Below are 57,671 nucleotides of genomic sequence, written 5' to 3'. Positions count from 1 at the left end.
GCCTACGCCAGCCCATACCTCGCCGTTGACGGCCACATTGCGAATTTCAAAAGAGCCCGCATATTTTCCCGGATTTCTGACCAAAAGGATTTGATCATTACTACCAGCTACGGCTTTTTCAATCTTAGTCGCCTTGTTTTTTGAGTTCCAATCCAGAAAACTGCGATAATTTTTCATGGTATTCGAATCAATAGCTCTCGGAAAGGAATAATCCGGCCAGCCGCGATCGATCACTTTCCGGATCGGAAGCCAGTCACCTACTTCAGTAATGCCGGTAAGCATGTAAGGCCCCTGTTTTGACTTTTTGGAAATACGGGAAACCTCTCCCATGTGATCGTCATGAAAATGGGTGATCAACGCATAATCAATGGATTTATCATCAGCACGGAAATTCATTGCCTTGCTTGCATACCTGGCAATCCACTCGCCAGGACGTCGGGTGGTATCCGGTTTGACGCGGGTATTGCGCGCACTTTTTGTCCGGGGATCGGTAGGATCCAGCTCGCCAGCGTCGATCAGCATGGTGGTGCCGTCGGGCAGAATAAAGAAGGTTGCATTGCCTCCCCCGGTATTAATGTGATGAATTTCCAGGTATCCTTCTTTCCACCGGTCCAGGATTTGCCCGGCTTGTTGTGCTTGACTTTCCATGACAGCCAGGATGATCATTGCACAATGTGAAAATGTTCGCAGAATTCTCTTCATCGCCCTGAAAATTTAGATGTACCAATTTGCTCCAATCTGCCACAAATGTACGGAGTACGGTTGAGTACATCGAAACAGGTCCAGGTTATGCAATTATTAACTCTTTTGACGGCGGGACATTCCTGAATGAGCAGGTGCAATAGCATTGAGGAAGTTTTGCTGTTGCTTTCCGCCACCGTCCCGACAACTCAGAACATTCCTACTCTTGATCCTTGTCTCGACGAAAAAGGCAATGCCTACATGGACCGACAGACGCAGGCGTTTCTCTCGCAGACCACTCCAGCATTAAAGAAATATCCGCCGAAACCTCAACCGCAATAACAATCTGAAATACAACCTCTTTAAATGCCGAAAATCAGGATTTTAGCAACATCGATAGTAGTTTTGTTCACTAAAAATCGAAAGTTATAAGTCCCTTTATTGCTTTTAAGATGACTATTAGAGAAGTAGATCGGGATGCTTTGAGAAGTCCGTTGTTACTATCAGCTCTTTCGGTAGCGCTGTTCATGGGAAATCCTACCTGTAAATCAGGAGACGGGACCAATTATAACAATGGATACATGAAGTGCTACATCTGACACCCTTATGTATTACGAGAAGATCACTTACTATATTGGCGTGCTTTCTACTTAGATAAATTTTCACGTCTGTCGCCACGATCGACTTAGCAGGTGGTGTCTGAGAAATATGGACAATCCAAGTTTGAATTGTCTTTTCCAACGACTTGTTGGCATATCACATTTCATCACTCACATTTTCCAGCACCGTTATGAAAATTTATACGTTCGTAATTTGTTTTCTCCTCTCAGCGGTTTCCTCCTACGGTGGCGCACCATCAGGCGGTTACGCAGCAACGCCAGCCGGCAATACCACCGCCAGTAACCTTTTCAAGGCACCTGCCGCTCCGTTTTTCGTGTGTCTCGAAGCAGAAAAAGCCAACAGCGATGCCCCTATTTCGCAGGATCCGAATGCCTCCAACGGCCTCACGCGCGGCGCCCGGGATGCGGGGGATTACTTTGTCGATTATCAGACCGACGTCCCAACTACCGGAAAGTATCTGATAACCATCCGATATTATGCCGAGCAGGATTCGCCGGTAAGTGTTTCCGTAAACGCGGGGCCTGCAACGCAAGTCGAACTCCCATCTTCGTATTCCTGGAACATTGCCTGGAAGGAGCATACCTTCGAGGTGGATTTAGTTGCGGGCAACAAAAGGGTCCGTGTTAAAGAGCTTCCAGGGTACAATGTCAGGCAGGACAAGGCTTGCTGGACTGAAAACGGGCCAGGCAGTCCGGTCACCAACTGTGATTACGTGGTCGGATCGATCGTAAGCGACCTCTATCCGTCGTGCGGGCAGGGAATAGGCGTCAGTGCCGATTGCGGCGGCGACTGCACGGGGGTCAAATACAAATGGACCGGGCCAGGGCTGGATGCCTCAGGAAACTCGATCACTTTTTATGCGCCTACGGAAAATGGCACGTTCACTTACACGAGGACCAGTTCCAAACCTGGCTGTCCTGATCAAGCCAGCGACTTCAAACTTACCATCACTGATTGCGGCAACGCACCTTTCAGCGTGTGCCTGGAAGCTGAAGACACTGGCGGGACAGGCCCTATCACCGAAGACCCTAACGCATCGGGTGGCAAAACCAGAGGCGCGCAGGACCGGGACGATTACAGTGTATTTTACCTGGTTCACAATGTACAGACCGAAGGCCCGCACGCAGTTACATTCCGGTATTATACCGAAGCAAATACCGCTGTCGAAGTCCGCATCAATGACGAAGTCTATCCGTATAAAATAGAGCTTCCGTCCTCAAATTCATGGAAAATAGCCTGGAAGGAATACTCTGTCGTTTTCACTTTGAAAAAGGGGCTTAATGCCATTTATGTGAAGGGATTGCCGGGTTACAGCCCAGTACGACAAGATCAAATATGCGTCGAACAAATGCCCGGCACCCCTCCTTCCTGCGACTTTGATGTCACGGCGCATGCCTCCACGGCAACTCCCCAGTGCGGTACCCAGCTGTCGCTGACTGCCGACTGCACCGGCCCGGACTGCGGCGGTATCTTCTACAATTGGTCAGGCCATGGTGGTTTTGCACGCTATACGCAAGCAATTGAAGTTACAGCGCCGTCGGTCAACGGATCATACTCATACAATGTGTCTGCGGGCAAAGATGGTTGTGCGTACAAAATTGTCAACGTTGCTTTCACAGTCAACAGCTGTTCGCCTGCCGGAGAACTGTTTAGCGCCTGCGTGGAAGCGGAACATTCCGGCAGCAACGGGCCGGTGTCCGATGATCCCAATGCTTCGAATGGTCAGACCCGGAGTGCACAAAGCAATCCTGATTATTTTGTCGACTACGAGGTTCACGGAATAACCAAAGCAGGCTTTTTTCCTGTGACGCTCCGCTATTACGCAGAAGCAACGGCGCAGGTGAACATATCGGTAAATGGTACTGTGGTAATCCCGAATCTGAACCTGGCCCCTACTTACAGCTGGAACATCGTCACACTGGAAGAAACATGCTACATCACGTTGTTTGAAGGCACTAACACGATCCGCATTCAGGGCCTGCCTGGCGCAGCATGTCGTCAGGACAAGATTTGCATTGGGCCCGACCAAAATGTGTATACCCGAATGGCAGCGCCGGGTGACCGGGAAATGCAAAGCAATATGCCTTTGCTGCAAGCCTACCCCAACCCCGCTCCCGGCGAATTCAAAGCCATATTCCAATTGCCAGTAGGCACATCAGGTACCATGCGCATGACTGATACGCAGGGCCGGGTGTGGCACGAACGCGCGTTAGAAGGCAAAGGCGAACACGAGGAGCGCATTACCCTGCCCAATGCTCCGGCGGGCATTTATCTCCTGCAACTAAGAAAACAGGGATCGGCAGAAACAAAGAAGATCGTCCTCACTCACTAATGTCAAAAGCGGTTGCCTGATCAAACATGCAACCGCTTTTACTGTTAACATTTGCTTCCGCCCAGCGCCTCTCGCGGCCGGTCGGGCTTGTAAATATCAATTTGCCAAAACCCACAGTTAGCGGAAAACTCTGTTCGACACTAGGAAAAGCTACTTCAACTGTGTCGTTGGTATTTGCATTTTAGATGGTGCGTAACGCGCCTGAAAACTTGCGAAACCCAGAGGACAGTATTGTCAAAATATATAGTCTTTTTTGACGATGATCTGCTTGAATCCGCAAAAATTGAAGTGAGCCTTTCGGCATCTGTCAAATAATAGGAAAGAACTATTTGATATCTTCACGATACACCAAAGTATCTCCCGAAATAGGCATACCTACACCCGCATTTATGCGAAATCTTTATGGATCGCGCCGCACCTTCGGAAGATCGAAAGAGAGCTGTCTTATGTAAAATGTATGGAATCTATATAGTCATAGTTCTATTCATCATACTCAATAAAAGCGGAATATTTCGATCCCGACCAGCAATTATTCTATTTCAAGTTAAATAAAATACTTATATTTTTGAATTTAACGAAAAACCGTGATTGGTTAATTCAGTCATGGAAAATAGACCGGCAAACGAACTTGAAATTTGCGAATGAAATGCAATCCTCGCACCACATTTTTCAAGGCGTTTAAATTCAGCGTTAGTTGCCATATTATTAACAGAGAGCAATTTCAAGACTTGTTTTTGGTATGTAAAAACAAATCGCAATTAACGGGCGCATTTACCAAGAGGGTAGTTTGAATTCATCTCACACCACAAATACGACATTCTCACTTATTCATATCACCCTATATGACAACACAACCGGAATTCAAAGTGGATACCCGCTCATTTTTTATTACAAGTGAAATGATTGGTCTATGGGCTTATATGTCGTTATGGCTCAACAGCTGGTTTAAGCTGGATGGCTACAATGGTCTGTTGATTATTTTAACTGGCATTGTGATCGCTTTATTCATTTTTTTTAATGTTGCCATTTCGCGAATTATATTTTGCATCTTATTCTCACTTTTGTGGGGCAACTTTGCCAGATCGCTGGCAGATGTATTTCCGTCTTCATCCGTCAATCCATGGATCGCCTTTGCCCTGGCTTTCGCAATTGCGTTACTCGCGCACAGGCTTATTCTGATGCAAAAGGAAGGGCCATCGGGGTCAAGGCTATAGGCGTCGGTCGGCTAGCATTCATTTCCGTCCCCCGAACCATGAATACCTGACCAATAACATGTCACCTTTTACGGCTATCGCGATTTTTGTGTTGGCAAAGAGATACCGCTATTACTTATACGTGCAATTCCAGCTTACCAAACAAACCTATAATCCCTAACTCCTAGGATACCGATCGGCAGAAGTAAGCCAGTGAGCGGGCGGCATGTAAGACTTTGCACCGGTATTTACAACATACCACCACTTTGGAGGCTTATAACAATTTCCTGGACAGTGCGTTATGCGCGGGGATATCAAGGAAGGGATTACAAAGGTAAGCAGATAAGAGGGGCTTGCAGGATCGCAGGTGTATGCAGACATCTTGCAGCTGACCGATTATTAAATATTACAAATGCTTTCTGATTTGACACCTGTTAAGCTGTATCAAATCAGAAAAATGTGTTTCCAAAGTCCATTAGCAAAAATAGAAATATTTCGATTTCCCTATATGTGATGCAAATGAATCAATAAAGTTAATTTAACAGCAAATCTCGTCAATTAAAGAGGTGATGGAGATGCGTATTTCGTGCACGCTTCGCTACCTATATATTTCTCATTTATTCCGTTTTATCGAAAATATTCTATAAGTGTTTATTTTTCGTCGCAAAATCAGAGCGATGTAAATGATAGAATTTAAACTACATAGATATTTTATTCGCTGAAACAAAAAAGCATTATCTATATATAACTCGTTCTATTTTAATAGCTTATAATATGGTTTGGATTATAAAAGAAGGTAATTAATTTTCTATCATTGCAGATTAAATTAGATATTCCTCTTACACAAATTAATACGCTATATATCCGAATATACCCGAACCAGAGCGAATAGTTTAAAAAATCTATTCAATATTTCGCCAATCAACGAATTATTGAAATACCAATAAATAATAATTACCTTTGAAACCGTGTGGCCAGCAGGATATTCATTTTTATTGGCAGGTTATTTTGCAAACAGAAGCACTTTAATAATACATGAATGTGTTTCCATGTTCGGGATTCACGGAATTAAATACGTCAAAATAAAATCTGTTTCTCTTTTTCAAGCGGCCGATGATCCGATTACAAAAGCGGGAAAGCATTGTGGCAAGCGGAGCCTCTTTCTTTTTAATTTTATGAGCAATTTTCTGGGGCGACTTATACTGGTTATTTTCGCAGCAATACTCGGCGTTTCAGCAGTATGTTCAATTATTCTGATCTCGCCGCTTTTGCTCTTGATGTGGGTACTGAAAAAGGGATGGCACGTCCTAAAACATGGCCAGCTTGCTCTGGCAAAGCGGGAGAAAGTTAAAAAAACTGATTTCGACTAATTGGCCGGCCTGTTTGTTGGCTACATCTTCTTGCAAACCATCCTTCGCCGGCCAGCCGCCTACATGGCTGGCGTAAGGGATTTTAACCCACCATCCTATTTAACGTGAAATGAGCCGTACAGGCAAAACATTTGAGCCGTGTGCGCAACTGTCGACATGGTGCGGGGCTTGATCTTTGCATCATGAAAAACATCGAAAAAATTCAGTTGGGGTCAAACGGCCCGTTTGTGTCCAAACTTGGTTTGGGCTGTATGCGTATGTCGTCCATCTGGGGCGGTGCTGTACCTGACGCAGCAGAGAGCATAGCGACCATCCATGAAGCCTTGGACAGCGGTATTAATTTTTTAAACACCGGAGACTTTTACGGTGCCGGCCACAATGAAATGCTGGTAGGCAAAGCCATTCAGGGAAGGCGCGGCGACGCGTTCATCAGCGTAAAGTTCGGCGCTATCTTCCATAACGGGCATTGGCTGGGACTGGACCTGCGCCCCATCGCGATCAAAAACTTCATCAACTACTCCCTGACCCGTTTGGGCATCGAAACCATTGACCTTTACCAGCCCAGCCGGATGGACGGCAGCGTGCCTGTGGAAGACATCATAGGAACAGTTGCCGACCTGATTAAGGAAGGGAAAGTGCGCTATATCGGCGTATCGGAAATTACCGCCGACCAGCTTCGTAAAGCCAACGCCACTTACCCGATCAGCGCGCTGGAGATCGGCTATTCGCTGGCCGACCGTCAGATAGAAAGCGAATTGCTGCCAGCAGCGAAAGAATTAGGTATTGGCGTGGTGGCATTTGCCAATACAGCCGAGGGCTTGTTGACCGGCGAAATGAAAGCGCCACTCCCAGAAAACGACTACCGCAGCCACTTCTCCCGTTTTCAGGGGAAAAACTTAATCAGCAACCTGGAAAAAATCGAAGTGTTAAAGCAAATTGCCAGCCAAAAAGGTTATACGCCAACACAGCTTGCAATCGCCTGGGTGAAGGAGCAAGGCGAGCAGATCATGCCTCTGGTGAGCATGAGCCGGAGGTCACGTTTGCCCGAAAATATCGCAGCAATGGATATCGAATTTTCGCCGGAAGAAATGACCACCTTAAACACTACTTTTGCAGAAGGTGCTGTACTTGGCGGCACTTACTTACAACGCTAAATGACCAGTCCAGCAGAAATCCTCCCCGGCGTGATCTTTTACTCTTACCTCTCGGCAGAGCGGAGAGAGAAAGTCTGTTTCTGGAACCACCATACCCTGGTATTGCAGGTTTCGGGACAGTTTATCCTGGAAACGTCCTCACAAAACATTTCGATGTCCGGAGGGGAAATGCTGCTGATCGGCAGAAACCAGCTGGGCACGCTCACTAAAACACCGCTGCCCGGAGGCAATTACGAAACCATTGTAATATCCCTGCAGGAAGACCTGCTGCGCAGGATCGTATTGGAAGAAAGGCTTGAAGCAGAGCGGAAATACATCGGCCCGCCCAATATCCTGATCCCGTCCAACGAATTCCTGCAGGGTTATTTTCAGTCTATTATCCCTTACGCGCGAAGCTCGGGGGCAGCTATGACGGATGAGATGGGCATCCTGAAAGTAAAGGAAGGGGTTAAATTGCTGCTGCTTGCCCTGCCCGTACTTCGCGACTTTTTATTCGACTTTTCGCAACCGTATAAGATCGACCTGGAAAGGTTCATGCTTAGCAACTTTCATTTCAACGTGCCTGTCGAAAAATTCGCGCAGCTGACGGGCCGCAGCCTCGCAGCTTTCAAACGCGATTTCATGAAAACATTCGGCATTCCACCCCGGCAGTGGCTGCAGGACAAACGGCTCACCGAAGCAAAGCACCTTATCGAAACCAAGCACGAAAAACCTTCAGCCATTTACCTCGACCTGGGGTTCGAAAGCCTTTCACACTTCTCACATTCGTTCAAGAAAAAATTCGGGATGACACCTACTGCGCTGAATGACGGACTTTCGCAACAGCACCCCGCGCCGCGGTAAAACTCTTGCAGCCGATTTGGTACGTCGGGCTTCCGGTTGCCCATCTGGTTTCCCGCTCTAAGCCAGCTAAGCAGCGCATCTCTCAAGTATCAGCTTACAGGCCACTTTTGAGGTAATCGATACATAATGAGATAAATGCAGCGGTATCGAGAACACATCCCCCGGTTTGAGGTGATTGTCAATTCCGTTAACGACAATGTTGCAGGTCCCTTCTACAATCAAGAAAGTCTCCAGTTCCTTTTTATGGACTTCCGGAGGCGCCCCGTTTTTAATCCAGACGATCGCCGTTGTCCTTCCCCCATGCGAACCAATAATGTGCGCGTCAATCTCATCGAGGGGTTCACCGAGGCCCAGGTCCGGCCGGTCCAGCCACAAGCGGTAATCGTCAATTTTTGAACCTGCATGCAGTTTGGGAGGAAAAGATTCTCTTTCGCCTGCCTGAATACGCTCCATGTATTTGACGGTCGCCATCAGGAACGGCTTGATGGTCGGATCAACCGGCTTTGCCTCGGCCAATGCGTAACTTTCCAGGGCGATCTCAAGGGCCAAAAGCTCTTGCCGGACTTCCTCGTGTTCTGCTGCCATCCGCTCCACCTCCGCCCGCTCCTCCTCACTGACCTCGTCCAGGAGATATAATTCCAATATACCAGACTCCATCCATTTTTTAGAAGCGCTCATATCCATTTTTACGTATCCGCAAATTTACCTTTAAAATTTTTGATTTGGTCAAAAACCTCAGTCCGGCGGCTTGTGGCCCGTTGCCGGAGGGACAGTACGACTGGCCTGCCGTGTGTCTTCTTTCTGGTTTGCCAGGGGACACTGATACTTTGCGTTAAGATCCTGCCGGTTTCGAAACAAAATCTATTCCTTCGCTGTATTCCCCGATTTCTTTACTGCATCCAGTGTTTTCAAGATGCGCCTGACTTTCGTTTCATCCGTTTTGGCAGCGTAGATCCAGTCTATAATCCTTTTTTGCTCTCCGTTGGAATAGCTCAAAAAAGTTTCGAGTGCATGCAGCTCGGTTTGAAGACAAACTTTCAGTTCCTCCGGAATTTCAGTCGGTAAGTTGTCCTCAAACAAGATCACATGGACATAGTCCCCGGCCTGCTTTCTGATGCGCTTCCTGATCTCGGCTTTAACCGGCAGGAATAATTGACCATTGCCCATCGGCATGAGATGGTAGTTCCTGAATTCAAACCCGTCCACAGAGCCACGAACGCGCACCCATCCGAAAGGCGCTTGCGAATCCGGCAGGATCTCGGGGATGCTGGCGAATGTCCAGCCGCCTTTACCCGGAAACTTTTCCAGTAGATACGCTTTGTCGGTCAGCAGTCGCTCCGTTTTTAACCCCATGGATTTGCTGTGTTGTATTTAACCGATATTTTAATAAAATTATAGCTCCAGACCAACACAGACAATGGCATACGACACAAATTTGGCAAATCGCATTCGTCAAAGACTTTCAGGGCTGCCCGACATCGAAGAAAAAGCAATGATGGGCGGGCTGGTTTTCATGTACAATGACAAAATGTGCGTGGGGATCATCAAAGACGAATTAATGTGCCGGATCGATCCGGTCTTTCATGAAACGGCTATTGAAAAACCCGGATGCCGCACAATGGATTTCACCAGCCGCCCAATGATCGGGTATGTGCTGGTTGATCAGGATGTGCTCAAAACCTCGGCAGAATTCGACTATTGGATTGAACTTTCCCTGGCGTTCAATAGCAAGGCCAAGTCTTCAAAGAAGAAGAGGTAGGCACAGCATCACGTATTTACGTTATTTACAAAGCATACCCTGCGGCGGCCTGTACCCAATACCTTTGCCCGGTAACTTACATAACAATACCCTACGCGGGCCGCCCCTAAATTATATCCAATACATTTAATACTCATGATCAGTCAAATGGCATGAATGTCCATCCTACGATTTACAATAATCCAATTGAGGAAATCAGGAAACTGCATGATGAGAAAATGGAGCTCTACGAGCGGATGTTGAGGGAGAAGGATGAGATGATGGGGCGGTTGGAAAGATTGATTGGGAAGTAACTAGACTATCAATATTCTGGCCCAAATATAATTATATAAGAACTGAATAAGTATGGACGCAAGCTGTGCAGAATCTCTCAGATTCGGTAAAATCAATGCATCTATACCTCCAAGATAAACCAAATCGATTTGATTATTTGGGTACCGGTGGACCTACCCGCCCTTATGAAGTGCCTGTACAAACTACGGCCAGACAAAAAGATTCCATTATTATAAATCAAGTGAATGTATACAATAAGTACGTTTGTTAGTGCTAGTGCCGATTTACAATTTCAAAATGATATTCAACTTCACCATATTGCCACTAAATCAATATCTGACGGATTGATGAGTAAGAAGATATCTTCAAAATCGATTGGCATTTGCAATGCCTCTGCCGATTTTTTGCACGCTCATATGTGCTATTGCTATATCAACAATTTCAAATTAGTCAGTCGGCATTTTCAACGCGGGAATATGTGATTTTAATGCCCGATGACTGTCTCAATTCAAAGCTTAATATGCCTATTATTCCCCATTTTTTATTGCTTCTTGATTTTAAAGTAATTTTTGGTCGACAAGTTTGCCCCCATTTTTACTATCGCCCTGACTCGCTGCTAGAGAAAATATGTACCTCACTTCGCATTTGCTGATCCATATCTTCCATTAATTCTGTCATCTTATGATGTACTTCGTCGATAACGGGGTCAGAGTAGTGTCGCGTGAAGGATGCCTCGTCTTTGTAGAACTCAAAGACCCACAAAGTATCTGGTTCATTATCAATTGGTTGACAAATAACCCAATCCACGGGACCGTCTGGGTCGCTTGTGTAATGAAGATTATTGACAAGTTCTACCAAAGTCTTACCCATTCCTGGCTTTGCTTTTAATTTTAGAACCACACCCGGCTGGTTCTTATAAAATATTTTGTTCATTCTTCAATTGTTCTTTGATATGGCGCAAAATTATGCTCCGCTGCTGACTAAAACTTGTATAAATCGGTCGTTTTTATTTCTGTGCAAATCTCTTGGATTTACTCCTGACAGCTTTTTGATTTCTTTACTAAAATGAGATTGGTCAGCAAAGTTTCGTTCTGGATAAAGTTTTCCTTCCTTGATTTGCACAAAAGATGCTCGAAAACGAAGAATATTGCAATACGCTTTTAATGAAATACCAAAATATTGGGTAAAATAGCGATTTATCTGTCGGCTATTCCAAAACACTTTTTCGGATAATTCCTTAACGGACATAGAACCATTTGAGGAGTACATCAGCTCGAAGAGTTTTTGTTTTCTTTTATCAACCTCGTCCGGTATAATTTGTTTTATGACTTTTGTAGCTTTTAAAGTAAATATTTCAAAATCGCACAAGTCAGTTTCATGAATGCCCCAAAAGCTATCAGATAATTGTTGCCCTCCATTGATGAGATTAGCAATAGATTTTTGAAATAAATACTCAACTGCGATCAGTTTAAAGTTTATAAAAAACATTCTGGTATTGGCTGAAATTCTACTTGGGATATACTTAGTATCAAGACCCCTTAATCCTATTTGAAAGGGCTTGTCCATCTCTTTATATAAAATCAAATCAAAATTAGCATCAGGCATTACAATGATTTCTTTTTCAAAACCTGTTACATTTTCTACTTGCCAAAAGCATTCGACAAAGTCGGAGATTGATTTATCCGGAAGTATTTTTTTGTACTGAATTTCGACTTTTTCCATTTAGTGGTATCTGTTTTGTTGATTAAATATTCCGAAACGCCAGTGCCATAATCCCTGTAATCCTGTTCAACAGTACTTACAAATTGATTATCAATTAGACCTAACTCAAATCATTAATAATCAATAATTTAAATAAACCCATTTAAAGTAAAAAATGGGACACCTAAGAAGTCTTTTCGAATAACAGGATGCAAGAGGATCAGGCAGGTGAAAGTCATGATCAAATGATCGATCACAATTGACGCCAGGCGCTTGTTTAAGCTGAGTTCAGCTGCAATTGAGTGGCCCATAAGTGACTGAATTACTTACTTTCTGTATTGATCCAGAACCGTGATTTTACTTATAAAACGGCAATTTTCCCTATAACCAATGCTTATTGCATTGGTTTTGCAGTCCGCATTGGGCAATCTGCTTAAGTGGCTATCTTCTATACGGATGTGGTCATATAGAAATTTCGACGTCCCCGCAGTTCCAGTACCATCTTTTGTTTTTTGTTGAAATAATTCTCGAAAAGTGCCGTTTTGAGCGCTGGCTGTGTATATTTGTCAACTATTCATATTAAGTCTAAATAATATATATATTTCAGGGTGCGAAAAATCTACCAATTTTTGCTGCTTTTTGTGATCAGTACCGCCGCGAATGCCCAGGATGGGCAGATCCGGGGTATCCTGTCGGATCAGGAAAACAACGGGACAGTGAGCTATATACCCGTCCAGCTATTCGAGAAAGGACAGTTCATCAAGGGGGCCATCTCCGGGCCGGGCGGAGATTATATGCTGGATAAGCTTCCGGCAGGCACGTATACGGTGAAGGTTAGCGGGATTGGCTATGAAGCGAAGGTAGTCGATGACATCAGGATCTTATCCAGGAACCAGCACATCGAATTAAACCTGGCCCTGCAGCCGATGGTATCGCAGCTTTCTGAGGTAGTAGTGAAGGGCGATATAGGCGTTACCAAGATCGAGCCCGGCAAAATTGTTTACAAAGCGTCCGATCTGCCCATTGCAAAAGGGTCCTCGGTCGGCGACATGCTCAGGCTCATGCCTTCTGTTGCCATGGGCGGCCCTCCGGGGGTACCCAGGGATATCCGCTACCGGGGCCTTGAGAAGTCTTATACCCTCGTTTTGATCGACGGCAAAAATGCCGGCATCACCGGGAATAACAGGGAAGTTATCCTGAACCAGATCCCGGTTTCGGCCATTGAACGGATTGAAATCATTGCGAGTCCGGGCGCCCAGTACGACGGAGATGGCATGAACGGTGTTGTCAATATCGTACTCAAGAAAAACGTGCGCTACGGCACACATGGACAGATGATGCTGGGAATCAACAGCCTCGGGGGATACAACGTATCTGCGCAGGCTTCTCATAAGGTAAAGTCGGCGGAGTTTTACGGTGCCTACGACCGTAACCTGGTTGCCCTGACAGACGAAAATTCCATGACGGAAACCAATAAGGTGACCCTGCTGAAAAATGGCGCGGTTTCTGGCTATCAGGATATTTTCTCAAAGGAAGCCCGGAAAATCACCAGTGACAATATCAAGCTGGGCACGCGCTGGAACCTTTGGAAAGGAGCCGACCTCCGTGCGGAATACCTGCGGGGGTGGCAAAAAGAGTCGAAAATAAAAACGCAGGACACTAGGGTCCTGAAAGCCGACCAATCCTTCGGCAGCCGGACGCTCCGGACGGAAGACCAGACCGAGGACTGGAGTTTCAACGAATACATCGCGCAGTTTTCGCAAAGGCTGTCGGCGCACGGGAAACTAAATATTTCCTATAACCACGTGGACGGGAATTATCCGAAACCGAAATACCAGACAGACCAGAAACTGAATGCAGAAGGAAACCCGTCCGATTCCAAGCCCGCCCTGACCAATACTTTTGAAAACAACTATGACCGTAACGATTTTGTCCAGGCCGATTACTCGCTGCAACACAGCCACATTTTCACCTGGAACGCCGGCCTGAAATACAGCGGGCGCAACCGGGAGAACATCCAGATTGTAGACAAATTCGACTACAACAAAAACCAGTATGTAACCAGCCAGAGCCCGGCCAACAATTTTACGAGTTCCGAAAAAATAGCGGCAGGTTATGTGCAATCGGCCATCACGAGGGGCAGGCTGCGCAGTATCATTGGCGTTCGTGCCGAATACACAAGCTTCCACAACGAAACCATTGAGGACGGGTACGCAACAAAAGGCAATTACCTGATCCCCCTGCCAAGCGCCTCGTTCATCTATAATCTGGATACTACCCAATTCCTGAAATTCGCGCTCGACAGGAAAATCAGGCGCGCCAGCTTTAAAGATCTGAGCCCGTTTGTAGACAGCTCGGACGTAGCCAAAATAAAAACCGGGAACCCTCTGCTGCGGCCCGAAAAAGCCTGGGGGTTTGAGCTGGGTTACATGAAAACAGCTTCCAAATGGAACGTGGGCGTTAATCTTTTCCGCAGGCAGATCAACGGGCTTATCCAGAAGGTGCTATACGACGTATCCGAAGGCGTTGTGCTCGAAAAGCCGGACAATTTCAATTCGGCCTATATCCAGGGTGCCGAGCTGATCGGTGCCGTGAAGCCGCTGCCTTTCTGGAGCCTCAATGGCAGCTACTCGCGCTTTGGCTCCAGGCTTAAAGACGAAAGTGAGGGAGGTGGCGACGCCATCAAGGACCAGTTTAACTGGTGCGCAAAAATGATCTCCGATCTGACCGTTGGCAAGAACACCTTGTTCCAGGTTGCCTGGAACGGGATCGGCCCGAAGGTTTCCAGCCAGAAAGAAGAACGGACGCTGGCGTATTGGGATGCCAGTATATCCCAATATTTTGCACAGAAAAAAATGGCCCTGAGCGTCCGTATGATGGATATTTTTAACACCAATAATAAAAAGACCACCGAGTATACGACTGCCCAGACGAGCGAAAAAATACAGGATATTCCGGGCAGGCAAGTTTACATCAACCTTTCTTACAATTTCTGAAATGGCCAGATCTTCATTCAAAAGCATAGCCGGTATCCTGCACCTTTGGCTGGGGCTCGCGTCCGGCGCAGTAGTGATCATCGTCAGTCTGACGGGCTGTATTTTTGTTTTCGAGGAAGAGATCCGGAATATCGCGCAGAAAGAATTTCGTTTTGTAGAACCCGGACAGGGTCCGCAAATCTCCGCCAGGCAAGCAGCCGCGATCGTTCAAAGACAATTTCCGGGGAAGCAAATCGACCAGATCAGGATATTTTCCCAGCCCGACAGGGCAATCATTGTAAAACTGACCGACTCCCATAAAGCCGGCGCAGGCAAGCCCGGCCGAACGAAAGAAAAGAAAGATGACGAGGACAGGCCAAAAACAGTGATTTCCCTCAACCCTTATTCCGGAGAAGTGCTGGGCCCCTGGAATATGGAAAGCGATTTCCTGCATACCGTCGAAAAAATGCATAAGACGTTACTGCTGGGCGAAACGGGCAAATGGATCATCAAATTCAATATTGTCATTTTCCTGACCATGCTTTTATCGGGGCTGGTTCTCTGGTTCCCACGCAAACGCAGCCAGGTCAAAAATGCCTTTAAGGTTAAATTCGATGCGAAATGGCAGCGGATCAACTATGATTTCCACAATGTGTTCGGATTTTACTTTGTGCTGCCGCTTTTACTGGTCACTTTCACCGGGATATGGTGGGCCGTAAAACCATCTCAAAACCTGGTGTATGCCTTACTGGGCGAAGGAAAAAAGGCCGAAGATAAGGCAGTCCCTGAAATTCAGTCAAAACTGGGTACGGATTTCCGGAGCGACATAAAGGTTAGCCCGGCCAAAGTTTTCGAGTCGGTGGCATCTCAGAACCAAGGTTGGACCGAGGCGCATATCAACTATCCTAAAAGCGATAAGGACGTGATCAAGCTCCATTTCCGCTACCCCTGCCAGGTCGTCAGGAATCAGAATACCTTCGAATTTGACCAGTACTCGGGCGAGTTGCTCAAATCGGAATACTTCAGAGATTATACAGCCGCGGATCAAGTGAAGCATGCCAATCGAAACCTGCACACCGGCCAGGCTTTTGGCCTTTTGGGTAAAATAGTAATGTTCCTTGCCAGCCTGTTTTCTGCAACGCTGCCTGTCACGGGTTTTCTGATCTGGTACCAGAAGAAAAACAGAAAGCCTGCTGCCCGAAAACCCACCGTTCGCAAACCCGCCCAGGCCGATTTGAAAAGAAAGCCCGTTATACTGACCCGGACTGCCCAGAAAGTGTAGGCATCCGGATTGTTAAAAGAGCCGTTATGCCTGGTCATTTGCCATCTGACTGGCGTGCGTATTCCTGTTTATCAAATAGACGATCAGAAAAAGTCCCGTTTCCATCCGAATGTTCAGCGGGTTAATCGCAGCCGAGGGCGGGTGATCATTTCGGGAAAGCCGTTCCGATGCTAATTAAGCTTTTGCTTCTGGAACCATCTTTCCAGCAACGTGATCCCCAGCACCACCCGTCCATACCGTTCGCGGCTCATCCCATTGCCGGTATTCCCGCGCTGGCCGCCCACGAATGCCACAGACAGGAAATTTTGATACCCGTGCCCCATCGGGAATGTAAACCCGAGACTTGCGCTCACATCTTTCACGTTGGTGCGGTTCACCACATAAGGCGTATTGCCGTAGCTAAACCCGACCCGGTACCGAACGAGTTCGAAAAAGTTGAGGGATGTAAATCGGGGCAGGTATTCAAGGCCTACATTTAACCGGTCCACATCCCTCAGGTTATCCGAAGTGTTGTTAAAGGTCCTATAACGCGACCACGATTGGTGGTTGTAGTCCACCGAAACGACCATCTTAAACGGCCATTCCAGGCTCGCCCCTACCTGGTATTGCTCGGGTACTTTCAGCGAACCGCCCAGGTTGTTGTCGAGCGTATCGGGATCTGTGACCGGGTAAGATCCCTGTGTCAGTTCAAATGACGTGGTCTTGGTCGCGTTCAGCGAGGTGGCGAAAGTATAAGCGCCGCCCAGGTTCAGGAACAGCTTGTTGTCTTTCCGGATCGGGATATGGCTGGCTGCCCCCGCACGAAATGCAATGTCGGAATAGGTGCTGCGCTCGTTCAGGCTCACGAGGTAATCCTGCGAACTCAGCGAAACTTCCGAAGTACGCCGGATATTGCCAAAAAAATAGCTGCTCTCTAATCCAAGGCTCACATAGCGGCCCAGTTGAACGGAGTTGGTGATCGATGCCTTGTTCACACCGCCCTGACCTGAGGTCGTATACAATGCCTCCACGGACGACCCGGAAACGGGACGTGTAAATTTGTTTTCGTAATCCACAAAACTGTGCGGTTTCATGTTCAGTCCAATTACCCATTTGGGGGAGATCGGGAAAGACAGCGACAGGTACGCAAGGTTGCCGCCTGCATTCTGCTGGCTTTTGCTGCTTGTCCTGATATTCTTGTACTGCCCCACCAGGCCCACGTCGAGCGTCGTAAATTTATTTCGCACCCAAAGTGCCGGGTTTAAGTTGTTGATCTGGAAGCCGCTACCGGTACTTACCCCTGATCCCGACATTCCCGCATTGTCGGAATAGGCATCTCCATAAAACTCGCCCATTCCAAGGGACGAATACGGCGAATTCCCTAAGGCCTGCGCCTTCGATTCGGTAGTGAGGGATGTGCAACTCCAGGTTATTGTTATCGCAAAAGTGATTATTCCTATTTTATCGTAAAAAGGCATCGTATGTTAAATTCTGTTCAATTCTATTAAAACAGCTCCGGGGCTTCGACGACAGATCGCCCCAAACTGTTTACAAAAAGGCGGAAAAAAAATGGTACCCAATTGCATTTGATCCAAGCATTAAATGCAATGGAGAGAGGCCGGCAGGTTTACCTCAATTACGAATGAAAAGCCGATATTGTTGCAGATAATTTCCTCTATTGTAAAAAAATTTCTGCGCCGCCCGGTCATAGGCAAATGATATACAAAATCAAAACACGAACAAACATTAAATCAGAATTGCATTCCGGATACACCGTTTTTGACTGACTATAATACACGAGAATGCAAGTAAAAAAGTCAAATTCAGATATTCCAATTGCCTGCCCCCATTTATTGAAATGCATAAATAATACCCTGTTAAACACAAAAACCTTCACCATCCAGTTGATTGTAACGGGGCATTTTATATATACAATATTGGCTTTATATTTTATTGGTCCAGCTAGTTATAAGGCGGGAGGCCTATCTACAAAAAGGTACTGTTTATCGACACCCTTATCGGATTTACGCTGAGCAGGAGTACTTGGCAATTGTCGATTTTCAAGAAATATTGACCCATTTAAAAATGGCGGTTTTAAAGAAAAAGAGGCATCAGGCCGATCACGCGTTCACCGCCAAATCCAGTGAGCTTTATCAACTATTTCAATAATTAATCAAACTTTCTCATGAATAATTTCATAAGGAAAGTGTCGTTAGCCTTCCTGCTCGCACCTGCCGCTACCCTGCTGCCCGGCTGCGGCGATCATGACGCCGACACACAAAGGAACCCGCCCCAAAAAGGCCTTCCCAGCTTTGAAAGCTCGATCCGGGCGAATACAATAAGCTTTATGATCGGCAAGGTAGGCTACACAGGCGCCCCGTTTCCAGCCGCTACGGCCACGGATGCGAACGGTTTCTGGGCTTATAACACCCAGACAAAGGTTTGGTCACAGGTCGCGGATTTTCCGGGCACCAGCCAGCGGGGCGAGGCTCCATTTGTAGTTAAAGGCAAAGCATATATGGCAGACGGCAAAGGAATAACCGATATGTGGGAATACGATCCAGGTACGAACACCTGGACAAAATAAATTCATCCGCAGGCTCGCAGGGCGGATTCCCGGCAGGACAATAGCAACGAAGAGCTATGATCATATCCGGGCCTCCATATCATTGGCAAAGTCAACCCGGAGCAACCGTTTTTCAATTTCGACACTGATCAAATGAAATTAGAAAACGATTTCATTTTCATTTCAATTCATTTTAGTTGGCCGCAGTTATTTTTTAATATTAGTCCGTAAACTGAAAAATATACGGATAAAAAAATGCAGCACTATTACCTGCATTCCATGCATTGTTGATAAAATATGTAGATAAACAATTGGTTTTTGTAGAGAATCTCACCCGTGAAATTACGTTGATCAATATCCTATTGACATCAAACATCCCATATAAGCGACCCTTGCCAATTTGTTTTTCCCGGCATTTGCCACTATTTAAAATTTTCTGCGTAAACAGTAAAAACCACCGCAATTAATCACACTTGCCGGTGGGTTTTGATAGTTTACACTTTTTCCAACATTAGATGAAATTTAAGCCTCATTCTCTTCAAAGATCCCTCCTGGTTTTTAAACTTCTAATCCTGATCGGCCTCAATTTCTCGCTGACATCGTGCCAATGGGGCGATGAAATAGAGGCCATTGAACAACCCAACCAAGATGATTTCTCGGTCATGTTTTCAGATACGGTAACCGTTGAGCTTTCGACGCTTGGGTCCGACTCATTGATGACCGGCGGGCCTTCGAGAATGCTCTTTGGAAACTATACTGATCCCTATTTCGGCACGGTACGCGTCACGAATTTTTTCCAGCCCACTACCAACGGGAGCGTGAGTATTGCAGATAACGCAGAATACGATTCCCTGATCCTTTCATTGCCCTACGATAAATATAACTATGGGGATACAACCAGGACCATTAACATGACCGTCCACCGGCTGCTGGCCGACATCCTCGACAAATCCTCCTATTGGAGCGGCAATTCGACAGAGTACGAAGCGACGCCGATCGGAAAAATCCAGTTTACTCCCAGGCCTTACAGTACAGACATGTTGAAAATCAGGCTGTCTGACCAGATCGGGAAGCAGGTTTTTGACCTGGCGACTAAAAACCTGCTTACATCCAATGTTGACTGGATTAACATTGTAAAAGGGCTTGTCATCATGCCCGGGGCGACCGATAACGGGGCGATGATCGGATTTAAAATAGGAAACGACAGCAGTTCGGTGCAGCTCCATTACCATACGCCGCTCGTAAGCGGGTACCAGAAAGACTCTACCATTTTCAAAATTACCGCGAACTACAATCAGATTCTGGGGAACTATGCTGGCACACAACTGGCCAAATTACCCAGTGACAAACGCACCGTGCTGCCCTCGAGGCAGTCCGGCAATATGGCCTTTATGCAGGCGGGCAGGGGTAACATGATCCGGGTGGACCTGCCGTTCCTGAAGCACTTCAAGTCGATCAAGTATACCGCGGTTAACCGTGCTTTCCTGCGGATCAGGCCCTACCGGCCGTCAGTGACCAATGCGTTGAGGGTACCGCAGACCCTTTATGTATACCGGGTGGATAAAAATAATCAGTTTTATACGACAAGCAGTGGAACACCGCTGCCATTGTACAATCTGGTCGCAACGAGCGAAGCTACCGGCGTATCGAGCAGCTACATCCATGACTATGTTAATAATGACGAATATTACCTGCTTGATATCAGTTCGTTCGCCACCGAACTGCTGGCATCGGAAACCGGCGATGCCGGTGGGCTGGTCATACGCAGCGGGCCTTTCAGCTCCAGTGCTGCCTATCGCGATGCGGACACGGAATTCAGCAAGAGTGTTGACAGGCTGGTGGTTGCCGACCGGTACCATTCGGAGCCTGGTGTAAAACTTGAACTCTACTACACCTACCTCAGGGCCGAACAGTAGCCGCCGATGTTGGGCACGTCAGCTTTCTATACGAAAAACTGCCATTTATCTACACTTTTCGTCGGTTGAACACGGATCGGAAGTACAGGGCAGCAGCGATCTTTTATTTGTAACAATTCACCAAACCGTTTTTTCATGTTCAGTACCTTAAAAAAAATTTCTTTGACCCTTCTGGTCGCCACAATAGTATTCACGCTGCCCGGCTGTGAAAATGATGACGTCGACCTGCAGGGAAACTGGTTCAGAAAGGGACTCCCCAGCTTCGGAGGCTCGATCCGCACCAACGCCGTGAGCTTTGTGATCGGAAATATCGGCTACATTGGTACCGGGTATACGAACGAGACCGTTGCACGGGTGAAAGATTTCTGGGCCTATAATACGACTACAAAGATCTGGTCGTCTGTGGCGGATTTCCCCGGGACCGGCCGGAACAATGCAACTGCGTTCGTGCTGAAAGGCAAAGCGTATGTAGGGACAGGCTACGATTACGTGCTCACCGTCGCAAACGGGTATAAAAGTGATTTCTATGAATATGACCCTTCCGGCAACACGTGGTCCAGAATAGCCGATTTCCCGGGAGGCACCCGGCAGTTTGCCACTTCTTTCGTTGTGAACGACCGGGCGTTTGTCGGCCTGGGTTACAATGGAACCAATTACTTCCAGGATTTCTACGAATATGATCCGTCAAGCGACAAATGGAGCGAAATGGCCACATTCATAGGCGGTAAACGTACCGGCGCCATCGCATTTACAGTGGACAACACCGCCTACGTAGGTTTCGGCAAAAGCAATTCGGGGACCCAAAGCAAGGACCTTTACAGTTTCAACCCATCGGCCGCCGGGAGCGAGGGTAAAGGGGGCTGGACGCGTATCGAATTTGACGACGACGACCTCGACGAGGACGACTTTCCCGCCCGCGCTTTCGGACTGGCCCTGGTTATCAACAACAAAACATACATCATAGGCGGCGAAGGAAGATCCGACGTATGGGAATATGATGCGCGTACCAACGATTGGACCGAACGGGCGTCGTTCCCGGGGTCAGCGCGCGGGTTTGCAGCAGGCTTTGCAGTGGGAAACATCGGTTACTTTGGAACAGGCAGTGCAAACGGGTCCGGAAGCGGGACAGACGACTTCTGGGGCTTCGACCCCACTCAGGAAATTGACGACGACGACGATATATGAAAAGGAAAAATTTCATCGACCTGATCATCAGCATTTTTGCTTTTGCGGCCATTTGTGTTTTGTTCCTTCGGGGACAAGATACAAATGGTTCCCGTTTCAGTACCGAGGCCTTTAAAACCGAAGGCGGGTGGGGCTACCGGATCCGGCAGGATACCACAACGGTGATCGAGCAACTATCTGTGCTCCACATTGCAGGGAACCGGGGCTTTCAGACAAAGGCGCAGGCATTGGCTACCGCACAACTCATGAAACAGAAACTCGACAACGGTATCTTCCCTCCCGCCATCAGTATGCACGAACTCGACAGCCTTGGAGTCCAGTACTGAATGCTGATTGGCCCTTACAGCAACTGAGGCCACTTATCTACACAAATCTTCTGTTTATCGACGCCTTTCATTGTTCAGAACCAGAAGCAAGTACCGGTAGATATTACATCAAGCATTACATACTCCTATTTATGCCGCTATTTCTAAAGAAGCAGCAAGCTCGAATACTCATTTTTTTATTTGCGTTCATTTCAGTCGAAGGGTTAGCACAACGTGTTTTTGTGCATGCTGTTGAAGGCGTCAACCGAAGTTATCTTTATTATTCCAATAGTATCAACAACGACTACAATAGCAATAAGCCCGTTGTGATCATTTTGCATAAGAACGGGGAAACGGCCCGGGACGCTTTTTCAAAAGCCGCGTGGAAATCGACGAAGGAACCAACGATTTTCATTTTTCCAAACGCCGTCAAAAGTGAATGGAAATGCAACGACGAGGCCCTGGTTGAAAATGACATTCAGTTCCTGGAATTTATTCTTTCAGAGACTTACAAGAACTTTCACCACGACCGGAACCGGGTGTTCGTTGTCGCAGACAAGGAAAACGAATGCATCGTACAAAGCTTCCAAAAGCAGTATCCGAAGGCACTGACCGGATTTGAAACCTGGAAACCAGGCATTGACCGTGACAGTGCAGCAGTCCTCGGCGGTGTCCAAAATTTACTCAAGAAGCCTGTTCAAGCCGATACGACTTATTCGTTGTGGAGCGACCCCACGGCAAAAAAGAAGATGGACCCGATAGACTCTCTCAAAGGGTACAGGCTGCATAACAGAGTGGTCATCGAGGTCAGATACGGCGGCTTCGCCATGCTGGGCTCCGTACGGACGGACATTTCGGACGGGACCTATGCCAAGCTATATAAATCCCATTCCTTTCTGGATATCCATCTGACGAAATGGATGAATGATTCCATGGCCTGGTTTATTGACATAGGAAGGCTAAAAGTCCCGCAAACCCAGGAAGCGACCACGAGTGGCAGTATCCGGACGGGCGGGGGAATGATCATGCCCCTTACGCTGGGTTTTAAATATGCCCTTCCGAGGGTCAGAGCCCATCCTTATTTTATGCTGGGATCCGGTATCATGCAGGTGATGGTGTTTGGCGGCAAAATGAATCCCGGTTCCATGACCTCGGGCGTACGGCCCAATCTGAATGCCGAAATGAGGATGGTTTTCCATACCACGATCGGCACCGGCATTGACCTCAGGTTCACGAAGCGCTTCACATTCGGTGCCCACCTCCGGTACCTGCATTCCGCAAATTTTGAAAGTGCCGGTAAAGTCGATGCGATCAGAGGGTTTAACCTCAATGTCGGTTTAGGCTACGTCATCAATGCAAACAGTTTGAAAAAGCTTCCGTTTCCCCTTAGTTATAAAAAATGAACAAGTTTTCTATTCCCTTTCCCTTTGCAGCCTTTGGTGTAATTGTACTGTTTTTCGTTACAAACGCTACCACGGCCCTGGGACAAAACAAGTTTACCATCAGCGGAACGATGAAGGATAAAGCCAACGGGGAAACCCTGATCGGGGCGAGCATCTTTGTAAAGGAGAGCCAGTCGTCTGGTGCCGTGACCAACGTCTATGGTTTTTACTCTATTACCCTGCCGCGGGGTTCCTACACATTGGAATACTCGTATATAGGTTATGAAAAAGTAGTGAAAGAGATTGTACTCGGCAGCAATGTTACCCTCGACATCGAATTGCCCGTTCTGGCCAGGGTCCTGGATGAGGTCAAAATCGTTGATGAAAGCAGAATTTCCACCTCCCGGAATTTTGAAATGAGTGTCAATAAAATGGATATAAAAACCATTCAAAAGCTTCCGGCCTTGATGGGCGAAGTCGACATTGTCAAAAGTCTGCAGTTTTTGCCCGGGGTCAGTCAGGTGGGAGAAGGTTCATCAGGGTTCAATGTCAGAGGAGGAAGTGTCGGTCAAAATCTCGTGCTGCTCGACGAGGCCCCGGTATACAACTCCTCACACATGCTGGGTTTCTTTTCGGTCTTTAATCCCGATGCGGTGAAAGATGTAAAACTCTATAAGGGGGCGATCCCGGCCGAATACGGGGGCCGGATCAGTTCCGTGCTAGATGTCCGATTGAAGGAAGGAAACAATAAAAAGACAGAGGTAGACGGAGGTGTCGGGTTTATTTTCAGCAGGCTGGCTGTCCAGGGGCCTCTCGTCGAAGGCAAATCTTCCTATCTGATAGCCGTACGCAGATCGTACATCGACGGGCTGTCCAAGCTTTTGACCAGCAACAATTTCGGGCTAAATTTTTACGATATAACCCTGAAAACCAATTATACATTAAACCAGAAAAACCGCCTGTATCTCTCCGGTTTTTTCGGTCGCGACAATTTCGGGCTGTCGGACGACGCCAAGTTTAACTGGGGCAACAAATCCGGGACATTACGGTGGAACACGGTCATCAACAGCAAGTTGTTCGCCAACGTTTCGGCGGTATTCAGCAATTACAATTATAACCTCGGTTTCAACCAGGATGACAATAACAGGTACAGCTGGAGCTCCTCGATCAGCAATTATGTTTTAAAGCCTGATTTCAGCTATTTCATCAACAGCAATTCAGAATTAAAATTCGGCCTGGAAAGTTCTTATTACCAGTTCAACCCTTCCAATACGGTAGGGACGACCAATGGGGAAACGGTGGATAGCAGCCAGCCCAAAAAATACGCTCTGGAGCTGGCAGGCTACCTCAGCCATCGGCTGAAAGTCGGCTCCAGGCTGGAAGTCCAGTACGGGATCCGCTTTTCTTCTTTCAATTACCTGGGGCCTGGCACCGCCTATACTTACAATGACACCATCCCGGGCAGAAAGCGGACCGCCATCGCCGAACGGCAGTACAAAAGCGGGGAATCCATCGCATCGTACAGCAACCCCGAGCCGCGGGTTTCGGCCAAATATCAGGTCAATGAGCGGACATCCGTCAAAGCAAGTTTCAGCCGGACGGCCCAGTATGTCCATTTTATTTCCAATACCAGCGCCTCCAACCCCCTCAATATATGGACGCCAAGCACCAATAACGTGAAGCCCGCCGTGGGTAACCAGTACACGCTGGGCTATTTCAGCGACCTGGGGCAGAATGCCGAGTACGAGTTCTCGGCAGAAACATTTTACCGCAATACCGTGAACGAGATTGACTATATCAACGGGGCAGAGCTGCTGAACAACGACCGTCTGGAGGGCGACTTGCTCAGCGGTAACGGAAGGGCTTACGGATTGGAACTCTATCTTCAAAAGAAAAAAGGGCTCATCACAGGTTGGGTCAGTTATACGCTGAGCCGCTCGGAACTGAAAGTAGACGGGATCAACAATGGTAAGTGGTACCCTACCCGCTTCGACCAAACCCACAATTTAAAGGTGGTGGCTTCCTATACCATTAACCCGAAATGGTCCACCACCGCGGACTTTGCGTTTACAACCGGAACACCGACAACCTACCCCAATCAGCGTTACCTATCGCAGGGTGTACTGATTCCCTACAATACCAACAACGCGCGCAACGATGCGCGCCTTACGCCCTACCACCGCCTCGACCTGTCGCTGAGAATGGAAGGGAAAGCACTGAAAAAGAACGGCATGCCCCGGAAAAACCACGATTACTGGGTTTTCTCGATTTACAATGTGTATGGCCGCCGCAATGCTTTTTCAACCTATTTTACCCAGTCGTCGGACCGTGTTACGACCTATCAGCCGATACAGACGCAGGCACACCGGGTATCGATCATCGGGTCCATGGTCCCGTCTGTTTCCTACAACTTTAAATTTTAATAATAGCATAAATCCGATATGATTCCGACTGCCATTCAAACCTGTGTGAGGTACCTGTGCTTATGCAGCATTCCGCTTTTGTGGGCTTGCGACGATGAAATTGATTTGACGACTTCCTCGGCGGATCCCATACTCAATATAGACGCGTGGATTAACAACAAACCTGAAACGCAGCACATTTATTTAACCCTCACCCAGGACTATTTTGACAATCAAAACCTGCCGCCTGTTGCTTCCGGGGCGTTGGTAACTGTGACCGACAACGAGGGACGCGTATATGAATTTACCGAGGATACCAAAAGCGTAAATGGTGCGTACAGCTGGCAGCCGGCCAATGGAGAAACACTTGGGGCTGTCGGCAAAAGCTATACATTGAAAGTAATTTACAATGGGGAAACTTACACGGCTACTTCTGTTATGAAACGCGTCCCTCCGGTGGATAGCCTTACCCTGTCTTACCAGGAGGGAGTGGGTATCATGGATGACACTTACCGTGCCGAATTCTGGGCAACAGATCCCGCGGGGAAGGGGGATACATACTGGATCAGAGCTTATAAAAACGGAAACCTGCTCAATAAAGCAAGTGAAATCACCACCGCCTACGACGCAGGTACCTCGTCGGGCAGCGGCTTCGATGGCGTGACTTTCATTTCGCCGATCAGGGTGGGGATCAATGCAGACGACCTGGACGACGACGACAGGCCGGTATCTCCTTTGGTTAACGGGGATTCTATCTATGTGGAGATCCATTCCATCAACCTGGTTTCATTCAACTACCTAGCCGAGGTCGTTTCGCAGGCCGACCGGATGGGAGGGATTTCGGAGCTGTTCACCTCCGCCCCGCTGGCGAATGTCTCCACCAACATCGTCAACACCAACGCAAACGGGTCGACCGTCGTGGGCTTCTTCAATGTGGCCGCCGTAACAGGCCGAGGGAAGAAATATTATTTCTGATTGGGTCTTTTCTGGAGCTAAAACATAGACATCATTTGAATAAACCGATACCTCATCTGATTTAATAAGGTATTTGCAGTGGTATCGACGATTTCTTCTTACCTGGGCAAGGCTGTGACTTTTTCGGCTGTTACCATCCTGTTTGCAACAGCCAGTGCGGAAAGAAGTAAGCCCCTATCCTACCCTAAGACAGTCCCACCAGGAGATACGCTTGTAGATTCGACCCGGTCGGTGACCCGGTCGGCGACCCGGTCGGTGACCCGGTCATCAATTGCAAGATTGAATAACCAGGTGCTGATGCGCTGGATGGATTATTACACCAACCGGTTCGTTCAGCCGCCTCCCCGTTCCGTTTTTTATTTGAACGACCCAGCTGATATATCCACCAGCATCATGCTGGACAGTTCGGGCCGTATCATCACCGAAGAGCTGATCCGGACGAAGGCCGGACAGATGCGTTACCGGTTCCCACAACTGATGGATCGGGAAGCTTATGAGCAAATCCAGGAAGAAAGGGCGTTCAGAAGTATTTTGAAAGAAAACGCCTCCGGCAGGCCAGGGAGCGGTATACTTCCCAAACTAGAAATGCCGGCGAGCATTGCCAACTTGATGGGTGACCAATTCCTCGATTTTAAGCCCACAGGTTTTGTTTCGCTCGATCTGGGCCTCATGCATCAGTTTTCAGATAACCCGTCCGTCCCCATCAGTCAGCGGCGTAATACCCAGTTTGTTTTCAACGAGCAGATCAGCATCAATTTTGACGCTAAACTCGGAGACCTGCTCGGATTTCAAACCAATTACGACACCAAGGCCAACTTTAACTTTGAGAATGCCATTAAGCTGAATTACAAGAACCCGGAACATAGCTTTGTCAAAAAAGTGGAAGCCGGCAACATTAACTGGGCGATCAACAGTCAGCTGATACCGGGTGTTCAGAATCTCTTCGGCGTAAAGGCCGATTTCCAATTCGGCAGGCTGGGTGCCACTTTTGTAGCTTCCCAGCAGCGGTCCAGTAAAGAGCGCATTACATTAAAAGGCGGTGCGCACAGCCGGGATTTCGAGCTGAGCGCCGGGACCTACGATGAAAACAGGCACTTCTTTCTCTCTCAATACTTTCGCAATAATTATGAAAAATCGCTGCGAACAACCCCGATGATTACCTCGGGCGTCACGATCAGCCGCGTTGAGGTGTATGTAACAAACAGGACCGCCAGTACCGACACCCGGCGGAATATCATCGGTTTTTCCGATCTGGCCGAACCCGTCCCGCACCAGGCCACCAACCCGAACCTGGCGCCGGTAAGGGCACAATTGCCCGTCGATAACGCAACGAACGGACTATACAGCAAGCTCAAATCAAACGAGAATTTTCGCCAGGTCGACAATGCCAATTCGGTGATCAGCGGACTGGGTTTTGAGAAAACGGTGGATTATGAGCTGCTCCGGGGATCTAAAAAGCTGGCTGCAGGAATTGACTATACTTTCCATCCGCAGCTGGGCTATGTGTCGCTGACCGCGGCACTCAGAAACGATGAAGTTCTGGCTGTTTCTTATGAGTATACGCTCAATGGTAAATCGTACCAGGTGGGCGAGCTCACCGAAGATTATCAGAACCGAAAGGATGATGAGGTAATTGTTCTGAAGCTGCTGAAATCTTCCAGCATCCGCAATCACCTGGACCTGCCGATGTGGGATTTAATGATGAAGAATATTTACTCCCTCGGAACAACCCAGATAGAACAAGAAAATTTCACGCTGCGCGTCATTTACAAGGACGACCAGAGTGGCATTGACAATCCCAGCCTGCAGGAAAGCAGCATTGCCAATTTGCCGCTCATCAGGCTTGTCGGGCTCGACAGGCTCAACTCCTCCAATGAGCTGAACCCGGATGGTAATTTTGATTACATAGAGAATGTCACCATCAGCAGTGCAACGGGCAGGGTCATTTTCCCCGTTTTGGAGCCGTTTGGGACTACGCTTGCGGGCAAATTCGGCACCGGGGAGGATGTGTTCAAAGCAAAATATGTCTACAGTGAATTGTACGACAAAACAATGGGCGACGCACAGCAAGTTGCCGACAAGAACAAGTTTTATCTGAAAGGTTCATATCAATCCAGCGGCGGCACAACGGTCCAGCTGCCCTACAATGTAGTCGAGTCTTCTGTAACGGTAACCTCAGGCGGTATTTCCCTGTCGGCCGGGTCCGACTATGTGGTGGAAGCCGGGCTTGGCCAGCTCAGGATCATGAATGCTGGGATCCTGAGCTCAGGAAGGGAAATCGTTATCGAATATGAGCGTCCGGATTTATTTCAAAGTCAGACGCGTACCCTTGCCGGCACCCGCCTGGATTATACGCTGAACAGGGATATGCGTTTCGGGTTTACGGCGATGACCTATAAAGAAAAGCCCGCAGGCTATCTCACGCGCGTTTCAATCGGGAATGAGCCGGTTAACAATACGATGATCGGCTTTGATGCCAACGTGAGGAAAGATCTTCCGTTCCTCACGAAGTTTCTCGACAAACTTCCCTTTCTCCAGACCAAGGAAATGTCATCGTTTCAGTGGAAGGGAGAAGTAGCAAAACTTTTCCCAGGCGTTTCCAAAAGCGTTGATAAGCGGTCCTTGGTCGACGATTTTGAATCGGGTAAGATGGTATACAGCCTGACGCAGCAACCCTCGCAATGGCGGCTTGCCTCGGTACCTTCCAAATTCCGGAACGGCGTTGAAAATGGCGGTTCTTTGGCGTATGCCTACAAGAGGGCCAAGATTTCGGCTTATGTGATCGACAATGTTTTCAGCGGTTCTTCATCGCTGGGCGGTGGGTATAAGGTCCCCTCCAATCTGGACGATGCCGACAGGGCCAATTTCTATGAGCGGCAATTTTTACCCACAGAAATTTTTCCGAACCGGTCGGTCAGCGGCCTGGTAACTTATCCGCAAAGCATATTGGACGTCGCCTATTATCCCAGCGAACGCGGAATGTACAATTACAACACCAACCTGGCCTCAGACGGGCGTCTTAAATCTCCGTTGGAGAATTTCGGTGGCTTAACCAGGGCGATCACCTCCGATAACGACTTTGACAATGCCAACATCAAGGCCATCGAGTTCTGGATGCTCGACCCTTTTATCAAGGATGAAACCAAAGGTATCGTCAGGGACGGCTTTGAGAACAAAAGAAATACAACCGGCGGAAAGCTTGTTTTTAATCTCGGCGACATTTCAGAAGACGTACTTCCCGACGAGCGCTATAACTTTGAAAACGGGCTGCCGCTCACTGCAAAGATCAGGGGCGATAATGTGGATTCAACAACCTGGGGTTATGTTACTAAATCTCAATATGTCATTAACGCTTTTACCAACGAAGATGGCGCCCGGCCGAAACAGGATGTGGGATTGGACGGGTTGAGCAATGCGGAAGAAAGTGCTTTTTACAAAAACTACCTGGACCGATTGCCCGCGAATTTGTCGGAAGAAGCTAGAAGCAGAATAATAGCCGACCCTTCTGCGGATGATTTCAGGTTTTATCTGGGCGATGAGCTGGACGCAGCCAATCTCAAGGTTTTGGAACGCTACAAAAATTATGGGGGTATGGAGAATAATTCCCCTGTGAGCTCCCAGGACGGCTCGGTCACGCCAGCTTCGTCCAATCTGCCTGACAGTGAAGATCTGAATGCGGACCAGACGATTAATGATACGGAAGCCTATTTTGAGTATGAAATTGACCTGAAGCCTGAGAAGCTGGCTGTTGGCAGCGGCTATATTGTCGACAAAACAGTCACCGACGGGCAGAACTGGTATTTATTCCGGGTTCCCATAGCTGATTTTACAAGTAAGGTCGGGTCTATCGATGGTTTCAAATCCATCCGTTTTATCAGAATGTATTTGTCTGGATTTGAACAGCCGGTTGTGCTGCGATTTGCCGAACTTCAGCTCGTTGGACAGCAGTACCGCGCTTACACGAACGACCTGTCGGCCAGTGGCCTGCAAGAGATTCCGGAACCCTATGATGCCAATCTGACCATTGGGACGGTGAGTATCGAAGAGAATAGTTCATCCAGCACGACAGGCTCCGGCCGGAAATATCAATACACCCTGCCGCCCGGATGGGTCAGGGACCAGGATAACACGCAGACGCCCGCAGTGCTTTTGAACGAGCAATCCATGAGCTTGTGTGTGACCGGTCTGCGCGACGGCGATGCCCGGGCTGTTTATAAAAACGTTAATCTCAACCTGCTTTTCCGAAAACGCCTGCGCATGTACATACACATGCAAAATGATCAGGACGAAGACTATATGGCCGGGGCATTTCTGCGGATCGGGACAGACCTGACGCAGCATTATTACGAAATAGAAATACCGAAGCTGCTTGCCACCAGGCCGGCCGCCACCGCGGCGGGAGATGTCTGGCCGGAAGCAAATGAGATCAACATTGCCCTGGCGGACCTGGTCGCGGCCAAATCCGAGAGGAACCGCCAGACAGACAAAAACCTCAGCGTTCCTTACACCATGACCACCCAGGACGGGTTATATCATTTATCCGTATTGGGCAACCCCGACCTGAGTGCGGTGAAAGTGATGATGATCGGCATGCGTAATCCCCGGTCCAGCGACCAGGCGGCAAAAACTTTCTGCATCTGGGTGGATGAAATGCACGTGGAAGGATTTGACGATACCGGCGGCATGGCAGCTGTGTCACAGCTGAATCTTAAGCTCGCCGACTTCGCGACCCTGTCGGCTTCGGGAAAAATTGAAACGTTCGGCTTTGGCAGCGTGCAGACAAAAATAGCCGAGCGGTCTCAAAATCTCACCCTGGAGTATGGATTGTCCTCCCATGTTTCGCTGGACAAATTGTTGCCGACGCGATGGGGATTCACGGTCCCCATGTTCGTGAGCTACGACCGAAGGAATGTGAAACCTCACTTTGATCCGCTGAACCCGGACACACCGCTCAGCACGACACTGGCCAACTTACAGACGGACGAGGAGCGCGAAGTTTACAGTAAAATGGTGGAAGAGAATTCGGTAAAGCGCGGAATCAATTTCACCAATGTCCGAAAAACGAAGACCAAAGCCGGTGCGAAGGGTCATTTTTACGACTTTGAAAACTTCACATTCAGCTATTCCTTCAGCGACGACAAACGCCGGAATATCCTGACACAGGAATACAAGCAGAAGTCGTATGCCGGGGCAATCCATTATATGTTCAGCAGTCAGCCGAAATCATTTGAACCGTTCAAAAACTGGCGAACGCAAAACCGGTGGGGAGAATTTGTAAAAGAATTCAATGTAACGTTACTGCCCAATATGGTTTCTGTCCGTACGGACATAGACAGGAAGTTTCAGAAAACCCAGTTGAGGAACGCGGACCTAACGACCGAAGGGGTCTCGCCAACCTACCAGAAATCGTTTTGGTTTAACCGGTATTACGACCTTGCATGGAACCTGACGCGTAACATGACACTCACCTATTCTGCCACGACCAATGCAATTATCGACGAACCCGAAGGGGATTTGAACACGCAGCAAAAAAGAGATTCGATCTGGTCAAACATCAAAAAAATGGGAAGGATCAAGAATTTCGAGCAGCAAATCGTCTTCACGTACCGGTTACCCCTGGCCAAAATACCGGTTCTGGACTGGATGACGGCTGATTACAAACATGCGGTCGGATACAGTTACCGGGCAAATACGTCAGGTTTGAAAGATTCGAGCGGCGTGCTGTACGGCGACGTGATCGGCAACAGCAGGGACAGGGGGCTCTCTGGCAGGGTGGACCTGGTTTTGTTGTATAATAAACTCCGCTATCTGAAATTCGCCAATACCCCGACTACCGCCCGGAAGAATTTTGCGAGAAGCCCGGGCGACGTAGAAGAAGTCAGTTACAACCAGGTCAATTTCCTCAAAAGCGCCACACGTTTACTAATGGCCGTTAGAGGCATCAGCTATTCCTATTCCGTCAAGGAAACCACTTCGCTGCCTGGATATCTCAGAAGCCCTAAATATTTCGGTCTCGATAACGCAGGGGCCCCTGGGTTGGGCTTCGTGCTGGGAAAGCAGGACCGCCATTTTCAGGTGAAAGCGGCGGATAAAGGATGGATAACCCGAAGTGTGGAGCAGAATCAATATTTCCAGCAAACCGCGGCAAAAAACTTCTCCGCCGATATCGCGATCGAGCCTTTTAAAGATCTCCGGATCACCCTCGATGCCCGGTATACGAGACAGGACGCCTACCAGGAAATTTATCAGATGGACACGCTTTCAGGATCATTTGCGCATCGGAGCGGTGTCAGAACGGGTTCCTTCAGCATGTCGTTTATTTCCTGGAGAACCGCATTTGCAAGCATCAAAAGCGACAATTCGTCCCCGATCTTTGAGAAGTTCAGAGCATACAGGAGCATTGTCAGAAACAGACTGAACGGAGAAAACGGAAACGGTGGCGCCTACCAGGAAAATTCCCAGGATGTGCTCATAGCCGCGTTTTCAGCAGCCTACCGGGGCAAAGATCCCAATAAGGTCAAAGTAAACCCATTCTTGAGCTTGCCAATGCCCAACTGGGAGGTGAACTATACCGGGCTGGCGCAGCTTCCTCTGTTTAAACAATGGTTCAGTTCGCTCTCACTCAGACATAAATACCTTTCCACTTATAGCGTTGGAAACTTCACTTCCTCGCTCGACTACGAGGCTTTGTATGTGAATCTGGCCGTTACCGGTTATCCATTGTCTTCCATCGTCAATGATGTGGGTGCGTATGTGCCCGTATTTGTGATGAGTACCATTACACTTTCCGAAAAATTTCAGCCGCTGATCGGGATCGAATTCAGGACGATCAGTAAGATCAGCGCCAAAATCGAATACAACCGCGACCGCAATATCGCTTTGAATTTATCCAATTCGCAGGTTGCCGAGCTTTTCAATCAGGACATGACCCTGAACATCGGTTTTACAAAAAATAACACACCGCTGCCGTTTAAAGTGAATGGCGTAAAAAGGACCCTGAAAAACGATATGACCTTTCAGCTAGGGCTCACCTACAAGGATACACGTTCGATACAAAGGAATTTTGATGGGGAAAACGTGCCAATAGCAGGAAACGTTTATTTTCAGCTGCACCCAACCATCCAATATATGGTCAGCAATCGCCTGAACCTCACGTTTTATTTTGACAAAACCTTCAACGATCCATTGGTTTCCACCACCTATTACCGTTCCAGCGCTTCAGGTGGCATTCAGATGAAATTTAATCTGGGGCAGTAAGCCAGCGGCGAACCCGACACCTACCCATCCGCCAAAAAAAACCTAAAATCGGCGGATGCCTTCAACCCAAAAATTTGGTTGTAATTGCCTGAAAATAAGTACTTGCAGCGGAAATTACAGCAGAATATATACAATTTCAAACCCAATCTCTGCATATTCCCGGCACGGGCAACAAGCTCAGATCAGAAACCGTAATTAGGTCTAACATACAGACACCAATTATGATGAGATTCAATTTATGTTTGGGCACGCTCCTTTTGTGCCTGATCGTTTCGTGCAAAGAACCGGATTCAGGCTCGGGTACGCCCGACTGGACCAGCGAAAGCCACGGCGACGAAACGGCTCCTGATTACGATGAAGTCCTTCCCCAGGACAAGGTTAACACCATTGAGATCCGCATGACTTCCGAGGATTGGCAAGCGATCAGGACAGATATGCAAAGTAAATTCGGTTCTGACTTCGGAGCAGGAGGCGGACAAACGACCGGTGGCCAGAACCCTGGACAGATGCCTGGAGGAGGGATTCCGATCGACACCACGGGGTTAGGATCAGGGCCGGGCATGGACTCGACCAATGTGAATTTCCCGGGCGGAAACGGAAATAACGGCGGCAATGCGACCTTCGGGACCGACGACCCCAGCTACATCGCCGTGTCGATGACCTACGGCGGCAAGGAATGGTACAAGGTGGGATTCAGGCTGAAAGGAAATTCAAGCCTGTCGAGCGCATGGCGCTCAGGGAATTACAAGCTTCCCTTCCGGCTCGACTTTGATGAATTTGAAGACCAGTACCCGGAGATCAAGAACCAGCGTTTCTACGGATTTAACGAACTTTCGTTTTCACCCGGCTATAATGACAACTCGCTGATCAGGGAAAAAGTAGCTTCCGACATTTTTCGAATGGCGGGCATAGCATCGGCAAAAACGGCATTTTACAAGGTCTACGTCGATCTTGGCGACGGCTTGAAATATTTTGGTGTGTACACGGCGGTCGAGGTCATTGATGATACCATGGTGAAAAACCAGTTTGGCGAGGGTTCGGGAAACATTTACAAGCCGGAGTCGACCTTTAAAACTTTCACGGAAAGCGAATTCGAAAAGAAGAACAATAAAACCCAGAATGATTACAGCGATGTGCAGACTACCATCGCCACGCTCAACAGCAGCGAGCGGACAAGCAATCCGGCGGCATGGCGCACAAACCTGGAAAAGACTTTCAACGCGGATTACTTTATGAAATGGCTTGCTGTTAACACGACCATGGTTAACTGGGATACGTACGGCAGCATGGCACACAATCACTATCTGTATCATTGGACAGGGAAGGGACTAACCTGGATTCCCTGGGACAATAACGAGGCGATGAGCAGCAGGGGCACGGGTATCACCGGAGGTATGGGCCAGGGCCTGTCCCTGTCGCTGTCCGAGGTGAACAGCAGCTGGCCGCTGATCCGATACCTGATGGACGATACGGTATATCAGCAGCGCTATAAAACATACGTGCGGGCTTTCAATGACGAGGTATTTACATATTCCGGTATGTCCGAGCTGTTTACCAAGTATTCGAATTTAATTTCCCCCCATGTGATCGGGCCTGATGCCGTGGAGCAAACCAATTACACCTATACGACAGCGTCGGCATTTTTGCAGGAACTTACAAACCTCAAAAATCACGTAACCAAGCGTAACGAGGCTGTGAACACTTATTTAAAGTAATTTTCAATCACAATCAGTCTGATGACGAAATATCCGCTTTTGGTATTCATGCTCCTCAGCGCCACCTGGTGTGTCGCACAAAAGAAAAAGGAAGCAAAAAAATATAACATAGTCGCCACGACCGTCACGACCACAGATTATTCCGGGGAAAAGGAGGTGGTGCGCAACGATTCCTATGAAAAATTCGACAAACGTGGAAATAAGATCGAAGAGATCGACTACGATAAATCCGGAAAGATCAAGGAAAAAATCATAAGCAAATTCAACCAGTTCGACGATAAGTCCGAGGAGATTGTGCTGGATGCGAACAACAAACAGCTCAGAAAAGAAACTTATCAGTTCAACGAACTTGGAGAAAAGGTGGGCGAGATGTTGTACGATGGCAAAAATGCGCTCATCAGCAAATCAACGTATATCATGGATCGTAGAGGACTTAAAAAGGAAAAGAAGACTTTTGACGCCGCCGGAAAACTGGTCCAGGTAAAAAAATACCGCTATGATGACTGAATCGCTGATGGCAGACATCGTAAGGAAAATCGAAGAGCTACCCTCCATCACGCTGGCAGAAATGGAAAGTGTGAGGCTGATGGACCGGATCGATTCAAAGTTCGTGGTCCCGGCCGTCCGGCTGCCACAGATACTTGGCCGGTTAACAGACCATTACCGGGTGGTTGAGATTGGCCCGCACAGGATCTGCCGGTACCAGACCCTTTACTATGACACCCCCGATTTCATGTTGTACAAAGAGCATCTCGGGGGCAGGCTCAACCGGTATAAGGTAAGGCAACGGAGCTATGTCGAATCAAGGTTATCGTTTACCGAAGTCAAGCTAAAGAATAACAAAGGGCGAACGATCAAAAACCGTGTCCGGATCAAATCAGAGCGGGGCGGGTTGGACAGGCAGCATATCGACCAGGAAAGCAGTCGTTTTTTAAAGGGAGCCCTTCCCTTCGACCCCAGCATCCTGAGGGCGGTATTGTCGGTGGATTATCAGCGCATTACGCTGGTCAGCCGGGAAGGGACTGAGCGGGTTACCCTTGACCTCGATCTGAGTTTCCAAAACGATTCCGATCGACGCACGTTCTCCCAGGTTGTTGTTGCAGAGGTAAAACAGGATAAGAGCTGCGCTTCGCCTTTTATGCAGCTGATGAAAAATGAGCAGTTTAAGCAAGGTTCGCTAAGCAAATACTGTATCGGTATCATCAGCCTGTACCCTCAGGTCCGGTACAACAGGTTTAAAAAAAGGTTCAATAATTTTTACAAGCTGAATTACAAACACGATGGTCATACTCCAGCAAGTACTTTCCCAGGATTCATTTCAGGGATTTCAATGGTTTGATAAGCTATCCGGCAAATTTTTCCTCAGGCTCGGGACCGACCTTCTGACCGCTTTTATCCTGATACGATTGGTATACTACAGAATTTATCATAAAGCCGATCTTTTCCTGACATTTTTTGCCTTCAATTTAATCATCTTCCTGATCACCTATCTGCTCAATAAAGTCCAGATGTCCATAGGGGCAGCCTTTGGATTGTTCGCGGTGTTTTCGATGCTGAGATACAGAACGGAGGGACTGTCTGCCAAGGACATGACTTATTTGTTTATTGTGATTTCAGTCGGGCTCATTTCTGCCATTATCAAAGGCGGCTGGGATGAGATTGCCCTGATCAACGCCATGATCCTGCTGTGCGTCTACCTTTTAGAAAGCAATTGGCTCATTAAAAGAGCATACACCAAGACGGTATTTTACGACCGCATTGAATTAATACTGCCCGATAAGCAACCTGAGTTGATCCGAGACCTGACCGCAAGGACCGGACTGATCATCCACCGGGTCGAAATCAAGGAACTGGACTTCCTTAAAGATTCTGCACAAATTACCATTTACTACCACCAGAGCGAACCCATCAACTATGTTCATACGCAGCAAGAAACATTACTTACGCCTTAAATATGTCCTCATTGTTTTGTTTTCAGTCTGTATACACGGTGTCAGCGATGCGCAGGCACCCGAAATCGGATTGTGGACCGGAATTAATCTTGAGAAAAATGTAACGCGCTCATTGGCTGTTCATCTGAATGCCCAGGTCCGATATCGCGATAACCTGGCTGTCAGAAGTGCTTTGCTGGGAGAGCTTGGGTTGTCTTACAAAATCAATAAGCGGTGGGAAGTGACGGGCTACTACCGCTATATTTCCCGGAGGAAATGGGATGACGAATACTACCGATACGCCTACCAGCCTTTTCACCGGTTTTACGCGGATTTATCCTACGATCAGAAGTGGCGCAGGTTAAAGTTTGACTATCGGCTAAGGTACCAGAACCAGTTTAAAGACGATAGCGAAGGGCAGGGCCAGGACAAAAGTTACGTGCGCAACAAGCTTGAAATTTCATACCCCAACAACACCCGGTTCAAACCCTATCTGTCAACCGACCTGTTTTACAGGATCGGGACAGGTTTCGACCAGCTTCGAAATAAAGCAGGCATTGTGATCGAAATAACCAGGCGACAGTCTATCGATGTATATGGGTTTTCGGATTACCAGCTCATCGACGTGCAGGAGAACAGGCTTAATTTCGGCGTGATGTACCGGGTAAAATTCTAAAAATTGCTTTGTTAAAAGGGGAACTATCCCGTGGGCCCATGCAACACAACGGGCCGCTTGTGGGTATAGGTAACAAAGAAGCAATCCCGATGATGATCCCACTCTCCCAGCTTAAACTTACCTACCCGCGCTTTCTGCTAAACTATCGTTTCTGGCTGCACGTGACCGGGTGGCTGGCTTTTTTTACTTCTCCGCTGATCCTGCCCATTCCAATTTTCAAACACCTTCCCCGGTATTACGTCAATTATCTGGTGGTCACCCGGGTCATTATCAATCTGGTCCTGATTGCCATCTTTTATCTGAACCTTTTCCGTTTAACGCCTCAATTATTACTGACGAGAAATTTACTCCGGTTCTTTTCATATCTGGTATTGCTGTTCTTCCTGGTGACATTGCTGGACAGCCTGCTGCTATTGGGTATCAAAGATGATCTGCAGATCTATTTTGCGAACAATAAAGGCCCCGATTTTTTTCCGGAGAAAATGCAGGGCGGTACCTTTCCCGGCCCGCCCCAGCTATTTGCCAACCTGGTTTTATTTATCCTTATCGTCCTCTCTAGCTCACTTTGGGCTGTTTTAACAGACCGATTGCGCCAGCAGCAGTTCAGTCAGCAAATCTTGTATGAAAAAACAAGTGCGGAACTGGCCGTGCTCCGCCTCCAGATCAGCCCGCATTTTCTTTTTAATACACTCAACAACATTCGCTGGCTCACCAGGATCAAGTCCGACCAGGCCGAAATATCCGTGATGGAATTGTCTGAAATTCTCAGATATATGCTCTACCAGGTGGCACATAGCAAGGTGGACCTCCACGATGAGGCGACGTATCTCAAAAGGTATGTAAATCTTCAGAAACTGAGAATTCATCCTATGACCGAGGTCGATTTTACCTGTGACGGCTACTACGACGGGGTCAAAATTGAACCGTTGCTTTTCATACCGTTTGTTGAGAATGCCTTCAAGTTCGGGGTCCATTCCGAACAGCCCTCCAGAATAGCAATCTGCCTGATCGTGAAAGATGATGAATTGCTGTTCCAATGTGTCAATCAGTGCTTTGATTCGGTAAGCGACGAACAAATACCCGGGACCGGGCTTGGGTTATCGAATGTCAAAAGAAGGCTTGAACTCTACTACCCCGGTACACACACGCTAACGATACATCACCTGAAAGAACGTTTTTCAGTCGAATTAAAAATAAACATGAGGCATGGATAAGCTGAGATGTCTGGCAGTAGATGATGAGCCGCTTGCATTGGAAATTTTGGCGGACGACATCAGCAAAATTGAGGCCCTGAATTTGGTAAAAACCTGCCGAAGCGCGGTGGACGCCAAAAGGGTCCTCGACCACATCAACTTTGATCTGATTTTTTTGGATATACACATGCCGGGCCTTTCTGGTTTACAACTGCTATCGCAGATGAAGGACCCGCCCATGATTATACTCACTACGGCTTTCGAGCAATATGCGGTGAAGGCCTTCGAGCTGAATGTCCTGGATTATTTATTAAAGCCCATTTCGTTTGAACGGCTCCTTTCCGCAACGCGAAAGGCGCAATTGCTGCATCAACTGAAGATGCCTTCCCAGAAAACAGCCGATGAGCAGGCTGCTTTATATGTCAAGTCGGAATATCAGACCATCAAAATCATGTATTCCGACATTCTGTATGTCGAGGGAATGAAGGACTACGTTAAAATATATACCGACTCAAGAAGCAACCCGGTGCTGACCAGGATGAACGTGAAAGGGATTCACGCTCTTTTGCCGGCTGACCGCTTCTGCCGGGTCCATCAATCCTACATCGTTTCCATCGAAAAAATAAGCGCATTCCAAAAAAGAAAAGTATGGGTAGCTCATAAAGAGATACCCATTGGAAACCAATTTTGCGACGGTTTGAAGAACATTTATGAGTTGCAAAAAGGTTGAGCGTTTAGGATTGAATGATGAGATCGAAGCAGGGTCACCTGGGAGGGAAATCCCGCCCGGCCCTTCCTCCCGGTGGGCCAGAGGCACTGTTGCCGCTACTTTCGAGTTGCTTTTTCTTCGAGAGATAGATATTCCATTGTTCCACGGTCAGCACCTTTGAAAGCTTGCCGTCCTTTTCCTCTGCCAGCAGATCCAGGATTTTCTCGTTAACCGCCAACTGCTCTCTTGTTGGCCGGCCGCCGTTCTTGATCAGATTGTCGACCAGCTCTTGTTTTTTCAGGGCATTGTCAAAGTTGATTTCCTCAACCGGCGCAAGCTGTTCTTTTGTGAGCTTAAGTTTCTTTTTCATCCACTTGGTTTCCCTCTTCGCAATGTCTTCCGGGGTTTCAATTTTCATCTCAGGGAATCCCGAAGGAGGGCCGCCGCCACCGGGACCACCCGGCGGCTGCGCACGGCATATATTAGACAAAGCAAAAAGCAGGTTCAAAAAAAGAAAACATCGAATGGGTATTGTTTTCATAAAAAGCAGATGATTATTTTAAGATATCGGTGCCACAATGCGACCTCCAATTACTATCTATTACAACGAGTATTGGAAATATGTGGCATAAATCCGCACTCATATACATTAGATCAAATTCTGTATATATTCTGATTTATTTTCTCATTATAATAAAGTTCATTTTCAAAACAGGGCATATCAATTCTTGTTCTTCGTGCCGACGAATTCAAATAGTATTCAGTTCGATCCGGTTAAATGATGTTAAAAAATATTAAAACGTGGTAATGCTGCCACGTGACGCCGACTATTGTAGTATTTGTTAACAGGAAGGCTTCATTTCCAATCTTAAATTATTTTCGTTCATCCATCATTTCATCTTATTGTCCCATCCGGGTTCCATGTAATTATCTCTACGGGAATATTCCATCATTTCAAACTCAATAATATCCCCATGAAAGAACAACTCAGAGCCTTGTTTGCCATTAATTCCGGTTTACCGTATCATTCCATTACCAATGACGCACATCTTTCGAAAGACCTCGGTTTCGATAGCCTTGATATCGTAGACCTGGTATTGCAGATGGAAGATATGTTCAACATTTCGATACCCGATGAGGAATATCAGGAACTACATACGGTTGGCCAGTTCGGCGATTATATTCTTAGAAAAAAAGCTTCAAAGCTGGTGATACGCTCATCTTACAAACTAGCTGCAAAAGTTTAATGGCTTTCAATTTATTGTTTTATTCTCTCACGTAAAGCGGAATTTTATGCAAAAAATTTACCCAACCTTTATGAATGAAATGGTGCTTTAAATAGCGTTAAATATCACCATTCAATGATGCTCCGATAATGCCATAAAATATCCAAAATAGGAATAATAGTAAACAATTAACCGTTAAACCTTATCGCGAGTCTCTATATCAAAGTATGTCCAAATTTGAATTATAATAGGGTTTAATAAAATATACACGCCAGCCAAACATATCGCAACAGAATTAAAGTTTGATGAGTACATCATAGTGAATGCAGAACGAAATATCCCAATACAAACCAAGCAGAATATGGAATTGTTACATCATGATCATACTGACTTATCTCTCCTGATTAAGGAAATATTGAATGCCGCCAGCGATTTAAACGCACGCAGAAATTCCGTCAGAAAAATGCTCAATTTTACCGGCAAGTCCGACTTAATAGAAGCTTTAAAAATATGCTATGCGGCTGGACTGGATGACGGGAAGGGTTTCCCCGACAGATATGAGGATGACGACCTGAGCAAACTTACGATAGGCGCTATTTTAGAAAGGAAAATATCAGAAAGAAGAAGAATTTCAGACGATTATATTATTAAAACAGCGCCAGTTATCAGGAGTATCCGGAAAAACGGATTGAATACATTTAAGGAAATAGCGGAGAAATTATCGGAAATGGGCATAAAAACACCGTTTGGGTATGATCGGTGGTATCCTGCGACTGTTGGCCACGTGGAGCGCAATATAGCGAGGAAAATAATGGAACTAAAAATGCTGCAATCGAGACTACAACTGGAAATATCCGCTATCGAGTGCTAATGTACTTCATACAAAATACCGGTGCCGTCCAAGACAGTACCAGTCCAGTTTGGAAACTCGCGCCAGGTGAACTGCATTTCCAGCCTTCAACACATATGCTTGTGTAATTTGCCGAACTTGGCTAAATCGAAGGTCGGGTACAGCATTAAAAACCCCAGGTTGTATTTGCTGACGTTGATTTCATTTGCGCCAGCCTTTTGCATCAGGTCGCCAAAATAGTGCTTTGATAAATGAGTTTTACTGACCTCAGCAATGACCGTATGTTCGAGGTATTTACGGTCGGATTTATTGTGGAAACTCATATTAAAGCTGACAGACATCCGCTCGGTCCCATCAAAGCTCATGAATTCGAATTGTTTATAAAAAACACCTAGTACAGGTCTCAGTAACGAAGGAGAAGTAGGTATGAATTTTTTAATAAATGACGCGATTTTCGGATCCGAAAGTGTTGTCAGATTATATAAATTCGATGTGTTGAATCGCGAACTTTCCTGCTGGTTATTATAATCGATTACTTCAATAAATGACCTATTTGATTGAGGACAATGGCAACTGCGAATTTTTAATTTATAAAGCCCTCCAACAAGAAGCTGTCTGTAAAATGTCAATTCTGATGTGTCATAATAAGTAATTTCCACATCCCTTAACAAATTCATGTCGGTTGCCACCAGGTAATACTCCTTTCGTTCATCGGAAAGAATTTCCAGAAGATCCGGGAAGCTCAGCAGGTATTTCGAAACAGGGATCTTATTTGTATTTACGGCATTATATTGATCCGTCGAGATCGTCTCTAAACCTTCCAAATGCCTCAATATCTTCATTACGTTCGAATCGTCCATAGCTCATCCATTGCAATTGAAACCAATCAGTACCACATTTAAGAATACTCGCAATTCAGGGATCATGCGGCATATTTTTAATATCTGTATATAAAAAAGCAGGATCCGTCTAAATTTCCATGCAACCCGGAATGCCCCACTTATTTTGGTAAACGTGAATTATGGCTCCCTAATGGTGCCAGGCATTGCCGGCAGCGATCCGATGAAGATTATTCCACAGGTTCCAATCTGGCAGCCCAGCCCCCGCCCCTCCTCATCGTCAATTTGATCTGATCATCTTTACTGGCCTGCATGGTTTTGATCGTATAGTCAGCCCCATAGTGATCGGCGTTCAATCCATCCTCTAACATGGTGACGCGGTATTTCTTTGCGTCCAGGAAATCCAACTTTATCGTGAAATCACGACCTGTCCAGTCGGTCATACCGGCTATATACCACTTGTCGTCCTTTTTGCGTGCCAGAACTGCATACTGGCCGATTTTGCCATCAATGCCAATCGTTTTATCCCAAACGGTCGGAATGCCCGTAATAAATCTGGTGTAAGGGTCCTCTTTCATATACAGGGACGGATTGTCCGCCAGCATTTGAATGGGAGCATCATACAGGATGTACATCGCGGCCTGGTGGACTCGTGTACCCTGACTCATAGGTTCACTGGGGATATTTCTGAAATTGCCGTGGCCCGCGTTGCGCAGGGCGCCGGGTGTATAGTCCATCGGGCCGGCCACCATCCGTGTAAACGGCAGCACTACGTCGTGACTGGGCGTAATCCGGCTGCTGCCCAGTTTGTTGTGTTCCAAGCCTTTTACTCCTTCGTAATTGACTACATTGGGATACCTTCTGTGTAACCCGGTGGGTTTGAATGCGCCATGGAAGTCGATAAGCATTTTTCTTTTGGCAGTTTCCGTCGCAACCTTCTCGAAAATCGCCACCATCTCCTGGTCTGCCCGATCCATATAATCCATCTTCACCCCCTTGATCCCCCACGCCTGAAACTGGTCGAGTGTACTTTGAAGTGTGGGAAGTAGTTCCCGCCAGGACATCCACAGCATCACACCTACATTTTTCTGTTGGGCATATCTGGTTATTTCGGGCACATCTACCTCTTTATTGTTATTCCACCCGGCGTCCATCAGCATGTATTTGATCCCATACATGGCCGCAAAATCAATGTAATATTTGTAGGAAACGGTATTGACGCCTGCTTTAAAATCTACGTTAAAAAGATTGCTGCCATGCCACCATTCCCAGGCTACCTGGCCGGGCTGTATCCAATCCGTAACGATCACGGGAGGCGAAGAAAGCTTGTAAACGAGCTCATTTTCCAGCAGGCCCCGATCGTCGGGACTGATCGCCAGGGCACGCCAGGGATAAACCCTTGTGCCCGAAGTATGGGCGATATAATCGGCTGTTTGGGTGATCCGTGACATTGGCCCCATGATTTGTTCCGCAGTCACCACATTCGGGAATACAGCGGTTAGCGAGTTGCCCTTGGTCCCTTTTACGAAGAGGTTAGGATAATCGTATAAATCCGCCTCGAGTAACACAATCTTTACCCCCTTTGGTGTAGACAAATAAAGGGGAAGGCCCACGGTATCTGTCACTGCCGCAACAGTGCTGTCGCGAAAAAGGTATTCGTAGGAGGTATTGAAAGGGCTCCGTTTCGGCATGACAGGCGGGCCCGGCGGATTTTTCGCCCTGCCGTTCTGGCCGGGGCCGGGCGAGGGCGGCGGACCAAACATATTGGTAGATGGCGGATTAAGGCTGCCGAACCCGGGATCGACGCCCGTCTGGTTGTTCCTTCCAAATGCAAATGATTCGTCTGTCGGCCAGGCTGTCTGGAAATCTCCGGCAAAATCAAAATCGGCTATTTCATTTTTGACCGATATTTCCTTTTCGGCCAGGTTTGTTTCAAACCGGTATGCCACGCCATCGTTGTAGGCACGAAAGACGACGGAATAGCTTCCCTTGAAGCTGATCCGAAGCTCATTATATTGCTCGGCGATCAATCGGTTTTTAACCGGCACGGGCGATTCGATCACCTTGTTCACGGATGATGTAACCGTCTTTTTTACCGAAGGCATGTTACCCAGAATCTGACCTGACGTTAGTTCGATGGCAATACTGCTTGGCTTCATGATCAACTCATGATCATACCGGACCGACCACCTGATCTTGTCGCCTACGGTAATGGTTAGGTCCGTTTTCTTGTCTGGTGAAGCAAGCATATACGGTTGGGCAAAGCTTTTGCCTGCCAAAAGGATCAGGCAAAAAGCAGTTGAAATGAGTATCGGTCTGAGCTTCTTCATGTTTGGAGAATTAGGTGAGGTTTAGGAAGCAAATTCAACGGAATTATTTGCCTGGCTTTTTGAACAATTTGTCGCTGACCGGCGCATTTACTTTTATTTTTTCGGAAGTAATCGTCACGGTGCCCATCTGGCCACCTGCCATTTCCATTGTTTTGGGAAACTTGACACCCTCGATCTCCTTGTAATCGGAGAATAAAATTTCACCGGGCTGCCCGTCCATACCCGGTCGCTTTGCCTTCACGATGAGGTAGCTGGCGGCATCCAGGTATGTTTCTGCTGTCTGGCCGTTTTTCGCGGTCACTTTGAGGTGGTAGGCGTCTTTGCCGTCCACTTTTTCCTTTCCGAGCAGTTCGACCTGACTACCCTTTTCCTTATAACCGACCAGTGGGCCAAACGGATCAAGTTCACTAGCTTGCTGGTTAACCATCTCGGCAGGCATATCCTCGGGGTCACCGGTACCGCCCATCATCGAGGGGCGGATCAGCCATCCGGTAGGACCATCGACGACCTGCACCATGGCATTCCCCATTACAGAAGATTCCGAACGCATGGACTTACCGGTCACAATGGTCGTTGTACTGGGAATGTCCATCCCGTTAACCGAAAGCAGACGTTCGATGATGACCGTTTTAACACCCGCAAGCTTTTCTGCACCTCCCAGGGCAGTCACGTGTTTTTCTATCAGCTCATCGGCAGTTTGGGCGAAAGCACCCCATGAGAAAAGGGTAGCCAGTGGTAACACCAGAAGTTTGACTGTGTTCATAATAATGCGTTAATGGTTTGAATAAACATGGTTTAATCGAAAGTAACAGGGCATTGCAGGGAAGGGAATACGGCCATCAGACTCCCTAGACTGTATTTGAAAGTTAGCGTGGCGGGCCGCCCCCGGGGCCACCGGGAGGGCCCCCACTTGGTGGACCATCGTTTTGTGACTGAGATGAACCGTCGCCTTTGACATCGTCATTTTTGACCGACTTCGTTTTCTTTCTCGAAGCGTCCATCGACATCTTGCCGATTTTGTAAGTGAATGTGACGCGAACCCCACGGTTGTACATGTACGTGTTGCTCACCTGATCGAACTGGGTCGAGCTCAGGGTAGTCCTGATATGAAACCGGTTAGACATAAAATTCTCCGCAGCGAGGCCAATACTTCCTTTCTTGCCCAGAAAATCCTTTTTTATCCCAAGCGAATAGAAACCAAAACCGCCCTGCCGACCTTGCAGCTGCACCTGCGATCCCTGGGTGCCTCCGAATAACTGGGCTGCCCAGCCATTCCGGAAAACCGCCGAGGCGAAGGTACCGCCCCCGATGGTAAAACCGCTGTTGGTCAGTTGCGAAGCCGACCCTTCCGCGTCCAGGGCGCTTCCGCTCAGACTGGTGTAAAATGTATTCAAAAACATTCCTATGCTGATCTTGGAAGTTACCGCAATGTTCCCAAACAGGTTCGTACCAAATGCCCGCTGTCTTCCTACGTTTTGATAGGTGGTGATAATCGCCCCTGGAAGCGTATCCGATGGCTGGCTTACCTGCGTGATCGCATTGTTGGTCACCCTGCCAAAAAAAGTCGCATTGATGAAGGTCTTCTTGATCGTCTTACTGAGCCCGAGCTCGAAGTTGTTGGTCAGCTCGGGTCGTAATGAGGGGTTTCCGATCGTGATATTCTGAGGGTTGGAGGCATTGTAATTGGGATTGAGCTGCTGCAGGCCTGGCCTCTGAATCCTGCGGTTGAAGCCCAGCTTGAATGTTGTTCCCTTGAAAGTTTTGGATGCGTTCACACTGGGTACCAGCACGCCATAATTGCCCACGCCTAGCTTACCGTCTTCCTGCGTGCTGGCATCGATGAAAGTATGCTCGTAGCGCAGGCCAGCCTTAAAGGTATACCGTTTCCGGGTTGTGTAGGTATAAGACGTGTAGCCGGCGGCAATGTTCTGATGATACAGCAGCGCACCATCGGTCCCGTTATCCTCGGTAACATAATCGCCGGTGGGCCCGGCTACCAGGTAGCGATAATCGCTGTCTACCTTCCGGAGGATCGCTTTCGCGCCAAATTCCAGCATCTGGTTTTTCCTGATGGCCGTCTGATAATCCGACTGTAACGTGAATTCCTGATTGACGTTTTTGTTCAGATTACGCTGCCTGCTTTGTAAGGCATTATCGCTGCCCAGTAAATTGGCGTCAAAATTATTGGTCAGGTCGTTGCGGCTGTATAATGTCGAAACGCTCCATTCCTGACCAGGCTTAAACGTATGCAGGTAATCGATATTGGCGTCGACCGTTCCCGAGAGGTTCTTGGTATCCACATCACGCCCCGAGCTCGGCCCCGCCTGCTCGCCTGTAAATAACTGTGTGATCAGGTTTTGCTTATTATTCATATTTCTCACTCCATAGCGAACACCTGCCGTGAGACTTTGATTTTTCGCCAGATCATAATCGAAACCCAGATTGTACTGGCCGAACAAGCTGGAACTGGTTCCATCCCCTGCTTGCCTGGTAACAGTGGAAACGCCGTTTTGAATGCTGGTCTGGTCGAGACTGGTTTTAGTAACCGTATTGTAATTTGCCCTGCCAAACCCGCCCAGTGTCACGCCGGCTTTTCCCTTCCTGTAATTGCCATTCAGCGCCAGCATAGAGCCACGGTTACCCACGCCGGAATCCAGATTGAAGGTTAAACCCTGCAAACTGTTTTTCTTGGTGATAATGTTGATAATGCCCGCAGAACCTTCTGCGTCATATTTAGCAGACGGGCTGGTGATCACCTCAACGGTCTTGATCTGGTCGGCGGGTATCTGTTTCAGCGCATCCGAAATGCTGCTGGCTACAATGGTGGAAGGCTTGTTGTTGATCAGCACCCGGATATTACCGCTTCCGCGGATCGAGACATTTCCGTCCAGGTCTACGGTCAGTAAAGGCACTTTTCGGAGAACATCAGCAGCGTCGCCGCCTTTTGCTGCAATATCGCGGTCTGCATTGTATACAAGCCTGTCAACCTTCTCTTCAATCAACTCGCCTTGTCCTGTAATCTGAACCTCATCGAGTTGCTTCACATTACCTGCTATTGCAATATTGCCGAGATCCAGGTTTTGTCCGTTGGCAAGCTTGATCTGGTTAATGGTCTTGTTCCGATAGCCAATGAAAGAAATGAGAAGCCGGTAATCCCCCGCCGGAAGTTTTGTAAGCACAAATTTGCCTTTTTCATCCGCCACCGTGCCATCTACGGCCTTTCCTGTCGCAGCGTTATAAAGGGCTACTGACGCAAATTCGATGGGCTTATTGTCGGCCGAATCCGATAACACCCCGGTTATTTTCGCGGATCCCCTGGGGAGGTCCTTGCCCGGAACAACCTGCTCCTTCTGTTGCGTGCCAACTGTCGCCGGAAACTGCGCCATCGCGGGCAGAGCCCCAAAAACCGCGAATGTCATCAACAGTACCGGTATACTTTTAATCATCATCTTGAAAGGCATATGTATTTCAGAACTTATCTTGGATGTAACAAAGATGTATTCAGCAACAGAAGATAGAAAGCCAAAGAAACCGAGCACAGGATTGAGCCAGACGAGTGAAGGTTTCGGCACGACGAGCGTAAGAACTTCTCCGCCGTTTACCTCCAGCCGCCGCCCAATGCACGGTAAAGCTGTACAATGCTTTGCAGCCGCTGCAGGGTATCATCGATGCCATTGAGCTGGGCAGAAAGCAGATTTTGCTCAGAGGTCAGCACATCGGTAAAATTCGTATTGGATGTGTAACGGAGCAGTTCTTTTGTATACGATACCGCTTTCCCCAGCGCTTCCAGCTGCTGCTGGCGCTTGGTCGATTTTTCAACCGCCATCTGATGGGAATAGAGCGCATTCGAAACTTCCTGACCGGCCGTCAGCAAGGTCGATTGATAGGTAAAGAAAGCCTCTGCTTGTGTAGCCTCCGCTGCTCTAAGCCTCCGCTTGTTTTGTCCCTGGTTAAAAATGGGTTGCGTAAGACTTGCGACCAGGCTGCCGTAAAACGTACCTGCGAAGAATTTAGAGAGTGTATTAGCCGTTGCAAAGCCTCCCGTGCCGGTAATGCTCAGTGAGGGATAAAAATAAGTACGGGCCACATTGGTCAGTTCAAATGCATTCCGAAAGGAATATTCCGCCTGCTGTACGTCCGGCCTGTTTGCCAGCAACTGTGCCGGAAGTCCCGTTTGCAGCGAGCCGTCTCGGAGTTGTTCATCCAGGCGCGTGCGGGGAATGCTGTCGGGCGGGATCGCCAGCAGTACGCTCAACGCGTTTTCGGTTTCCCGGATATGCTGTTTAATATCCGGGAGGGTCACTTCTGCAGCATAGAGATTGGATTCACTTTGTACCACATCGGCACCCGTTACGATGGCAGCCCTTTTCAGTTCCTTCATCGTCTGAATGTCTGACCTTCTGATTTCAATGGTTTCCTTCGTAATTCGCAGTTGCTCGTCATAGGCCAGCAAGGCGAAGTAATTGGTGGCAATGTCGGCAACGAGCTGCGTCTGGACGGAACGCTTGTAGGCTTCACTTTGCAGAAAAGAGGCCAGATAGGCCCTCTTGGTGCTGCGCAGCTTACCCCAGACATCCGCCTCCCAGCTGGTACTGGCTGTAAGCGAATACTGTTTAACGGTTGGAATGGCAGTAGCCCCCCCGCCACTACCGGAGTCGCTGCCTTGAATATTGAAGGAACGCAGCTGCGCAGATGATGTTTTTGAAAGCGTGAAAGAAGGACTTACGCTCAGCGATGGCCATAAGGCCAGTTTACTTTGGCGTAAGTTGGCGGCAGCAGACTCGATGCGGGCGGCTGCGATTTTAAGGTCGAGATTGTTCCCTATTCCCTTTGCGATCAGTCCCTGCAGCACGGTATCCTTGAACATTTCACGCCAGGAAAAATCTGCGATCGTGGCGGTGTCAGCGGCCTGCACACCACGGTAAAGGCCTTCTACTGACACCCCGGGTTGTTTGTAAGGTTTTGTGATATGGCACGACGCCAGAACCAGCATCATGCATATAACAAAGCAGGAAACTTTCAGTAGGTTGTTCATTGATTCGATCATTGAAATGGATAAATAACCCCGGCTCCGATACTCAGGCGAGACCGGGAGCGGGTTTGTCGATGAGGGCATCCGCGGGTGTTGCCGGCGGGCCGCTGATGCGTTCCTGCAAGCCCTGGAACAGAATGAAGAGCACGGGCACCAGAAATACCCCAAGCAAGGTACCCATCAACATGCCGCCTATGGCGCCTGCCCCGATGGATTTATTGCCATTTGCACCTGCCCCACTCGCAAAAAGCAGCGGCATCAACCCGAAGATGAATGCGAAAGAAGTCATCAGGATCGGACGAAGCCGGGCTTTCGAACCCTCAATGGCCGCGGTGACCAGCGCCATGCCGTGCCGCCGTCGCTCAATGGCAAACTCCACGATCAGGATCGCATTCTTGGCCAGCAGCCCGATCAGCATGATCAGACAGATCTGCATGTAAATGTTGTTATCGATCCCCATCATGTTGGCAAACAGGAAGGAGCCGACCAGCCCGACTGGAAGCGAAAACAGCACCGCAAAAGGAAGCAGATAACTCTCATATTGCGCGCTGAGCAGAAAGTATACAAATACCAGGCATAGCATAAAAATGTAAGCCGATTGCGTGCCGCTGTTCTGCTCTTCCCGGCTGATACCGGAGTATTCATAGCCGTAGCCGGTGGGCAGATGCTGCTCAGCTACCTCTTTGATAGCCGCCAATGCTTCACCCGAGCTGTAACCATCTTTGGGTGACCCATTGACAGATATGGACGTAAACAAATTGAAACGTGAAATGCTTTCCGGCCCGTAAACCCTTTTCAGGGAAATGTATTCCGTGATCGGGGCCATGTTACCGGCTAACGTTTTTACGTATACGTTGTTGAGTCCTTCCGGGTTTGCGCGGTAACTGGTGTCGGCCTGCACCATCACGCGGAACTGTTTACCAAACTGGTTAAAATTGCTGGCATAGTTTCCGCCATAGTAGCTCTGCATGGCAGAAAGGATGGACGAAACCGAGATGCCGGATTCTTTGGCCTTGGCAACGTTGACGTCCAGCAGATACTGCGGAAAATTCGGGTTGAAGGAAGTGGCGGCGAACTGGATTTCGGGACGCGCATTGAGCGCCTTTAAAAAGTCTTCGGACACTTTAAAAAATTCGTCCGTGCTGTGCCCGCCTTTATCCTGTAACTGAAAGGAAAAACCGCCTGTGGTACCAAAGCCGGTAATCGTCGGAAGTGAAATAGCCAGAATGCTCGCTTCCTGGATCCCGGCGGTTTTCTGCATCAGGCTTTGGATCACATCCTGGTTGCTGACCCCCTTGCGTTCGCCCCAAGGCTTTAATTCCAGAATGATCATCCCATAAGCGCTCCCGGTACCGGCCAGGAAGTTCTGTCCCACGATCTGAAGGTCATTTTCCAGTTCGGGGATCGTGCGCGCCAGGCTGTCCACCTTGCGCATCACCTGCTGGGTACGTTCCAGCGACGAAGCCGCCGGAAGGGTTACATTGACAAAAATGGTACCCATATCCTCGTCGGGCACAAAGCTGGACGGCGTGGTCGTCATCAAAAAATACAGCAACCCGCAAAAGAAAGCGGTAGCGCCCATTGCAATCCACTTTTTCGCAACCAGGAATTGCACCGAGCGCGTATATTTCACGATCATGGCATCATAAGCCGCATTGAAGGCCAAACCAAATCTCTCGAGAACATGCTTCGGCGGCTTGTCGCCTGAATGCGGCGCCTTCAAAAACAATGCGGCCAGGGCCGGGCAAAGCGTCAGCGCGTTGACAGCGGAAATCAGGATAGCCACGGAGAGTGTAATGCCGAACTGCTTGTAAAAAACACCGGTAGAACCACCAATAAAAGTGACTGGCAGGAACACAGCCGACATGACCAGGGTAATCGAGACAATCGCCCCGGCGATCTCACTCATGGCCTCCACTGCCGCCTGTTTCGGCGTTCGGTTACCCTCTTCCAGCTTGGCGTGTACAGCCTCGACGACCACAATCGCGTCATCGACGACAATACCAATCGCCAGCACAAGCGCAAACAGCGTGAGCAGGTTAATACTGAAACCAAAAAGATAAAGAAAAAAGAAAGTCCCGATGATGGAAACGGGCACTGAAATACCGTGAATGAGCGTAGAGCGGAAGTCCTGAAGAAAGATAAAGATGACCAGAAAAACCAGGGCGAAGCATTCGAGCAATGTGGTGATCACCTTTTCAATGCTGGCGTCCAGAAACTCGTTTACGTCCACCAGCGTCGTATAATGAATGCCTTTCGGAAATGACTTTTCAGCCTCCTCAATCACTTTTTTGGAGTTATTGATCACATCCCGCGCATTCGACCCGGCTGTTTGACTGATCGCAATACCGACGGCCGGCTTACCCCCTTTCAAAGCAGTAATGCTGCTGTACGACTGCGCGCCAAGTTCGATGCGCGCCACGTCTTTGAGCCGGAGCATTTCTGTTTTGGAAGCCTTTAAAACAATATCGCCAAATGCTGCCTCAGATTTCAGCTTCCCGGAATAGCGTATCACATATTGGAAACTCTGGTTGCCATTCTCCCCGAATTTACCCGGAGCCGCCTCGATATTCTGCTCGCTCAAAGCAGCGGTAATGTCTTCGGGCACAAGCCCGTAGCGCGACATCACGTCGGGTTTGAGCCAAATCCGCATCGCATAGTCACGCGAGCCGAATGCACTCGCATTACCCACCCCGCTCACCCGCTTCACCTGGGGTACCAGGTTGATCTGTGCGAAATTTTGCAGGAACGTCTGATCGTAGGCAGGGTTATCGCTGTAGAGAGCGAATATCAGCAGCATACTGCTCTGCTGCTTGCGCACGGTCACCCCGGCTTTGGTCACCTCCTGCGGAAGCAGGCTGGAAGCACTCGAAACCCGGTTTTGCACGTTCACAGCCGCCTGGTCGGGATCTGTGCCCACATCGAAATAGACGCTGATCGTTGCCCCGCCATCGTTGGTCGCGGTGGAGGTCATATAAGTCATGCCTTCTACCCCGTTGATCTGTTCTTCCAGCGGGACGATGACACTATTCAACACGACATCGGCATTCGCACCGGCATAACTGGCGGAAACCTGTACCGTGGGAGGAGAAATGTCCGGGTACTGCTCAATGGGCAACGAAGTAAGTCCAAGGATTCCCAGCAGGACAATGAATACGGAAATAACGGTCGAGAGGACGGGCCGCTCAATGAATATTTTTAGCATAAGTGTTATTGGAAAATGCCTTCGGATTTAAGGCTGATCATAGATCGTGGCAGGCTGCGCTTTCTTCATGATGATTTTAGCCCCGTCTTTCAGATTGGTAACCCCATCCAGCACCACCTGCCCACCCGCAGCAATGCCCCGTTCCACTACGAAATATTTGCCGTCGGACGTGGGCGCGGCTTCGATCTCCGTATTGTGCGCGACGCTGTCTGCGCCGACCGTGAAAAGGAACCGCTTGCCTTGCAGTTCATAAGTGGCACTCTGGGGCACTACCAGAGCTGAGTCGAGTGTTTTGGGGATCCGTACTTTCCCGCTGTTGCCGGAGCGCAGCAGCGCTTGCGGATTGGGAAATGTGGCCCGCAATTGTATCGAGCCGGTCTCTGTACTGATTTGTCCCGTGCTGGTTTTCACCTGACCTTTCTGCTGGTACACCGAGCCGTCGGATAAGATCAGCGACACATCGGGGATCTTTGAAAGCTTATCCTGAAAGGTTTTGCCGGCAACCTGGCGTATCAGGCCAAGCAGCTGCTTTTCATTTAGTGAAAAATAGGCATAAACCGAACTGATATTGGAAACAGTCGTCAGTGGTTCGGTAGTGGTGCTGCTCACCAGGCTGCCGATTTTATAGGGGATTGTACCCACAACGCCATTCACGGGACTTGTTAAAATGGTGTACCCCAAATTCGTTTTGGCATTGGCCAGACTGCTTTGGGCCTGGACGAGCGTGGCCTGTTTGGATTGCAGCGTGTATTCCGCCGACTCCAGTTCGTATTTGCTGATAATGTCCTTTTCAACCAGCGGCCGCACCTTGTTGACCGCCATTTGCGCTGCATTCACTTCTGCCCGGGCCGTCAGTATCTGCGCTTCGGCCGAGCGGACATCTTCGGAATACTGCGGTGCATTGATCCGGAATAACCGCTGACCCTTTACTACGGTAGCGCCTTCGTCTACATAAATGGCTTCCACGTATCCATCCACCTTGGGCCTGATTTCCACATTTTCTTTTCCCTGCATGGTAGCAGGGTATTCGTCATATAATGTGATTTGCCGGGGCTCCATGGTCAAAACCGAATAGGTTTTGGGTTGCTCCGGCATTCCCGGCATTCCGGAGGGCGGCCCACCGCCGCCTGGCCCGGGCATTCCTGTTTGCTTTTCCTTGTTTCCACAGGCACTTAATAAGCATAAGGTTACAAAAATGACGCTCAGGGTTTGAGCATGTTCTTTCAATACCATAATCAGTTACTCTAAGAGATGTTTTAGCCGGCCAGGTAAGAATAGGCGAAATGGCTGTTTCGATCCGGCCTGGCTTGCAATCATGCAAAGTTGCCCTGGCGGATGATGGAGAAAAAACGGATCGGGAAGAGCGCCGCATTGCATCCGACGAGTGAAGGTTTTACAGGGAAGAGCAAACCCGGAATCAGCGGCCCAGCCAGTCCTTAAACTCGGAAAGCCGGCTCATGCTCACAAAAACATCCTGTTTGGGCGATTGGATCAAATCCACTTTCAGCCTGCCCACCGAATAGACCTGGATCTGCTGAATAGCCTGTCTGGACACCAGGAACTGCCTGTTGACCCTGAAAAATACGGCGGGATCCAGCATGGCCAGCAGCTGGTCCAGACTGTACTCTACCGGATAAAGTTTATTGTCGCAGGTAACCAGCATGGTTGCTTTGTCTTCGGAAAAGAAATAAGCAATGCGCGAAGTATCAATGCTCCATATTTTATGCCCTACGGTAATCATAAAGCGCTCCCGGTAACTCGCCGGCTGGCGGGCTTCGATAAACCGCAGCAGGGAATTCATGTTGGGCTGCTCCGGAAGGAGCGTCTTGAATTTTTCAATGGAAGCTACCAGTTCATCATATTCGATGGGTTTGAGCAGATAGTCGATGCTGTTGACCTTGAAGGCCTTTAACATATACTCGTCGTAGGCCGTCGTGAAGACAATGGGGACGGTCAGGGAAATTTGCTCGAATATCCGGAAAGCAATGCCATCTTCAAGATGGATATCCATGAACACCAGGTCGGGAAGCGGGTTATCACCAAACCATTTAACAGATTCATCCACAGACGGCAAAGTCGCTGCGATCTTTAAGTTTGGATCGTATTTGAGCAGCATCCGCTCCATCTGCCTTGCGTTACGCGCCTCATCTTCAATAATTACTACATTCATGTTAACAAAGGGATTCGAACAATAAATGATCCGTGCTGCTCTCCAAACGAGACCTGACGGTCTGTCAAAAGCGAGTACCGGTTGGTAATATTTTGCAGTCCGACGCCGGTGGACTCTTCCGGTTGATCTCTCGGCTGCAAGGGATTTTCGACGACCAGATAATCGTTTTCATGATATATCCGCACCTTCAAAGGCTCTTTAACAGACATACGGTTGTGCTTCACGGCGTTTTCAACCAGCATTTGCAGGGACAAAGGGGCAATGCAGTATTGGCCCGCCAGGTCAGCAGGCACATCGACAACCACCCGGAACTTGTCTTCAAATCGCATTTGCAGCAGAAAAGTATAGGCCTCAATAAAATCCAGCTCCACAGCGAGGGATACCAATGCCATGTCGCGCTGCTCCAAAATGTACCGGTAAGCCTTGGAAAGCCGCTTGACAAACTGCTCGGAAAGGTCTGCATCTTCGTGGACCAGCGAGGTGAGGATGCTGAGGCTATTGAACAGGAAATGAGGGCTCAACTGGTTTTTCAAGGCTTCGAACTGGCTCATGGCCGCTTCCTTTTCAAGCCGTTCTGTCTGAAGCTGAATACTTTTCAGCTGTTGGTACGATCTGGTATTGATGACCAGGTAAAATATCGACAGCATGATCGCTACCGAAAACCCATTGTTGGTCCTTTGCACATAATCCATTACTTCCGGTAAAAAAGGCTGCCCTTTCGGTAAGGCCTGAATACTTTCCAGGACCGGAAAAAGAAGGAAGGACACCGACTTTAAGATCAGCTGAAAAACAAAAATATAGAGTGTCGCAAGGCCGAGAGAAATCGATGTCGTCAGAACAAGCGCCTGCCAGCTGGATTCTAACAGGATTTCCATTCCGAAGCGCTGGAACAGATAGCGCTGTAACCAATCGGTGGCCGTAATCCAGATAAAATACATACCCAGCCCGACCAGGCTAAACAGGATAAAAAAGGGCAGAAAATAAAATATACTAGTGCCATTTTGTGCTGTCTGAGGCATATTCACATAAAAAAGCAGCGGCGAATACATCAGTAACAGCTTGATTGCCAATTGCCATTTTTGCTTTGAAGTCAGCCGACTTATCATGCTCGGGTAGGGATAAATACTTACAAATTTGACGCAAGTTAACCAGCGCTGCAAATGAACGGAGATGAGTACTCAAATTTTGGCGCTGAGCACGGAATTTGGCGGGACAATTGCTGTAAATTATCCTGGTCTAAAATTTTTTTGGTTTATTCTGCAAAAAATATCAGTTTGGTAAGTAGAATCGAAAATATGGTCGCTTATCCGACCATTACAGAAATTCCCCCTAACATCTCTCGCCATTGAATGCTGCATCGCTTCAATGTGTACCCCTGACATGCATCGTTAATTTTTGAAAACCCAAACCGGTTTTCTGGCATTTTCATCCCTAATCATTTCGCTGTCATCGAGCTTGCAGGCCAAGCCCGGGCTTATCTCTTGCTGCGTAGTGCCCAGATCTGACCCCCATCAAGGGTCTGTTCCGGCATTTGCATCCGGCAGGGAATATAGCTGGCGATTCGTTCGAAAATGTAACTACTTACCTTAAATAAAAAACGATGGCTAATTATGTTTTCCCTACCGGGTTGAAATTTTCCTGTAG

The 57,671-nt window shown here is 48.2% G+C and carries 43 protein-coding genes (2 of these 43 only partly in view); 27 read left to right on the top strand and 16 right to left on the bottom strand.

Annotated features, from left to right (window positions below; genetic code table 11):
• Positions 1-702 carry the 5' portion of a ComEC/Rec2 family competence protein gene (locus AC1XUF_RS26285; RefSeq protein WP_483344843.1) on the bottom strand. It extends 564 nt beyond the left edge of the window, so the window shows 702 of its 1,266 coding nt (coding positions 1-702); it begins with the start codon at positions 700-702; its stop codon lies off the left edge, out of view.
• Positions 703-828: 126 nt separating this feature from the next.
• On the opposite strand from AC1XUF_RS26285, the gene AC1XUF_RS26280 reads away from it, so the two are divergent.
• From AC1XUF_RS26280 to AC1XUF_RS26260, 5 genes are all read left to right on the top strand, one after another.
• Positions 829-1,023, top strand: coding sequence for a hypothetical protein (locus AC1XUF_RS26280; RefSeq protein WP_483344842.1), 195 nt, complete (start codon positions 829-831; stop codon positions 1,021-1,023).
• A gap of 448 nt (positions 1,024-1,471) precedes the next feature.
• Positions 1,472-3,634, top strand: coding sequence for a T9SS type A sorting domain-containing protein (locus AC1XUF_RS26275; protein ID WP_483344841.1), 2,163 nt, complete (start codon positions 1,472-1,474; stop codon positions 3,632-3,634).
• An 842-nt stretch (positions 3,635-4,476) separates the two neighbouring features.
• A complete protein-coding gene (locus AC1XUF_RS26270; RefSeq protein ID WP_483344840.1) occupies positions 4,477-4,848 on the top strand; it encodes a hypothetical protein in 372 nt (123 codons plus the stop codon).
• A 1,531-nt stretch (positions 4,849-6,379) separates the two neighbouring features.
• The gene (locus tag AC1XUF_RS26265) at positions 6,380-7,351 is read left to right on the top strand and encodes an aldo/keto reductase (RefSeq protein ID WP_483344839.1); all 972 of its coding nucleotides are present in this window, start codon (positions 6,380-6,382) and stop codon (positions 7,349-7,351) included.
• On the top strand, positions 7,352-8,194 hold the full coding sequence (locus AC1XUF_RS26260; RefSeq protein WP_483344838.1) for a helix-turn-helix domain-containing protein: 843 nt from the start codon (positions 7,352-7,354) through the stop codon (positions 8,192-8,194).
• 66 nt (positions 8,195-8,260) lie between these two features.
• Here the strand turns inward: AC1XUF_RS26260 and AC1XUF_RS26255 are convergent, their stop codons facing one another.
• Together AC1XUF_RS26255 and AC1XUF_RS26250 are read right to left on the bottom strand one after the other, a co-directional pair.
• Positions 8,261-8,872 carry a cupin domain-containing protein gene (locus AC1XUF_RS26255; RefSeq protein WP_483344837.1) on the bottom strand — a complete coding sequence of 204 codons (612 nt, stop codon included), beginning with the start codon at positions 8,870-8,872 and terminating at the stop codon, positions 8,261-8,263.
• Between the two features lie 183 nt (positions 8,873-9,055).
• Positions 9,056-9,547 (bottom strand): YdeI/OmpD-associated family protein, encoded by a 492-nt coding sequence (locus AC1XUF_RS26250; RefSeq protein ID WP_483344836.1) that lies wholly within the window; start codon positions 9,545-9,547, stop codon positions 9,056-9,058.
• A gap of 64 nt (positions 9,548-9,611) precedes the next feature.
• Between AC1XUF_RS26250 and AC1XUF_RS26245 the strand changes: the two genes are divergently transcribed.
• Together AC1XUF_RS26245 and AC1XUF_RS26240 are read left to right on the top strand one after the other, a co-directional pair.
• Positions 9,612-9,953: a TfoX/Sxy family protein gene (locus AC1XUF_RS26245; protein ID WP_483344835.1), complete on the top strand. Its 342-nt coding sequence runs from the start codon at positions 9,612-9,614 to the stop codon at positions 9,951-9,953.
• Positions 9,954-10,105: 152 nt separating this feature from the next.
• Entirely contained in the window at positions 10,106-10,246 is a 141-nt protein-coding gene (locus AC1XUF_RS26240) for a hypothetical protein (RefSeq protein WP_483344834.1), read from the top strand.
• 577 nt (positions 10,247-10,823) lie between these two features.
• On the opposite strand, the gene AC1XUF_RS26235 is transcribed toward AC1XUF_RS26240, so the two are convergent.
• Positions 10,824-11,159, bottom strand: coding sequence for an antibiotic biosynthesis monooxygenase (locus AC1XUF_RS26235; protein WP_483344833.1), 336 nt, complete (start codon positions 11,157-11,159; stop codon positions 10,824-10,826).
• A gap of 30 nt (positions 11,160-11,189) precedes the next feature.
• Positions 11,190-11,948 (bottom strand): DUF6597 domain-containing transcriptional factor, encoded by a 759-nt coding sequence (locus tag AC1XUF_RS26230; protein WP_483344832.1) that lies wholly within the window; start codon positions 11,946-11,948, stop codon positions 11,190-11,192.
• 587 nt (positions 11,949-12,535) lie between these two features.
• Between AC1XUF_RS26230 and AC1XUF_RS26225 the strand changes: the two genes are divergently transcribed.
• Together AC1XUF_RS26225 and AC1XUF_RS26220 are read left to right on the top strand one after the other, a co-directional pair.
• The gene (locus tag AC1XUF_RS26225; protein WP_483344831.1) at positions 12,536-14,923 is read left to right on the top strand and encodes a TonB-dependent receptor; all 2,388 of its coding nucleotides are present in this window, start codon (positions 12,536-12,538) and stop codon (positions 14,921-14,923) included.
• A gap of 1 nt (position 14,924) precedes the next feature.
• A complete protein-coding gene (locus tag AC1XUF_RS26220) occupies positions 14,925-16,184 on the top strand; it encodes a PepSY-associated TM helix domain-containing protein (protein ID WP_483344830.1) in 1,260 nt (419 codons plus the stop codon).
• Between the two features lie 170 nt (positions 16,185-16,354).
• Here AC1XUF_RS26220 and bamG read toward each other — a convergent pair whose 3' ends face one another.
• Positions 16,355-17,641, bottom strand: a complete 1,287-nt coding sequence (gene bamG / locus AC1XUF_RS26215; protein WP_483344829.1) for a BamG family beta-barrel-assembly machinery protein — start codon at positions 17,639-17,641, stop codon at positions 16,355-16,357.
• Positions 17,642-18,348: 707 nt separating this feature from the next.
• Here bamG and AC1XUF_RS26210 point away from each other — a divergent pair.
• The 15 genes from AC1XUF_RS26210 (at position 18,349) to AC1XUF_RS26140 (ending at position 40,396) form a co-directional block, all read left to right on the top strand.
• Complete coding sequence (locus tag AC1XUF_RS26210; protein WP_483344828.1) at positions 18,349-18,750, top strand: hypothetical protein; 402 nt, start codon at positions 18,349-18,351, stop codon at positions 18,748-18,750.
• A gap of 494 nt (positions 18,751-19,244) precedes the next feature.
• Positions 19,245-20,645, top strand: coding sequence for a DUF4270 family protein (locus AC1XUF_RS26205; protein ID WP_483344827.1), 1,401 nt, complete (start codon positions 19,245-19,247; stop codon positions 20,643-20,645).
• A gap of 135 nt (positions 20,646-20,780) precedes the next feature.
• Positions 20,781-21,830, top strand: coding sequence for a Kelch repeat-containing protein (locus AC1XUF_RS26200; protein WP_483344826.1), 1,050 nt, complete (start codon positions 20,781-20,783; stop codon positions 21,828-21,830).
• Complete coding sequence (locus AC1XUF_RS26195; RefSeq protein WP_483344825.1) at positions 21,827-22,156, top strand: DUF4907 domain-containing protein; 330 nt, start codon at positions 21,827-21,829, stop codon at positions 22,154-22,156. The genes AC1XUF_RS26200 and AC1XUF_RS26195 overlap by 4 nt, the downstream gene beginning before the upstream one ends.
• 131 nt (positions 22,157-22,287) lie before the next feature.
• A complete protein-coding gene (locus AC1XUF_RS26190) occupies positions 22,288-23,538 on the top strand; it encodes a hypothetical protein (RefSeq protein WP_483344824.1) in 1,251 nt (416 codons plus the stop codon).
• On the top strand, positions 23,535-25,940 hold the full coding sequence (locus AC1XUF_RS26185) for a TonB-dependent receptor (RefSeq protein WP_483344823.1): 2,406 nt from the start codon (positions 23,535-23,537) through the stop codon (positions 25,938-25,940). The genes AC1XUF_RS26190 and AC1XUF_RS26185 overlap by 4 nt, the downstream gene beginning before the upstream one ends.
• 18 nt (positions 25,941-25,958) lie before the next feature.
• Positions 25,959-26,894, top strand: a complete 936-nt coding sequence (locus AC1XUF_RS26180; RefSeq protein ID WP_483344822.1) for a DUF4249 domain-containing protein — start codon at positions 25,959-25,961, stop codon at positions 26,892-26,894.
• Between the two features lie 78 nt (positions 26,895-26,972).
• Complete coding sequence (sov, locus tag AC1XUF_RS26175) at positions 26,973-34,151, top strand: T9SS outer membrane translocon Sov/SprA (protein ID WP_483344821.1); 7,179 nt, start codon at positions 26,973-26,975, stop codon at positions 34,149-34,151.
• Positions 34,152-34,372: 221 nt separating this feature from the next.
• The gene (locus AC1XUF_RS26170) at positions 34,373-35,866 is read left to right on the top strand and encodes a CotH kinase family protein (RefSeq protein WP_483344820.1); all 1,494 of its coding nucleotides are present in this window, start codon (positions 34,373-34,375) and stop codon (positions 35,864-35,866) included.
• Between the two features lie 21 nt (positions 35,867-35,887).
• On the top strand, positions 35,888-36,373 hold the full coding sequence (locus AC1XUF_RS26165; protein ID WP_483344819.1) for a hypothetical protein: 486 nt from the start codon (positions 35,888-35,890) through the stop codon (positions 36,371-36,373).
• Entirely contained in the window at positions 36,363-37,205 is an 843-nt protein-coding gene (locus AC1XUF_RS26160) for a polyphosphate polymerase domain-containing protein (protein WP_483344818.1), read from the top strand. Before AC1XUF_RS26165 ends, AC1XUF_RS26160 begins: the two co-directional genes overlap by 11 nt.
• On the top strand, positions 37,147-37,818 hold the full coding sequence (locus AC1XUF_RS26155) for a DUF4956 domain-containing protein (RefSeq protein WP_483344817.1): 672 nt from the start codon (positions 37,147-37,149) through the stop codon (positions 37,816-37,818). Before AC1XUF_RS26160 ends, AC1XUF_RS26155 begins: the two co-directional genes overlap by 59 nt.
• Positions 37,781-38,473: a DUF2490 domain-containing protein gene (locus AC1XUF_RS26150; protein WP_483344816.1), complete on the top strand. Its 693-nt coding sequence runs from the start codon at positions 37,781-37,783 to the stop codon at positions 38,471-38,473. The genes AC1XUF_RS26155 and AC1XUF_RS26150 overlap by 38 nt, the downstream gene beginning before the upstream one ends.
• A gap of 38 nt (positions 38,474-38,511) precedes the next feature.
• The gene (locus AC1XUF_RS26145; protein ID WP_483344815.1) at positions 38,512-39,687 is read left to right on the top strand and encodes a sensor histidine kinase; all 1,176 of its coding nucleotides are present in this window, start codon (positions 38,512-38,514) and stop codon (positions 39,685-39,687) included.
• The gene (locus AC1XUF_RS26140) at positions 39,680-40,396 is read left to right on the top strand and encodes a LytR/AlgR family response regulator transcription factor (RefSeq protein WP_483344814.1); all 717 of its coding nucleotides are present in this window, start codon (positions 39,680-39,682) and stop codon (positions 40,394-40,396) included. The genes AC1XUF_RS26145 and AC1XUF_RS26140 overlap by 8 nt, the downstream gene beginning before the upstream one ends.
• A 34-nt stretch (positions 40,397-40,430) precedes the next feature.
• On the opposite strand, the gene AC1XUF_RS26135 is transcribed toward AC1XUF_RS26140, so the two are convergent.
• On the bottom strand, positions 40,431-40,916 hold the full coding sequence (locus AC1XUF_RS26135; protein WP_483344813.1) for a hypothetical protein: 486 nt from the start codon (positions 40,914-40,916) through the stop codon (positions 40,431-40,433).
• A gap of 433 nt (positions 40,917-41,349) precedes the next feature.
• Between AC1XUF_RS26135 and AC1XUF_RS26130 the strand changes: the two genes are divergently transcribed.
• Together AC1XUF_RS26130 and AC1XUF_RS26125 are read left to right on the top strand one after the other, a co-directional pair.
• Positions 41,350-41,622, top strand: coding sequence for an acyl carrier protein (locus AC1XUF_RS26130; RefSeq protein ID WP_483344812.1), 273 nt, complete (start codon positions 41,350-41,352; stop codon positions 41,620-41,622).
• A gap of 340 nt (positions 41,623-41,962) precedes the next feature.
• Positions 41,963-42,472 (top strand): hypothetical protein, encoded by a 510-nt coding sequence (locus tag AC1XUF_RS26125; protein ID WP_483344811.1) that lies wholly within the window; start codon positions 41,963-41,965, stop codon positions 42,470-42,472.
• 86 nt (positions 42,473-42,558) lie between these two features.
• Here AC1XUF_RS26125 and AC1XUF_RS26120 read toward each other — a convergent pair whose 3' ends face one another.
• From AC1XUF_RS26120 to AC1XUF_RS26080, 9 genes are all read right to left on the bottom strand, one after another.
• Positions 42,559-43,311 (bottom strand): VTC domain-containing protein, encoded by a 753-nt coding sequence (locus AC1XUF_RS26120; RefSeq protein ID WP_483344810.1) that lies wholly within the window; start codon positions 43,309-43,311, stop codon positions 42,559-42,561.
• Between the two features lie 209 nt (positions 43,312-43,520).
• Positions 43,521-45,620 carry a glycoside hydrolase family 97 protein gene (locus AC1XUF_RS26115; protein WP_483344809.1) on the bottom strand — a complete coding sequence of 700 codons (2,100 nt, stop codon included), beginning with the start codon at positions 45,618-45,620 and terminating at the stop codon, positions 43,521-43,523.
• A 43-nt stretch (positions 45,621-45,663) separates the two neighbouring features.
• Positions 45,664-46,383 (bottom strand): outer membrane lipoprotein-sorting protein, encoded by a 720-nt coding sequence (locus tag AC1XUF_RS26110; protein ID WP_483344808.1) that lies wholly within the window; start codon positions 46,381-46,383, stop codon positions 45,664-45,666.
• A 103-nt stretch (positions 46,384-46,486) separates the two neighbouring features.
• The gene (locus AC1XUF_RS26105) at positions 46,487-49,069 is read right to left on the bottom strand and encodes a TonB-dependent receptor (RefSeq protein ID WP_483344807.1); all 2,583 of its coding nucleotides are present in this window, start codon (positions 49,067-49,069) and stop codon (positions 46,487-46,489) included.
• Positions 49,070-49,218: 149 nt separating this feature from the next.
• The gene (locus AC1XUF_RS26100) at positions 49,219-50,655 is read right to left on the bottom strand and encodes an efflux transporter outer membrane subunit (protein ID WP_483344806.1); all 1,437 of its coding nucleotides are present in this window, start codon (positions 50,653-50,655) and stop codon (positions 49,219-49,221) included.
• A gap of 43 nt (positions 50,656-50,698) precedes the next feature.
• Positions 50,699-53,857 carry an efflux RND transporter permease subunit gene (locus tag AC1XUF_RS26095; RefSeq protein ID WP_483344805.1) on the bottom strand — a complete coding sequence of 1,053 codons (3,159 nt, stop codon included), beginning with the start codon at positions 53,855-53,857 and terminating at the stop codon, positions 50,699-50,701.
• Positions 53,858-53,884: 27 nt separating this feature from the next.
• Positions 53,885-55,090 (bottom strand): efflux RND transporter periplasmic adaptor subunit, encoded by a 1,206-nt coding sequence (locus tag AC1XUF_RS26090; protein ID WP_483344804.1) that lies wholly within the window; start codon positions 55,088-55,090, stop codon positions 53,885-53,887.
• 184 nt (positions 55,091-55,274) lie between these two features.
• The gene (locus AC1XUF_RS26085) at positions 55,275-56,027 is read right to left on the bottom strand and encodes a LytR/AlgR family response regulator transcription factor (protein WP_483344803.1); all 753 of its coding nucleotides are present in this window, start codon (positions 56,025-56,027) and stop codon (positions 55,275-55,277) included.
• On the bottom strand, positions 56,024-57,133 hold the full coding sequence (locus AC1XUF_RS26080; RefSeq protein ID WP_483344802.1) for a sensor histidine kinase: 1,110 nt from the start codon (positions 57,131-57,133) through the stop codon (positions 56,024-56,026). Before AC1XUF_RS26080 ends, AC1XUF_RS26085 begins: the two co-directional genes overlap by 4 nt.
• 494 nt (positions 57,134-57,627) lie before the next feature.
• On the opposite strand from AC1XUF_RS26080, the gene AC1XUF_RS26075 reads away from it, so the two are divergent.
• Positions 57,628-57,671 carry the start of a SusC/RagA family TonB-linked outer membrane protein gene (locus AC1XUF_RS26075; protein WP_483344801.1) on the top strand. 3,163 nt of this gene lie beyond the right edge of the window, so only the first 44 of its 3,207 coding nucleotides appear in the window; it begins with the start codon at positions 57,628-57,630; its stop codon lies beyond the right edge, outside the window.

It is taken from the genome of Dyadobacter sp. HNCC25DJ185, from assembly GCF_056895195.1.
This window is presented reverse-complemented; position numbering and strand designations above follow the sequence as displayed.

What these genes read in the sequence shown, in the direction of transcription:
- AC1XUF_RS26240 (WP_483344834.1), top strand. Translation starts at nt 10,106, where the DNA reads ATGAATGTCCATCCTACGATTTACAATAATCCAATTGAGGAAATCAGG.
- AC1XUF_RS26245 (WP_483344835.1), top strand. Translation starts at nt 9,612, where the DNA reads ATGGCATACGACACAAATTTGGCAAATCGCATTCGTCAAAGACTTTCA.
- AC1XUF_RS26105 (WP_483344807.1), bottom strand. Translation starts at nt 49,069, where the DNA reads ATGATGATTAAAAGTATACCGGTACTGTTGATGACATTCGCGGTTTTT.
- AC1XUF_RS26100 (WP_483344806.1), bottom strand. Translation starts at nt 50,655, where the DNA reads ATGAACAACCTACTGAAAGTTTCCTGCTTTGTTATATGCATGATGCTG.
- AC1XUF_RS26085 (WP_483344803.1), bottom strand. Translation starts at nt 56,027, where the DNA reads ATGAATGTAGTAATTATTGAAGATGAGGCGCGTAACGCAAGGCAGATG.
- AC1XUF_RS26265 (WP_483344839.1), top strand. Translation starts at nt 6,380, where the DNA reads ATGAAAAACATCGAAAAAATTCAGTTGGGGTCAAACGGCCCGTTTGTG.
- AC1XUF_RS26210 (WP_483344828.1), top strand. Translation starts at nt 18,349, where the DNA reads ATGAATAATTTCATAAGGAAAGTGTCGTTAGCCTTCCTGCTCGCACCT.
- AC1XUF_RS26110 (WP_483344808.1), bottom strand. Translation starts at nt 46,383, where the DNA reads ATGAACACAGTCAAACTTCTGGTGTTACCACTGGCTACCCTTTTCTCA.
- AC1XUF_RS26195 (WP_483344825.1), top strand. Translation starts at nt 21,827, where the DNA reads ATGAAAAGGAAAAATTTCATCGACCTGATCATCAGCATTTTTGCTTTT.
- AC1XUF_RS26180 (WP_483344822.1), top strand. Translation starts at nt 25,959, where the DNA reads ATGATTCCGACTGCCATTCAAACCTGTGTGAGGTACCTGTGCTTATGC.
- AC1XUF_RS26270 (WP_483344840.1), top strand. Translation starts at nt 4,477, where the DNA reads ATGACAACACAACCGGAATTCAAAGTGGATACCCGCTCATTTTTTATT.
- AC1XUF_RS26190 (WP_483344824.1), top strand. Translation starts at nt 22,288, where the DNA reads ATGCCGCTATTTCTAAAGAAGCAGCAAGCTCGAATACTCATTTTTTTA.
- AC1XUF_RS26220 (WP_483344830.1), top strand. Translation starts at nt 14,925, where the DNA reads ATGGCCAGATCTTCATTCAAAAGCATAGCCGGTATCCTGCACCTTTGG.
- AC1XUF_RS26145 (WP_483344815.1), top strand. Translation starts at nt 38,512, where the DNA reads ATGCAACACAACGGGCCGCTTGTGGGTATAGGTAACAAAGAAGCAATC.
- AC1XUF_RS26090 (WP_483344804.1), bottom strand. Translation starts at nt 55,090, where the DNA reads ATGGTATTGAAAGAACATGCTCAAACCCTGAGCGTCATTTTTGTAACC.
- AC1XUF_RS26275 (WP_483344841.1), top strand. Translation starts at nt 1,472, where the DNA reads ATGAAAATTTATACGTTCGTAATTTGTTTTCTCCTCTCAGCGGTTTCC.
- AC1XUF_RS26185 (WP_483344823.1), top strand. Translation starts at nt 23,535, where the DNA reads ATGAACAAGTTTTCTATTCCCTTTCCCTTTGCAGCCTTTGGTGTAATT.
- AC1XUF_RS26235 (WP_483344833.1), bottom strand. Translation starts at nt 11,159, where the DNA reads ATGAACAAAATATTTTATAAGAACCAGCCGGGTGTGGTTCTAAAATTA.
- AC1XUF_RS26260 (WP_483344838.1), top strand. Translation starts at nt 7,352, where the DNA reads ATGACCAGTCCAGCAGAAATCCTCCCCGGCGTGATCTTTTACTCTTAC.
- AC1XUF_RS26280 (WP_483344842.1), top strand. Translation starts at nt 829, where the DNA reads ATGAGCAGGTGCAATAGCATTGAGGAAGTTTTGCTGTTGCTTTCCGCC.
- AC1XUF_RS26115 (WP_483344809.1), bottom strand. Translation starts at nt 45,620, where the DNA reads ATGAAGAAGCTCAGACCGATACTCATTTCAACTGCTTTTTGCCTGATC.
- AC1XUF_RS26140 (WP_483344814.1), top strand. Translation starts at nt 39,680, where the DNA reads ATGGATAAGCTGAGATGTCTGGCAGTAGATGATGAGCCGCTTGCATTG.
- AC1XUF_RS26130 (WP_483344812.1), top strand. Translation starts at nt 41,350, where the DNA reads ATGAAAGAACAACTCAGAGCCTTGTTTGCCATTAATTCCGGTTTACCG.
- AC1XUF_RS26160 (WP_483344818.1), top strand. Translation starts at nt 36,363, where the DNA reads ATGATGACTGAATCGCTGATGGCAGACATCGTAAGGAAAATCGAAGAG.
- AC1XUF_RS26200 (WP_483344826.1), top strand. Translation starts at nt 20,781, where the DNA reads ATGTTCAGTACCTTAAAAAAAATTTCTTTGACCCTTCTGGTCGCCACA.
- AC1XUF_RS26255 (WP_483344837.1), bottom strand. Translation starts at nt 8,872, where the DNA reads ATGAGCGCTTCTAAAAAATGGATGGAGTCTGGTATATTGGAATTATAT.
- AC1XUF_RS26230 (WP_483344832.1), bottom strand. Translation starts at nt 11,948, where the DNA reads ATGGAAAAAGTCGAAATTCAGTACAAAAAAATACTTCCGGATAAATCA.
- AC1XUF_RS26125 (WP_483344811.1), top strand. Translation starts at nt 41,963, where the DNA reads ATGGAATTGTTACATCATGATCATACTGACTTATCTCTCCTGATTAAG.
- AC1XUF_RS26155 (WP_483344817.1), top strand. Translation starts at nt 37,147, where the DNA reads ATGGTCATACTCCAGCAAGTACTTTCCCAGGATTCATTTCAGGGATTT.
- AC1XUF_RS26170 (WP_483344820.1), top strand. Translation starts at nt 34,373, where the DNA reads ATGATGAGATTCAATTTATGTTTGGGCACGCTCCTTTTGTGCCTGATC.
- AC1XUF_RS26250 (WP_483344836.1), bottom strand. Translation starts at nt 9,547, where the DNA reads ATGGGGTTAAAAACGGAGCGACTGCTGACCGACAAAGCGTATCTACTG.
- AC1XUF_RS26205 (WP_483344827.1), top strand. Translation starts at nt 19,245, where the DNA reads ATGAAATTTAAGCCTCATTCTCTTCAAAGATCCCTCCTGGTTTTTAAA.
- bamG (WP_483344829.1), bottom strand. Translation starts at nt 17,641, where the DNA reads ATGCCTTTTTACGATAAAATAGGAATAATCACTTTTGCGATAACAATA.
- AC1XUF_RS26165 (WP_483344819.1), top strand. Translation starts at nt 35,888, where the DNA reads ATGACGAAATATCCGCTTTTGGTATTCATGCTCCTCAGCGCCACCTGG.
- AC1XUF_RS26135 (WP_483344813.1), bottom strand. Translation starts at nt 40,916, where the DNA reads ATGAAAACAATACCCATTCGATGTTTTCTTTTTTTGAACCTGCTTTTT.
- AC1XUF_RS26150 (WP_483344816.1), top strand. Translation starts at nt 37,781, where the DNA reads ATGTTCATACGCAGCAAGAAACATTACTTACGCCTTAAATATGTCCTC.
- AC1XUF_RS26095 (WP_483344805.1), bottom strand. Translation starts at nt 53,857, where the DNA reads ATGCTAAAAATATTCATTGAGCGGCCCGTCCTCTCGACCGTTATTTCC.
- AC1XUF_RS26120 (WP_483344810.1), bottom strand. Translation starts at nt 43,311, where the DNA reads ATGGACGATTCGAACGTAATGAAGATATTGAGGCATTTGGAAGGTTTA.
- AC1XUF_RS26080 (WP_483344802.1), bottom strand. Translation starts at nt 57,133, where the DNA reads ATGATAAGTCGGCTGACTTCAAAGCAAAAATGGCAATTGGCAATCAAG.